This window comes from Paenibacillus sp. FSL P4-0338, from assembly GCF_038002365.1.
Classification (GTDB): domain Bacteria; phylum Bacillota; class Bacilli; order Paenibacillales; family Paenibacillaceae; genus Paenibacillus_AQ.
This window is the reverse complement of sequence record NZ_JBBOCG010000002.1, coordinates 1,439,279-1,495,965: the sequence shown is the minus strand read 5'-3', so window position 1 is coordinate 1,495,965 and position 56,687 is coordinate 1,439,279. Positions and strand designations below refer to the sequence as shown.

Below are 56,687 nucleotides of genomic sequence, written 5' to 3'. Positions count from 1 at the left end.
CCTTGTCCAAGCGGACCGGTTGTCGCATCTACACCGGCAGTGTGGCCAACTTCCGGATGTCCCGGAGTTAAACTGCCCCATTGGCGGAACTGCTTCAATTCTTCCATAGGCAGATCATAGCCGCTTAGGTGCAGCAAACTGTAGAGGAGCATGGAGCCATGTCCGGCAGACAACACGAAACGGTCACGGTTGACCCAAGTCGGGTGGTCCGGGTTATGATTCATCGTCTTGGCGAACAATTGGTACCCCATAGGTGCGGAGCCCATCGGCATACCCGGATGTCCGGAGTTTGCCTTTTCAATGGCATCAATGGCAAGTGTACGGATTGTAGTGATGGCCAGGTTGTCCACCGTTGAGTTTTCTTCTTTATGAATGGCTTGATCTTTTGCTTGTTCAGTCATTACAATAATCCTCCTCGAATCAAGAATGTCATTTTGACTATTATTGTATCACGGAAGTGGAAGCATTTCCAATTGTTTTTGCTGTAGCTTATGTTTAGCGGCTTCTGCCGGGTCTATACACTCCTAAGCCAGATTTACGGCGCTCTTGAAGATGCACGACAGGAATGCAGAGACTTAGCCTTAAGTCTAGTTACTAATTAAGACTAAAGTTTGTTTTACAAAGCGGGTTTATACAGTAAGATGGAAGTACCTCAGCGGAATTTTATCCGAATTATCCATAATTTCCAGAAGGAAGGAAGTCGGAAGATGACTACAAACAGAGATATTTATATTGTGCTGACCGGAACAGGCACGGCCTTCAGCGGAATTATTAAATGGTTCACCAAAGCGGAGCTGAATCATGCCTCGATTGCTTTTGACAGTGAGCTCCGCGAGGTCTACAGCTTCGGCCGGAAAAAAGTGTACAACCCTTTTATCGCCGGACTGATCCATGAGAACTTCATCCATCCGTTCTATAACAGTGCAGACTGTGCCATCTACCAGCTTAGAGTCAGTGAAGAAGAATACAACACGATGTATAACCATGTCCAGGGTATGATGCAGAATCAGGAGCGTTATAAATATCACCTGCTCGGTCTGGTCGGTGTGCTGCTGAACATCCGGATTGACCGTGATAACGCCTATTTCTGTTCCCAGTTCGTCGCCTCTGTATTGGAGGAAACTACTGTTCATCCGGTAGCCAAGCCCTCCTGCTTCGTGACCCCGGAGGATTTCGCTTTATCTCTATGCGCTCACAAAATATTCAGCGGCAAACTCTCCTACTATATGCACCGGAGTCATTCTGCGGCCCTGCTAGGTTCCAGTCTACATAACCCCCAAGCTACTAATCCGCCAGATTTTGCAGTCCCAAGGCTGCTGCTGCATGAAGAACGGACCGAGGGAATCGTCTGAACGATCACCCTCCGCCCGCTTAATGCCTAGTAAAACATAAAATTATGGCAGAAGTATAAGGCACAAGGATTGCAACCCGCGTTATTTTACACGATGGCTCTGATAATATTCTGTCCAATCTCCGAGAATCGTTACCGCCACTGTATCCACCTTGGTCTGATACTCATTGGTTGCGGTGAAGGTAAAAGTAACCGGACCATCCGGCAGCTGTTCGAACGATGGGTCAGCCAGCTCACCTGTCCACATGGTCTTATCGCTCCCGGTCGGGCTCAGCGCAGCCGTGTATCCTTCGGTCATTGTGACTTGCACGGTATCCGGCAGTCCGGTAGCTGATCCCTGCAGCACGAATTTCTCGCCAGCCCAATAGACACTATACCCCCGCGGACTTTCAGGCGAGCCGCTCTGCTTAATATTGTATGCCTGACGGTTGCCATTCCACTCCTCCGTATGACGGACAGCCCCCTTAATGCTAAGCAGGTTAACCATCATGAATTTCTTAGGGGAGACCTTACTCCATTCAAAGCCGTCATAGGCTTCTACTTCCACACCATACCTCATGTTCTCCACGAGTCTGCCAGCCGGCACCTGCCACTGCTTGTTGCTGGAATACTGTTCTCCCGAGCCGATAATCTGACCACTCGTCAGATCAATGATGCGAACCTTGAAGCGTTGCTGCGAATCTCCGTCTTCATCTTGATAATCCCATTTAATAACTGGCGTAAGGGTGCTTACAATGGTTGGGCTGGTGTACACCGTACTCGCCGGGTAAGTGATGTTCACCACAGGGAGCCGGTTTACTACCGTAATATTTTGAATAAGCTCCCGGTACAGCCCCAATGAATCTGTGACAACCTGCCGCAGGGCGAAGGTTCCGTTAGAAGTGAACTGCTTGGTGAAATTGCTTTGTGTGTTAAAGAGCGCCTCTGTTCCACCTGCCGGCTTCAGGAAATACTGATGGCTTATGGCGTCCCCCTTCGGAATATCCGCGTCCGTTGCTGTGCTTTGGATGTTTAGAACATCCGTCCGGTAAATCGGTACCTTCGCCGCATCTTTTCCGGTATCCGTAATGAGGGTGAATCCCGGCTTAGGCGGATTGTCGATAATGAAGGCTTTTTCGTTGGAGATTTCAGACCACTTCCGTTTGGAGAATGTCCGTCCCTGAACGGTATAGAGCAGGAATCGGTCCAGCGTTTGATCCGGCAATTGATACTGGCGTACTGAGCCCGAACTGTCGGCGTTCTCTACCGTTTTGGCTAGCAGCCCGTCCTTCGTAAAGAACTCCAGCCGGTAGCTCTCCTGCGGATCGTTCTCCGGGTCGGAGTAGGTCCACTTGATCAGCGGATCTCCTTCTTTTTCCGCATCGATAATCGTAGGGTTGTTAACCGTCCCTGCAGGATACGTAAGGGTCATGCCAGGAGCCATGTTTTCTTTAACCGTTACCTTAAGTGTAGCTATGTTCGACTTGTCTCCAATCTGGTCTACAGCCCAATGCTCCAGCGTATAGGTTCCTAGTTCATCAAAGGTAAGAAAGATACTCGGAGTCTGGAAAAGTGTGATCTTATGATCGCTTCCCGTTACCCGCCAGTAATACTTCAAGCTGCTCTGATCGGCTATATCTTCATCCACATCAGAGGAAGTGAAGGTATGGGTATCGTATTGATTGACCGCTGCCGGACCGTTGATTGCCGCTGTAGGAACATGGTTTTTGACGCTGAACATCTGGGTGGCATAGGAATACAGATATCCATCCGTTGCGTTCAGTCTCATTTCCCAGCCGTCAGAGATGGCTTTTTGAGCAGAAATCCCATAATCATTGAGTACGTCCTGCACCCTGAATACCTGATTCCGGTTGCTCCCCCGCCAGTAATAAGGATCATTGTTAAGCTTGGTATACCAGCCATACTGCAAATTATCTCCGTCTTCATCCGGATCGGGCGTCAAATTATTCAAGCTGATGACCGTATCCCGGTAAACCTCACTTGGCATCGTAAAGCTGGCCGCAGGCGGATGATTAATGACCTGCACGGTTTGGCTGTACACATTCGACCAGAGCCCGCGGTTATCGTGAACCTGCAGATTAAGCTGGTAAGAGCCCACGCCGAAGGCCGCGATGTTTGGGGGTACCGTTGCACCGCCCGAATGACTCCACACCTTCTGCCAGCCGTCTTTTATAACCGTCCAGGAATACAGATCAAGCGGATCATTATCCGGGTCAAAGGACTTATCAATAATAGTGGTTGCCTTGCGGTATGAGACATGGGTTGGACTCACTGTGAACAAGGCGACCGGCGGTAGGTTGGCTGCACTGCCCACACTCTGCTGCATCCAGTCACTCCAAACCCCGAGGCCGTTAGGACCATCGATGTCCCGGACACGCAGCCGGATCTCATGGGCTTTGCCCGATGGAAGCTGTGCAGGTGGCTGTCCCTCCGTCCACACTTCATCCCCGGCTTTACGCCATTGCCACTGCCAGGTCACCAGCCCCTTGGTAGGACTGGACATATGGTCCAGATCATAAGAGCTGTCTGTGAGATGCAGCGTGCCGCCTATCAGCTTCGCTGAGAATAAGGCAACCGGCTTCCGGTGGATCATGAACGTCATGCTGGATAAGTTGTCGCGGCTCCACATACGGTAATTGTCAAACCGGTCATCACCCTTCGGATTATCCTTCGCTTGAAAGGTAGCCGTGTAAGCGCCGCTGAAGGGAAATGACGGATACTTGCTTTCCCGCCACAATCCGCTGTCCCAGATCATCCCCATGGAGTTGTCAAAAATAGCAGGGTCCTGATCATACCGGTACCGCTCTGCAAATTTGCCGTCATTCTCATAATCGGTATAGGAGGTACTGATATCAATCGGACTATTAATAAGGAAGAAGGCTTTGTTCCTCAGCCGGTTGGTCACACTAAAGGAAGTTGAGGCTTCCGCCTTCAGGTTGAACGGATCGACGACCTTCACATTGACGTTGTACCACCCCGGCGGGATTCCCTCATTTAAGACATCGATGGGAATGGTGAAATTTTTCGCAGATCCTGTATTTGCTATGGTGATCTTCTTGTAGAACACGTTCGGGATCTCGGCTATGACATCGACGGTATCGTTATCCGGGTCTTGTATGTATCCTTCCAGGTTGTACGTGCTTAACCCGGTATCGTTGATCACCGTTTGGTTCGGTTGGGAGGTCAGGGTGAGATTCGGTTTTTTATTGATGTTTAAGGGGAATACCCGGTAATCCTTGATGCTATAACCTTTGTAATACTCATTATCCCAGTCGTTGAACGGGTTATGCTTGATAAAGTAAAATTCATGTACTTCCGTTTCAATACCAATAGCTGTTGGCTTCATCCCCCCAGAATTCTCTTTAAAGTACGGGGAAATGCCCGGATAACACTGATAATCATACCCTTGCTCAGATCTACAAGTGGATTCATAAGTTAAATCTGGAAATCTATTTAAGGTATACGACGGAGAAGTATCACCGTTGGCCCCCACTGGTCCTGTGGAATAACCTGAATTTACACTCGACCGAACCCAATCCTGATTATTATAAAAGATATGGAATTTCAACGAAACTTGATTCGCGTAGCCGTGAGGTTTTCCGTTATATGCGGTTGGCTCCAGCGCATTTCGTTGACTTGTCCATCTACCATTTAAATAATTAGGTGAAACATTCACTTCCACATCGCCTGTTACCTGATTCCATCTGACATTCGTAAATTCATAGGCAGGGATATCCAATTGCATAGCGATCCCCCCCCCACCATCACTTTGCGCCTCTAAATGCACGGCAGGAACCTCAACATCATTAAACTCGATCACTTCCCCAGCCGCTGCTGCCCGTTCCGTCATCATTCCCGTCAACGACAATGTGATGATTAGGATTAGGATCTTAATCCGCATAATCAATGATCTCATATTTCGTCACTCCTTCCCCTACCATGACCAGTCCACGACTGGAGCGCGGTTATAAACCTCAATCACTCGTTCCGCCAAGGGCTGTGCTGGCACACTACTGTAAGAGTCTTTTGATCTACGATCGGCTGCCGTTACAAATTCATCGATAGTTGGCTGGTCAAACTCTTCTGTTACAGTAAGCCGTACTTCATATCGTCCTACTTCATATAAAATCAAATTCAGAGTAGTGAAGTTGCCATCATTAAACGGGACCCATGGGTTATTGGAGAAATCTCCATCATTCTCAGCATCATAACGATATTCCCATTTTCGGTGGGCCAAAAAATCATAGTCTGGAGAAAAGGACATATCGGTTAAGGCTGCAACCGCCTGGTTCCCATTCGCTGGATCACGGTAGATCTTTCCCGGGGCAGAAAAATAAACGACCGGCGGCTCATCCGGAATAATGTCAAAGGTCATACTGGTGGAATCCCCAAAGCCCGCAGTGTTAGTTACGGTGAGAGTAGCCTTATACGTCCCAGGCTTCTTAAACAATACATCTTTGGAGTTCATCCCTGAGAGATTTCCCAAGTATTTAATATCTGCGGCAGTACCACCGGAAACAGGGGAAATCGCCCACTGCGTCTTGGTCTCATCAATAGGGTAGTGCTCCGGGCTTAGGCTCTTACTCAATAGTGTTACTTTCCTGTTTTCTTTTTTTGTCCCCCTGACAGCAATTTCCGCATGAGGAACTGGCTGAATGACGTTGATTTTCGCACTGGTTGATCCGGTCAGTCCTCCATTATCAGTTACGGTTAGGCGCACGGAATGCTGGCCGAGGGCGCTTAGTGGATACCAAGTCCAGCCGAAGGGTCCGCTAACCGGCTCCACAGCTCCAGGGGTATTGTACTTATAATCTACAATCGTTCCGTCTGGATCATATGAATCTTTACCATAGATCAAGGTTTCTTCCCCTGCCATGACCTCTTCAGACACATCAAGTACGGCTTTAGGCGGCTTGTTGCTATTGGCTGATGGAGGTGTTGTAGGGACAGGAGAATCTGAGATTTCTACGGTTGCCTTCATCGTTTTGGACAGTGATGAAACTGTGCCATTCCCGGTCACTACCGGTTTTGCGAACCGCACGGTAACGGTAAGGGTATACTCTTGCTTTACATTACTTCCCCTGCTCTTCGGGATGACAAAATTATCGAAGGTCTGTGTGCTATTCAGAACCTTACCGTAATCCTTCTTTGTCTTCACATCACTAGAGCCAGTCTCCTTCGCATAAAATATCCATTCCTCGATGTTAGATGAATTATTGTAAGCCAAAAGGTCTCCCTTGACTCTCAAGGATACCTCAGTGTCCTTCCCCTCAAACTTGGTTGGATTGGGGGAAGGCTTCATTACGCTCACGCTGCCGTCAAGTGTAGGTTCGGTAATGGGCGTGTAGCTGAAGGATACGCTGCCGCTGTAGCTGTAGGTTGGAACTTTGGCGTCGGCTCTATAGGAGTAGTAAACATTGACTTCGTACTTTCTTCCTTGAGCATGTCCCAAAAGAGGATGACTTGCATCTGCATCTTGATTTGTATATGACTGTTCTACTGTTTCCCCTAGTGAATTCACATAATATGGGATTGCATAATTTACTATTACTCTGCCATTTTTAAATTTTGGTCCACCCTCTTTAATATAAGTGGAGGAATTTTTTCCATAAAAAACTGGTGTAATAGTGTTTGATATAATATATTTCGCATCAATACTATTAGTTTTCGCTCCGTCGTACCATTTGATATACTGCATGTCCTGGGCAGGACCAGCCGAAACAACAACTCTTGGTGGCCGTGCCGATGGTGTGCCGTTGTCTTCTCCAGGCAAATCTTTAGTTTTCATACCATTTGTATTTTCATCGTACTCATTTATTTGCCAGCGCCGCCCGTCAGAGTATCGCCAGATAGAGTTACTTGGATTAGCTAAAAAGTACGCTTCATATGATGCCTGATAACCATTAAGGTTAGAGAGCGTCTTTGTATTTGCCACCCCATTAAGTTTAAGACTGATTTTCCCATTTTCAAGCTTTATACTTCCGTTCAAATTATTACTTCCTGTGTATTTCAAAGTACTTGTATTAATTGAAGCAGCAGTCACACCGCTAGGCAGATCCAACGTATAAGATTTAGCAGCGTTATCGTCACCAATTAGTCCTGTGTTTGCCGGGATTGCTATTGCTGCACTTTTCACTTCCGCTGCGCTCACAGTCTTAGGTTTAGAGAACGTAGTAGTAATCAAAACTAAAATCATCATATAGATTATTACTTTTTTTATTAGTCTCATTCAGAAGCCACATACTTTTCAACAAAATTTTTGCCATACAACATACGAATAGCAAAATAATCAAATTCACCAGCATAAACATATGCAAGATATGAAGTGATTTTCTCACCAGGTTTCAGGTTATAAGTCCATAGCGCTTCTTTACTATTCGTTTTAGATGCGTATTTTCGTGGCCATATCGTATCAGTGATTTGACCATCTTTGAACGTTAAGGGAATAAGTCTCTGGATATCGCTGCCGCCACCATGCATAGTTTTGTTTGTATTATTGGCTAAAGTAATTTTTGTCCAAATTAAATATTTAGGACTATCAATACTGCCTGTAGAATTCTGAAACCCATACATCTTCTGAAGCTTCTTCACCTCCGGAGACTTAAAATCATATATCATAATCTTATGAAGTGCATAACTCAATCCTTCCGATTCAAGTGTGACTGGCAGATCCATTGCCTTCTTCAGTCCGAATTTAGCCAAGTTATCTGTCATCACTGGAGCCGCCGTAGCCTTCACCCCCGCAGCACTAACATCCCCCGCTAGAACAGCAGCCGGACCTGCCAACAAGGCCACTGCCAGAAAAGCTTTTACTGCTGTTTTCCCCGCTATTGTCTTGCTGATCTTCAACTTCGTCATAATTACCTCTCCCTAGTTTTCATATTTTTGCACCTTCACCAGCCGGATGCATTTATCGATTTATCCTATATTCCTGAACTGCCGGTACCGTGATAGCCTCTTGAACCTTGCTTCTGGAGACCAGCACCGGGTGCTGCGTTTGAATAACAGCGATGACCGAAGGACCTTGTATGTATTTGGTGATACCGTAAGTAGTGTCCTCATAGAGCAGCGGAAAAGTAGTGCCCGTTGATTCATCCACGATGTCGAACTTGACGATCTTCACTTGAGCCTGAAGCCGGCTCCCCGCTAAGGGGGATAAGCCGTCATCCAGTCCCAGATTACTCTGCAGGGTGTGGCGGAAGGTGGCATAGGCCTCAGCGGGGTCAATGACCAGACGGCCGTGGGCCCTCGCTGCTTCGTTCAACTCCTGTGATGCGTCATGGACAGCCATATTATTGGCATCCTTAAGCATGCTGCGCACCTGGTCCCATTCCTGATTCTGAATCTGAAAAAACCAGGAATAAATAAAGATCAACAGGACAAAGGCCAGCTTAATAATATAATCCATAGGTTAGCTTCATCCCTTAATTAATCGAGATATTCACTCATGATCGAGCCATGCCCATAGTACTGTGTCGGCTGGGATATGCCGGAGAAATTGTAGGGGAACAGGTTCACCCGCGGCGCAGTCACATATACATCAATCCGCTGTTTGCGCTCAAGGATCACTTCTGTTCCGCTGGTTATTTTAATCGAGCCTTCTGGAAATCCTACAGCCTTCAGGTTCGAAATGACCTCAGCCTTCATGGAGGCAGTGACCATCCCTTCTGTCGCCGCCTTTTGCGTAATATACGAGGTATTGGCTTTGACCTGCAGATCGAGCAGATAATCGATGTACGTAAAAATCGGCTGCAGGATAATAAACAGCACCAGCCACATGAACAAGGCCCGGAGGACGGTTGCCTTCAAGCGCAGCGCCTCCTTTTAATACTTCTCGACAGCTTTGACATGGGTGATAATATCATCCTGGCTGCCGCCGATAATGCTTGTAGCCCCAGCGATAAAAATCCCGGCAATTACAAAGCCAATAGCCAGAAACAGCGCGATGGAAATCGAGTCCTTCTTCATCTCTGTTAAACCCAAGGACCAGGAATTGTGCACGTTACTGCCGCCTCCACAGAATCTGCGGGCTGAATCATACTAACGGCCGGGATATCAGGCTTGCTTTTAGCCGCTTTATCCACTACGTCCCGTACTACCGGAATCAATACAGCAATTACGATAGCCACACACAGGAACCCGATTGCGATAAACATACCCGTAGAAATAGCGTCTTTTTTCATTGTAAATATCTCCCTTTTGATTTTATATTTTAAATGGCTTCTTGAATATAACAAATTTTTCATTTGGTTCTTTTTTTGCTGTGAGCCTGCCCGAACTGGTCATTGGAACATCCCTACGCCGTTAAAATTCCCTTTGATCAGCATAATGTACTGCATCGCCAGCGACACAATCATCAGAAAGGTAGCGATTGATGGAACAACATTGATGATCGTGGAAATATCCCCGATAAAGGACCACTTCTTCAGATATTGGTCACTTGAGATTTTGGTGATAATTTTGCCTTGCTCCTGTAGATACTTCGCTGCTTCATGGTCATCATCCATCCCTTCTGTCGCAAGCAGAATCGAGCGGATATCGTTGATAAACATGTGGTTCTCGGGGAATTTGCTGCAAAACCATTCAATGGCCCGCTCCGTCCCCTCATCCACCGCCCGCTCCGAAAGCTCATACAGATCCTGGCGGATGTAACTGAAATGGTTGGCCGTCCCGGCGCAGAAGGCTCCAAATTCCACATACCCCCGCTTGCGCAGCCGATTGTTCTCATAAAGGCGGATGAAGGAGATCAGCTCCCCGTCTTTTTGAATCAGTGTCTTCTGATGCAGCCAGCTTAGTACCCAGCCAAATGGCAGCACCCGCTGCGGACTGGTAATTACGAGAATCAGCAGCGCAATCAGAGGATCGTATATGGACATTCGCTCTGAGCGTACGAAATCTCCCGTTGCCTGAACCAGCAGATAGAGGAAGGCCGCCGAATATCGGAATAATGTGATTTTGGCTGCGGATATAGAGAGTCCGCTCTGGTCCAGCAATTGCTGCAACCGCTCATTGTGCACACGTTCACCGAAGGCCTTCCACTGCTGGCCCAGACGGAGCACATACCGTTCCTGACGGCTGCTGCTGCTGACAAAGACCAGTAAGGCAAGATACACAACACCTGTTACAGCTATCAAAAGTAGTAATCTATCCATCATTCATCACCTTAATGGTAGTCCAGTCTGGGTCTGGCGAGGATGGTACTGATCATGAACGAGATGAATAGGCCCGTAAGGATCACCATCATAAATGTAAGTCCAATCGTTGTCTCGAACTGCAATTTGAAATACACATCCGGCTTCAGCATGTACATGAACGTTCCCACCGAAGATACCAGCACAATCAGATTACCGTACAGTCCCAGGCTGATCGCATCCCTGCTGCTGGCCTTTACCGTCAGAATGGTCTCCCGTTGCAGCTCCATTGAGCGGTTAAGCGTCATGAGTGAGCTTTTGAGATAACGGGTGCCCTCCTTCTCGCAATAGAGCAGGTCCGATACGAATTCAACGGCAAACGTCGTGCCAATCGCTCCGGCAAAACGCCCGGCTTCCTCATTCAGCTCCCGTTCATTACTATAGCCAGCGAATGCTGTCCCCAGCAGCCTCAAAGGCGTCTTTAGCACATTCTCCACCGGCAGCAAGTCACTGGTCTTGGACAAAATGGAATCCGCAGACAAATGCGTGAATTTGGTGGCGATTTTGATCACATCAAGCAGATCGTAGCTTCCCCGCACCTTGCGCTGGGCATAGGTATATCTCATCCGCAGATAAGGAATACAAGCCGAGAGAATCGCCAGGAACAAGGGAAGCCGCCAGGTATTCTGCACAGGTGCGCCGTCATTTAACACCATGCCTTCCAGAAAAGGATTGCTGAAGCTCATCTGCCCCGGCAGCTCTCTAAGGGTCAGCAGACTCGACAGGAATACCCCGAGGAACAGCATCCCCGAACGGGTGACGAAGCGCAGCACACTGATGCCCGGCTCATATCGCTTATGGGCAAAATACAGCAGATCATCCAGATGGCGGTACAGCCACATTTTCCTCTTCGTGCTACTGACCTTCTTGCCGAACAAGCTCATTCGCAGATTCATCCGCAGATCCAGCTTTTGCCCCCACTGCCATAGATGCCGCTCGATCAGCGGCTTGACCAGCAGCCAGAGCCCACCTGCAACGAGCAGGTGAAGCACAAACTGGATGATATAGAACAGCAGCTCCACAGGCACTCCCTCCTCTCATTCGTTCAGAACGATTTTGGACTTCAGACTTTCCTTCAGCGGGTCAATCATCGGTTTCTGTGCAGCGAGATGTCCAAGCTCCTGCAGCAGCATCCGGGCCGCTCTGGCATTCTTCTTCTTCATCTTCACAATCAGCGCTTGGGTTAGCTTGTCATTATAGGTCCAGCCTGCCTGCTCTGGTTCCCAGCGCATCAGATCGTTGGCGAAGACTGAATTACTGGCCTCTTCATAAAAGACCTCAGAGATCCGCGTGAGCCGCTTCTTACCATCCGGAACACTCTCCAGAATAAACACCAGCTCACAGGATTTCAGCGCTGAGATTAAATGCCCCTTCAGACTGCCACCAATCCGTGTAGATACAGCGAACGCCCCCTGATAGGGAATATCCTCCGAATCTACGGTGTGAAAGGTGCCCGTAATGCCGTCATAGCCCTTCTCGCCGCTCCACAGATAGAATTCCCACTCGTTATAACGCATCTCCGTCATGTAGAGAATGTTCGGGTCATGCCTCAGCGACTCCACTCCGACCTCCATCAATTCTTCATTAGACGCCTGAATGGGAATGATCCGGTGGCCTTTGATCTGATAAGGTAAAATCGACTCCGGATGCTTCTCGATCATCACGACGCCCATGCAGGAAGAGGAGCCGAGCAGCTGCTCGCCGACAATCGTGTTGGCAAAAGTGGTTTTACCCGAGCCTACGGCCCCCGCGATAATTGTGTTGCGAAACGTCCCGGTAAGCGCACGAATCAGATCAATCGCTTCCGCAGGAATGCATTCCGTGCCGGCCTGATCATCCAGATCCAGAAATTCCACGACCTGCCGCCGCAGTGAGATGGTAGTGAAGCCCTCCCAGACCCTTGGCGAGACCCAGATAGCTAGACGGATGAACCGGCCGGGCCAGAGGGGATCATCCATTTTGAATTCAACGGAAGGATTATCCTTGTTCAGCTTCTTGCCCGGATCGCTTTTGAGAAGAGAGCGCTTAAGCTGCTCCACCCGGTCGAGCGAAGGCATCTCATAGGGATACGCCACAAACCTTCCCTGATGGTTATAAAAAATTTGCCGCCCGATCATCTGCAGTCCGGTAGATTCGCTGTAGGCCCGGTCTGTGAACCAGCGGTAGGCGGGGCCGAAGCCCTTCCATTCATGAAACAGCGCTTCAGCGGCTGTGCGGTAAGCCTCCGGCACTTTTCCGGTAAACGGGGTCCGGCGCAGATATTTCTCAATCTCGTTCATGAAAAAGCTGACCGCCTGCGGATCACCAACCAGCGCCTTCGCATTCAGTTCGAAATACCCGTCATCCTCACGCTCCAGCCCGGCGTTCATTTCACTTTTCATGGTGTGCAGGAAGCTGTAGAAGTCTTCTTTGCCAGGTTTGCTGGTTCGCAGTACACTCTGCTTCAGTGAAAATAGCCGTCTGCTCTGCGTTCCGTCCGCGAGTCCAGACACCGCCCGTAAACTCTCATCCCGCTGCTCCTGCCGCCTGCCCTGTTCAGGGTCCAGCGGAGCCCATCCGGACAACACCCGCTTCTGTAGCAACGGCAAGCTTTCATCCTTGTTGTTCATCATTGGAATATCCCCTTCTTACGGGTTTCCTGGGCGAGGCCCAGTGATACAAGCAATGCGTGGACCTTATCGTCCACTTGCTGAAGCTCTTTTTTGCCCATCGGCAGGCTCTCTGGAAAAGATGGATAATACGGTAGCTCCAGCAGAAGCTCGCTGCCAAAACGCAGAGCCAGGCTCTTCGGTGACGTTAACTCCTCGACATTGCTGCGGTTGATAATCCACTGGAAGTCCTGCGGATGCAGGTCCATATGTCCGGCCAGCTCCATTAGAGGCTGCAGCCTGTGTTCATGCCGCGGGTGTGTAACGATCATGCGCAGCACCGACTTCTGCATCCCCACATACCACGCGGCGCTCTCGGGGATCGACCCGAAATCCGCAATTACCACATCAGCGCTTTCACTTGCTCTAGCCAGCAGGTATTCGATCTCCTCCTCCTGATAATCCTGGGCGCTTAGATAATCGAAGTTTCCGGGCAGATAGGCATAGCCCTCCTGCTTCACCAGCGTGCTGAAATCCTCATCATGCAGCATTTTACCGGTAATCCGCGGCCGCAGCCTGTCCAGACTAACCGCCGTCTTCCGGTCATAGCCCGGATCGTACAGGTCGAGACCCAGCATAATCACCCGCAGCCCTGAAGCGGCAATCCTCCTGGCGAACAGTTTGGCAATACTCGTGCAGCCAATACCTGGCCCCGAGCCGAAGAAGCCTACCACATTACCGCTCTCCTTATGCTCATCTTCGAGCATATAGCGCAGCTTATCGATGATTGCCGCTGAGGTTGAGCGCGGGGGCATGAAAAATATGCCCAGACTCTCACACTGCATATGTATAGCCTGGTAACCCCGCACCCCTTTTTGCAGATAGATGTACAAAATCGAAGAGTCCGGATACCTCCCTCTCAGCTCTCTTAATTCCACTGCCGGCACCTGCTCGCTAGTTACCATTAATAGATGCCCTCCGGCATGCTCAGGCTCTGGCAGCACACTTTGTGCTATAACGGTGAAGCCTGCCAGCTTAATCTCGTTGATGGTCAGCTGATCTATACCCAGACTGAATATTCTCAAGCTCATTCCTCCTCCCTTCTGTCCACTTTTCTACTCCACCCGAACAATCCATAGCTTCTTGCCCTGTTCGAGATAAGCTCCCAGTAGCTCACCATCGCTCTTCTTCAGCTTCAGCTCCGGGGCCGCCACCTTCCCGGTGGAAGTAAAGCGGTTATTGTTGTTGCCGTTCTCCGAGTCGAGTACATCGTTGTTATCTTCCGTACGGACATAGTTTACAGTCACTCCGCTTAAAAATACTTTGCGCGCAGGGATTTCTGGCGGAATCTCTGCTTCCAGCAGGGAAGAAGAGTCTGCGGCCTTTCCCCCTCCGGGAGTAGTTACAGGTGCAGCAGCAGCCGGACTGTATCCCCTGCTTTCTTTTGCGGGTGAGTCTCCTTCGACCAGATAGATATCTACCTTATCCCTGCTGCGGAGAGAACCGTTGATGGCATAGATGGCGTCTTTGGGAATCGGAAAAATCCCCTCGTCCTGCTGTGGCTCCAGCTCGCTTACATCCACCAGCGACTCGGTCAGAATGCTGCCATCCGTCAGATTGACATTCGTAATCTTCTGCTCCACCTGCTCCAGACTACGGACGACCCCTGCCGGGATGTCTTTGGTCTGTACGGAATCCAGGTAGAGATTCTCTTCTGTCAGCTCATGATTCTTCGGCAGGAAGCCCCCGCCATCCACCTTGATTTTGACAACGGTCTGTGACAGTACATAAGGCTTGAAGTACAGATCATAGCCGAGCAGTCCGCCGAAGCCGATGAGCAGGATGAGTCCAGCGAAGAAATAATTGCGTTTTAATAGACGTCCGCGCTTTGTTGACAAGCCCTTTACCCCCTTTGAATGTGATTTCTGCACATAGCAAAATACATCTTGGCGCTTATGTCCAAAATGCCGGCAAAATGCTTTTTTACCTTAGTGGTTGAGAAGTGTATTAGATTATCCTTGTGAGGTAGTGAAGCCTGAGGCTGCGGGAAGCTCCCGCTGAAGATGAATGCCGGTAAAAGCCAGGCCAGAACGATGTTCTATATCCCCTGCGTTACGCAGGGTTGCTGACTTTTACCGGAGTGGTTGTCACGTTGACTGCAAGACTCTGCTGATTAATTAAATACTACTGTTTTGTTGTGATGCACGAGAATTCTATCCTCAATATGCCATTTGACAGCACGGGCCAGAACCACCCGCTCAATGGTACGTCCAATGCGCTTCAGCTCATTCACATCATCGCTGTGGCTAACCCGCTGCACGTCCTGCTCGATAATTGGCCCGCCGTCCAGCTCCTCGGTCACGTAATGGGCAGTTGCCCCGATGATCTTGACTCCGCGCTGATAGGCCTGGGCGTATGGCTTACCGCCGACGAAGGCGGGCAGGAACGAATGATGGATGTTGATGATCCGGTGCCGGTAATGCTCGATGAATGAAGGGGAGATAATCTGCATGTACCGGGCCAGTATGATCACATCGATATCCTCACCGATAACCTCCAGTTGACGCGCTTCAGCTTCAGCCTTCGTCTCTGCGGTAACCGGAATATGATGGAACGGAATGCCGAAGGATTCGACATAAGCCTGCATATCGGTGTGGTTGCTGACCACAAGCGCGATATCTGCATCCAGGTCGCCCGCCTGCCACTGCCAGAGCAGCTCCACCAGACAATGGTCCTCCTTGGAGACAAAGATCGCCAGCCGCTTCTTATGGCTCACCTTGAAGATCTGCCAGTTCATCTTGAAGCGCTCGGCAACACCGCCGAAGATAGTACGTACCTCTTCCAGCCGCTCATCCAGCTTAGGCAGGTCAAACTCTACCCGCATGAAGAACATTCCACCGTCCGGGTCCATCGTATATTGGTCCGACTGCACGATGTTCGCCCCGTGTTGATACAAGAAATGCGATACCGCCGCTACAATCCCCGGTCCGTCAGGACAAGATATGAGCATACGTGCCCGGTCGGGATAAGGTCTGCCTGCTAAATTCTCTCTCTTCACATGTAATTCCATAGTTCTCCGTTCATCCTCTCATCTGCTTGCGTTATCTATGCGGGTCTATGCCTTCACGAGCAGCTGTTTGCCTGCAAGCCAGGCGATCAGCCGGTGATTAACGGCTTCCTCACTAAGCTGAGGGAACAATCCGGCAGCTATGACTTGATCATAGAGACGTTCCAGCGGTTCACGGGGGTCTGCTTTTTTGGCCTTGGCGTCATTCTTCAGCAGTTCCCACACATCCAGCACATAACGGCGGGAATCCAGCTCCTGCTTGGCAAAAAAGGCATGCAGCTCTTCCAGCTCCTGCAGGAATTCCGCACCGAAGCGCTCAGCGACATTACCGCGCAGCAGGGCGATTTCTACTTCATACATGGGACGGAGCTTCTTGGCATCCTTGCCGATCCAGGGTGTCTCCAGAATAAACGGCAGACCTGCGAGTGCTTCATGCCGGACTACATTGTTAATCGTCTCGAACCCCAGGTAGCCGGAGCCAATCGGTGTATGACGGTCTTTGCCCGCTCCGCGCGGGTTCTTGCTGTCATTAAGATGGATCACGCCGAGGCGCTCCAGGCCGATCGTATCATCGAATTTCTTCAGCACCCCATCCAGATCGTTCACGATATCGTATCCTGCATCATGAATATGACAGGTATCAAGACAGATCGATAGCCGCTGATTAAATTCGACCTTATCTATAATAGAGGCGAGCTCCTCGAAGGTGCGGCCGATCTCTGTGCCTTTACCAGCCATCGTCTCCAGTGCGATATGCACATCGGTCTCATTCGTACCGCCCAGCACCTCATTCAGGCCGTCTGCAATGCGCTGGATGCCATAATCAGCATCCTTATCAGTAAATGCACCCGGATGCAGGACAATATGCTTGACCTCAAGCGCATGGGTCCGGCGGATCTCCTCCTGCAGGAAATCTACTGCTAACTGGTAGGTATTCTCCTTGTAGGAACCCAGATTAATAATGTAAGGAGCGTGAACCACGATCTCTCCGACACCATTCTCCCGCATCTTCTGCTTGCCTTCCTCGGGGAACATCGCCTCAATCGGCTTCCGGCGCGTATTTTGCGGCGCTCCCGTATATATCATAAACGAGGTAGATCCGTACTCATTTGCTTCATTGGCCGCGCTCAGGAGACCCTTGTCCGCGCAGGACACATGTGAACCTATTTTCAGCATGCCTATTTCCCTCTTTCCTTCACGAATTAACCCTTATTCTACCGTGATCGGAAGAATAAATCTAGGCAAGCCCCGGAAGCCCGCTTCCGCTTCGCAAACTTAAGGAAATGCGCTATACTCAAGAGGAGCAAAAGGAAAGTGACAATCATCATTGTCAAAGGCGGTGTATTCATGCATTTCCATTTACCCTCAAGCTTATCATCCACGTCTCCAAGCAACTGGTTTATGAACTCCATCGCATTTTGGACTTTTTTACTGCTGGGCAGCATGTGCATCGGCGGCTATTTTATGTTCCGCAAATTTCTGAAGGTGCTGCCCAAGGCTGACGGCAAATCCAAGCTGGACTGGCAGAACTACTGGGTGGAACGCAGCCGTCCGCTGTGGAGCGACGAGATGAAGTCTTTTCTGGACCAGCTTGTACAGCCGGTGCCCAGCCCGTTCCGCGACATTGCCAAGCACTCTATCGCTGCTGAGATCGGCAAGCTGGCTGTAGAGAGCCATGCAACGGAGGTTACCCGTGAGCACTGTATCCAAGGGTACATTATTGCCACGCCCCGGCGTGACAACAAGTTCCTGATCACCTTCCTGGAGAAGAACGGCATCGACTACGCGCCTTACAAGCATCTGGTCAAATAAAGCATATTAAGGAGCTAGCCCTATGAAATATATCATTTGCGGAGGCAGCGGATTCATCGGCAGCGAGCTTACCGAATATTGGCTGCACAGCGGACATCAGATCATCAGTGTCGGCCGCAAGAACCCCGGGAACAAGCTGGAACATCCGGGACTTAGCTATCTCACCTGGGACAGCCTGGCATCCAATCCTGAAGCTGCAGAAGGCGCAGATGCAATGATTAATCTTGCAGGAGCTTCGCTAAGTCAGCGCTGGACCCCTAAGGGGAAACAGGCGATTATGGAATCACGGCTTGAAACCGTTGTCGCTGCAGGAAAGCTGCTGAATTCACTCCAGCATAAGCCAAGCGTGATCATCCAGTCCTCAGCAATCGCCATTTATGGTACATCCGTGCAGGATACCTATACCGAAGCTTCCGGGACCCGGGTTGTCGATTTTCCTTCCGAGGTGGTCAAGACCTGGGAGGAGGCTGCAGATGAAGCCTATGCCGGTATCCGGCTGATCAAGCTGCGCACTGGGGTAGTGCTTGGCAATGAGAGCGGTGCTTTCCCCAAAATGAAGCTGCCTTATTCGCTTGGCTTCGGCGGCAAAATCGGCACCGGTAAGCAGTGGATGTCCTGGATTCACCTTACAGACATTGTGCGCCTGATCGAATTCTGCATTCTTCAGCCTGAGATCGAGGGTCCCGTTAATGCCACAGCCCCACAGCCGGTCACTAATGAACAGTTCGGACGGATGATCGGCAAAGTCTACCATCGCCCGCATTGGTTCCCCCTTCCGGCGTTTCTGCTAAAAACCGCTGTAGGCGAGCTGTCAGAGATTCTGCTGGAAGGCCAGCGTGTGCTTCCTTCCAAAGCAATAAACCACGGCTTCACCTTCAACTATCCCACGTTACAGCCTGCACTGGAGCAACTGAAAAACCAGTAGGCTACTGCAAACGCACCATTCCATCTGCCCCATCTATCTCTGCTACGCTGTGCGAAAGGTGTAGGTACCCTTAACAATGGTGAACACGCTGCCTTCGGTCAGCGGATATTCTTTGTAGGGAACCATAGCTTCGCCTCCAAGCAGCGTTCCATTCCTGGAATCCAGATCCTTCAGAATGTAACTTCCTGAGGCTCTGGAGATTTCAGCATGGACCCGTGAAGCCCTTTCCGATTTCTCAATGTACTGAGCCACTTCAGAGGAGCGTCCAATAATGAAGCTGGGCCGGTTCAGCTCAATTCTCTCGGGAGCTCCCCCGTCATCCGGGTCACTTCTTTCCAGATAAGGCACTGTCCTTCCGGCCTGGGGAAGCCTGCTCTCTGTAGACTGAACGGGTTCCCGGGTCAGCAGCGCTGTAGCCATCGCCGCTTCCTTCTTCTGCGGACTACTGGCGGTCATTCCCGCCGGAGCCCGTTGTCTGCCAGCCGGTGCGGCTGTGAATCCGCTCTGCCCCGCATTTGCTTCCTGGTTCTGAGGAGTGTAGACCGGTACCGGAGAACGGTGCTGATCTACCGGATTCCTGCTGAAATCCCACTCCAGATCGCTTCTCAGCTTACGGTTCCGGGCTGTACTGTTATCATCCTCCGGCCTCTCCTCCAGAGCATCCCTCTCTTCCTCTGCTTCGCCCCAAGCCAGCCTTCCACTCCACACCAGCCAGCATGCAGCTGCAAGTATCAGAGTCACCGCAGCACAAACTGCCAGCCACAGTGCCCGGGGGGCATTCAGATAGAGAAACTTCCATAGTAAAGCATCACCCAATAATGCCCCCAGCAATATATAAGTCCTGTAAGAACTTTGCTTGTCCTCAGCCCGAACAGGTCTCATTGTTGTACCGTTTGCTGTCTGAGCCCCTGATAATCCATCCTGCCGCTTCAGCTGAGGCGTACTGCTCACCCAAGGCGTAGGATTAAGCATCGAACCGGAAGGCTGCGACTCCTTATCTCCATGTACATGGGAGAACGCTGCGGCCGCGGACCTCTCCCTTCCCGGTTCCTCCAGCCTGCGATCCGGAGGCTGCGCCCAGTCTATCCTCGTTCCTGACACGGCACCAGAAGTGCCTGTGCCAGCCATAGAACTTAGACGTGCAGGCTCCGTTTCTTCAACATGGCCCTTATGGGGTGTACCCTCCGTCAGCATTTCTGCGAGCAGCTCCTTCAGCCCAGCCGGACTAAAGACTTCTTCCCCGCAATATTGCAGCAGCCGCTGAAGCCCGTTACCCGATAACTCCCGGATGGCTCCCATGAAGACCATAATCAGCGATTTCAAGGCTTCTCCCGGCTTCGGTGCGGGATCTGTGAGTTCCAGCGGAATATAGGTCAGGAAGACCTTGCCGCTGCTGAGCGGACCTTCGATAAAGATAAAATCCTCATGGAGCGCATACTGCTCCGTACGCAGCATATACAGCTGCCCCTCCTCCATCCCGGCAGCGATCTGCAGCATCAGCCCGAAGAATTCCGTCATGCTCAGCTTCCCGCTTTTAAGCAGAGCTCCAAGCATTTTACGTCTTGCCACCGTGTATTCCAGTGTGACCTGCAGATCTATTTCTCTAAGCAGCAGCCGTAAATGATGTGGTATCCCGCTGGTCATCAGCATCCGGGCCTGCACCATATTCAGCTCTCCTGCGCTCAGCCCCCCGGATCTGCCCAGCAGCATCGTTATTCCATCCTGCTGGATGAAGTCACGTTCTAGTCCAAACAAGTCTCTTCACCTCCTAAGCTGTAATCGATAAGCTCCAAGTCAGAAATAAATATAAGCACAGATAAAGCCCGGGAATACGGCCAGCATAAAAGGAAACCGGAGCAGTTCTCCCTCCCCGTCTTTGACCAGACTCATATTGCGAAGCAGCAGGAACCCGGCTGTTCTGCTAATCACGCTGCGCAGCCTGCGTCCTGTCTCCCTCCTGTAGAGAATGATGATCCAGCCTACGCCTGCCCCCAAGAGCACCGAATAGACCATGACCTGAAGCGAGAAAAGCACTCCTGTCCAAGCACCGATAGCCGCAAAGAGCTTCACATCACCAGCCCCCACCGCCCCGATAAAATACATAATCAGCAGGAGTAGGAAGCCTGCTCCGCTGCCGCAAAGTGAAAACAGCAATCCCTGCCAGCCATTGATAATCAACTGCAGGAGCAGTCCGCCAATCAGCGCAGGCAGTGTAATCCAGTTAGGAATTCTCATCCAGCGTATATCTGTGAATAATGCTGCTGTCAGGAACGGCAGGCAGCCCCATAACGCCCATTCCGTCATCCGTGCTCCTCTTTTCTCTATTCTTTTATTTTTTGACTACTGTAAAAGTCGCCTGAAGCGTAGCTCCATCAGCCAGACTAACCACGAAGGGCCAGGTACCCGGCGTAGTATTCACGCCAATCTTCCATTCCCATTCGATGTACCCGTGCTCATCCGCCTGCTTCCAGCCCAGATACTTGGCAGTACTCTGGCCGCTCTTGTAAAAGATCGATAGATTGGCTGATGCCCCGGGAGGTACCTTCACCTTGATGATGCCCTGGTGATTCGCTACTCCCGGATTCGGCTTCTCCAGGATCATAATGGTCCCGGTCTCCTCAGCAGGCTCAGCCGGATTTCCTTCCCCGGAAGAATCGGTGTTTCCGACCCATAAGCGTTCAACTGCGCTGGCCTCCAGCACGATTTTTTCATTCAAGAACGGAATTCTCAGTGGCAGCTCATAGCTGACTACCATACCGAAATACGGATGCGTCCCTTTTCTCAGATCGGGTACAGTGACATTGGATACATGAATCTTGCTATATTCAAGCAGGTCTGAGGACAGATACGGCCGCAGCATCGGCTTAAGCACCTGATCCAGCACGGCCTCGGATGCTCCCGCCTGCACCTTCTGCAGAGGCCCTTCTCCCTCCCGGACCACAGCCTTGACCCAGGATTCCATCGGCTGCGGAAGCTTCTCCACGTAGTCCTCACTCCACTCCGTTACCGACAGCCGTGGAATGCTCCAGATGCTGGAGGAGTCCGCATCATCTGAGTGCTCTCCCTCACCTGCTTCTTCGGTTTCATCTCCCCCGCCACCATCTTCCCCCTCCTGCTGCTGCATTGCCAGCGCTGCGGGATACATATGGGTTGAGATTATTTTGACAGTATCAGAAGCCGTACTCTGCAGCGCTGTCGAATACAAGGTCATTTGGATAATGAAGATGAGGAACAGGACAAATAACAGGAACACAGGCAGAATCAGTGCCGCCTCCACAACCATGCTGCCTTCATCCTTAGGGTTCAGCGATTTCCTCAGCCACCGCTTCATTCTACCGTCCCCCTTTAGTAAGAAAAGTCAGCCCCTGCTTGTCTGAAATACACTTTGCCCCGCACATCTCCTGGCAGTCCGGCACTGTAATTCACCAGCTTCACTACACCCGGCAGAAACCAAAGCTGCATGCCCATCGTGATTCGGGCAGAGGCATATGTATATTTCTCTACCGGATTGATACCGGTATTCAGGCGGATCAGCGCAAGCATCCGGGACAACTGTTCTTCCCCTCCCCCATGCAGCAGGAGGAACAGCCGAAGATAATCACGATAGCTGAGCTGTGCGGTCATGTATTTGGATAAGGGAATCTCCCCCTTGGTACAGAGCTGTATCATATCCTGGATAGCCTGCTCAATACCGTACAGCAGTGCGGCGGCCAGGACGACAAGCGGATTCCCCATACCGGCTTTCTCAATCAGGCCTTCCATCGTCCGCACAGCCAGCCGCAGAGCAAAGATCTCGCCATAAGCGGCGGCCACATTGCCTGCAGGATTATAGAATCCGTACAAAATATATTCCAGCTCTTGCGCCTGCGGCTTCAGTTGCTCTCCCAGCTGCTCACCGAACCCTTCAGCAGACCCGGAAGCCAGCGAGGTTAGCGCAGACAGATCGAAATGCCGGAAATACATCGCAGAGTACTCCGTCTGGTACAGCCGGTCTCTGGCTCCTGCCAGCACACTGCCCATAGCAGCATATATCCCATCCATATCTTTCATGGACGACTTGCCCGCAGCGTATTGATCACCAGTATTCACAGCAGCCCCCGGCTCCTGCTCCAGACCTTCGTTAAAGGCCACATTCTGCTGGTAGTATTGACGCAGACTACCGTACTGCTCCATCGCTTCATGTGCGCTGCTTCCCAGCGCGCGGATCTGATCCAACAGTTTCATGGCATCGCCAAGCTTCTTCTTCGCCTGCCCTTCTATCTGCTTACGCTGGCTATCAGCAGTGCGGCGGCTCTCAATCTGTTCCGCTTCCTGCGTTATGACAGTACCGTGTTGCCCGTAACTGCTTATATAGCCGCGAACTGCCCGGGAAGCATTAAGAACACCTGCACTCATAAGAGAATAGTCGGCATACAACCCGGATGCTGTACTTAATGTAGCCGGCAAGCCGGAGACTGGCGGCTCCAAGGGAAGCGCAGAACCTCGCTGTATACCGATGTTATTGCCCATCCCGCTAAGCTCAGCCGGAGGAAGGATAAGTCCCTCCACCTGTGCTCTCAGCTTCTTCAGGGGCTCTGAGCTGAGCTCTCCGGCCGTGTCCGGAATGTCCCAGTTGCGGGCAGGATCATCCCCCGCAGCACTGGTATCCGCATCTGCCTGATCAATTACACTCTTCATCTGAAGGTTCAGCGCATTCACCTGCTCAAGTGCAGCCTCTGCTTCATCCAGCAGACGGCTGTTTTTCTCCTGGAAGTCAGCTAGCACTGCCGGTATCTTGCCTGTTATTTCACCAATCTGATACTGATACTGCGATAGCACTGCCGTGTACTTTGGCCATGTCTTGGGGGGACGGTAATAATCGTCATAATATTTATTGACATAATCCCCGTACATCGCCGGGATATCGGAGATTGCGGCCAAGGATGCAAGCGAACGCGCCGGAATACTGTCACCCGGAGGATTCATCAGAAGCTCCTGCAGGTTCTGTGCACTGTCAGCAGCTTCCTTGCGCTTCTTCAGCATAAGATCCAGCGCTTCCTCACGCTGATCATATAAGGGCTGCAAGTCACCCAGTATCTCTGTTGTCCGTGAAGCCTCCGTCATCGCCGCCGATAACGGCTTAAGCTTGCCTGCCAGCTCCAGGGCAAAATCAACCGGCGCTTTGTATTTCATCTCTTCTATAATCTGCCGCCGGAAGACCTCATAGGTGCCCAGCGGGCGGCTCCAGTCCAGCGAAGAGGAATCCACCATCACGGGCAGCAGGTTAAAAGCATCCCCCCGTCCGCTCTCGTACAGATTATCATTGAGCACCTTTGATAGCAGCTGATTACCGTCCCCGCCGCCGAAGGCGAACAAGCCGTAGTTCTCGCGCAGCTCAATGTCATATGCCGACATTACTGAGCGTATAGCGGCTCTCGCCAGACGTTCCTCCTGCACATTCACCGCCGCAATCCGTGCGTAATCGATCAGCACAGCATTAAAAAGAAATACAAACGCCAGCACCAAAATAAGAAAGACCGATACCGAACCCTCCGCTGAACGAAGACATCTGAATATATATCCGGCTGATCCTTTTCCCGCAGAACTGTTCATAGGATTACCTCCATATTCCAAGCTGCGGCTCCGGCGAAGCGGCTTGCTTAAGAACCTCCCGTGACTGAAAATACGCATTGGAACTTCCCCTTAACCTTTTTCTTGAACAACCCGGCCCAAGCTGCTACATCACCAGCCATCCTTAACGCAGCTTATCAAGCATGAGGGCTGCATGCTTTTTCTCCATGCCGCTGCCCTCCTTGCCGGCGGAGGAATGCTGTTTGAACTTCGACCCGTAGTAACGCATAAGATCTACTGTTCTTATGAATTCAACAGGCTCCGTAACGTAGGACCGGGCATACACCTCAGGCGCGGCTCTATCGGCCAGCAGATTGTCCAGAACAGGCAGATGTAGCGCCTTCTTCAGTTCCGTACTGATTCTGCGGCCAGTCAATCCGTAGACGTAGCTCATTTCTCCCTGTAATCCGGCAGGCACCATCTGTGATGACCGGCGCAGCTTCACTACCGGCAGGGGCCCTCCTTCTTCAGCATTACCAGGCAGCGTAATGGCCGTACTGCCATTCTCTGCTCCTGAACCGAATAGCGAAGCCAACAGTCCATCCTCACCGATTCTCCAGTACAGCGGATCAACATTTCCGGTCTGGAATTCTCCGCTTACCGCCCGGTTACTATTCTCCCAGTTATAAGCAGCCCGCTCCGCAGTAGCTGAGGCAATCTGCAGCAGCATCGACTTCTGATAGCTGTACAGGGAGAAGAACAGCAGCACCATCGTAATCCCCATAAGCATCGGCAGCAGAAGTGAAGCCTCGATAGTGAAGCTCCCGTCATCCTCACGCAGCGGAATCACTCAAAGACTTCCTGACTCTTATCTCCGGCCGTGCCGATCAAATCCTTAACCACCTTCACAATCTCCTCACGGAATACCAGAACGACCGCAATCAGTACAGCGATGATCAGAATCATCTCCAGCGTCCCCAGCCCCTCCTCATCTTTCCAAAAGCTTTTTGCTCCTTCTGCCATCTGTGTTAACATACGCCTCTACCTCCTACATTTTTAACATCATAATCGCCGGTGTTCCCACCAGCACAATCACAATCAAGAAGATAACCACCATAGGAAAAACCAGCTTCGACGATGCCTGTTCGCCGCGTGTGCGGCTGATCGCCTTCCGCTTCTCCCAGAGCATTCGTGACAGATCCCGCAGTGACAGAACAAAGTCGGCCCCGCCTCTGCGGTAATTAAGCAGCACTGTAGTTGTGAAGATGGAGACCTCCTGCACGGCACAGCGCTTGCTGAAGTTCTCGAACGCCTGCTGGAAGGAGTAACCGCCGTCCCATTCAGCCGTCATCTTCATTAATTCAGCGTAGAGCGGATGGGTGCTGTCCCCTTGACGGCTGTTCACACAGCGGACAATCGCCCGCTGAACTGTCTCACCCGCGCCTACCAGCAGAACAATACTGTTCAGCAGCTCAGGAAGCTCCAGCATAATATTCTGCTCCCGTACACGTACCTTTTTGTGCAGATCGCTAACCATCGCCACCGGGAGTGCAACTGCCAAGAGCCCCCCGAGGATTATTCCCGCCTGCTCTCCCGTAAGCATTGTCAGTGCACTTCCGCCTGCGGCAAGCAGCCAGCTGTAGCTAAGCATCTCCCCCATGAACAGCAAGGTCCGTTCTGCACTGTAGCGCATACCATAGATCCGCTGTAGCGAACGTTGTATTCTGAACATCACGGAAGGGAGATAACTGGAAATTCTGCCCCTCTCTACAAGTAACAATAGAGGCTCTCCCAGCCGCCGCAGCCGCAGGCCTTCCATGGGCAGCTCCCGCAGAGCAGCATAACGGCTGCCGCATCTCATCCTCAGAATGAGCCAGCCTGCTGCGAGCAGAAGCAGAATCGCACCGCAGATCAATGACATCCCTTCACTCACCCTCCTTTACAGAGGAATATCCATGATCTTATTAGTCCAGAGGTAACAGAGGAACAGTGCAATCAGCGCCAGTGTAGACACCGCTATTCCTGCACCAGTATACATTGGCTGCATATAGTCTCCGGCGCTCAGACTCATGAACATCACCATCATCAGCGGAGAGACCAGCAGCGCCTTCGCCTCAAATTTCTTCTGGGCTATACTGACTGCTATATCCTGCTGGATATCCAGCTTCTCACCGATGATCGAGGATGTGCGGCGTACGATCTCAACCAGATCACCGCCCGTACGCTTGCAGACCATGAACACATCTGCGAAGCGCTCCACATCCTCCATTCCTGCTCTTTTGCTGAATTCATACAGCGCATCTTCAATTGGCTCCCCGTTCTCCATCCGGGCACAGATGATATTCAGCTCGGAGATCATGTCACTTGCGCCCTCCGGGTCAAGCATCCTCAGATCCTGCACGGCCTCGCGGAAGGCATTCTCCACCGAACGTCCGGCCGAGAGCGACGAAGAGAGCGAGAACAGCATTTGCTTGAATTGCAGATTCAGCGCAGCCCGGCGGCGCTGCAGCAGATATTTGCGCAGCAGCCGCGGCCCATATGCGCTTCCGGGGACAAGCAGTGCCGCCAGGATCAGCCGGTGATAGAACAGGTAACCAATACCGAACAACACGGCTCCGGCACCCAGAATAACCAGCATTCTTTGCAGGGAGGTAAGCTCGTATACAGTATAATCCGGCAGCAGCACCTGCTCGCCCCCTGGAGATGTACTAAGCGGCAGTATGGGCGGTGTCCTCTTCATGAACCCCTTGCTTCGCCTTACAGGGGGATGCCGGTCTATCTTCTTCATGACATTCAAGGTACACTCGCCTCCTTCGCAAAGCTTCTACTCTCATACTGCTTGAGCGGATAATCATGGATTCCGGCCATCCGCAGCTTGTCTGCATGCAGAAGCGGGGTGCCGCTGACCTCAAGCTTCCCTTGCACCCTGCCATCCTGTTCGCCCGATTCCCGAAACTCATACAGAGGATTCAGGATGACTTCACCGCTGCGGATTCCAGCAACCTCACTGATCTCCATCACCCGGCGTGAACAGTCACGCAGCCGCGACAGATGCACGAATATATCGATCGCTGAGCTGATCTGCTGACGGACGACGGTTACCGGCAGATCAGCAGCGCTGAGCACCATAGTCTCCAGGCGGCTGAGCATGTCCAGTGCACTATTCGAATGCCCCGTTGACAACGACCCATCTAAGGCAATATGGTACTGACACTATTTCCTGATCGCTGCCATTTTATATTAGATGGACTGCTATATAGGTTCTTGTGATACTGAAAAGTTATCAACATATTGTGGACAAATAAAAAGTGAAACCTTGCGAGCATATCTGCCAGCAAAGTTTCGCTTTTTCGTAGTAAATATTCCCTTAATCTGATAGACTACTTCCAGAATAACTCTGGGGGGGATTTTATGAAGAAAAGAATTGCTTTATCAATGATTATGTCGGTTTTACTGATTTTGCTCCCTGTTATCGCCAATGCACATCCCGGAAGAACGGACTCAGACGGGGGACATTATTGCAGAACCAATTGTGCTAAATGGGGACTTAAAAACGGGGAGTACCATTATCACAATGGTGGTGGATCTAAGTCAGCACCGGCTGCCACTAAAAAACCAACCGTAAAGGCTACAACAAAACCAACTGCCAAGCCAACAAGCAAACCGGCTGCCACACCGGCACCGGCAGCAATCGTAATGCCCAAGAAACAAGCAGCCGGCACACTCCAGGTCTATTTCCTTGACGTTGGTCAAGGTGACTCTACTTTGATCCGGACGCCAAGTAACCAATACGTCCTTATTGATGGAGGCAACAACAGCCAGGGCGCCGATGTAGTCAAATATTTGAAAACTCTCGGTGTCACAACGTTAGACGCTATGGTCGCCACTCATCCCGATGCCGATCATATTGGCGGGCTGGATGATGTACTTAAGGCGCTGGATGTAAAATCCGTCTATGCCCCTAAGGTTTCGCATACAACACAGACCTATAAAGATTTCTTGACGGCTGTCAAAAATGAAGGACGGACGATCAAGGCAGTCGGCAAAGGGGTTAAAATCCCGCTCCAGGGCGTAGATGCTTCATTCCTCGCCCCGGTGAACACCTATGGTGACAACCTGAATGATTGGAGTGCTGTCCTAAAGGTCACGTTTAAAAGCAACTCCTTCCTCTTTACCGGGGATGCTGAAAAGGCCTCAGAGAGCGACATGCTTGCGGATGGAACGAGCTTGCAGGCCGATGTATTAAAGGTCGGACATCATGGCTCCAACAGCTCCACCAGCAAAGCCTTTATCGATGCCGTCAAACCTTCCTATGCCGTGATCAGCGTAGGCAAAAACAATTACGGCCATCCGGATTCCGGAATTCTATCCCGGCTTAAGAATGCAAATGCCTCTGTTTTGCGTACCGATCAAAAGGGTACAATTACCGCAATAAGTGACGGTAATAAAATCACCTTCACGACAACCAAGGGGGCTGGGAAGTGAGAAAAGGAATCATAGATCGGTTTGAAGGTGAATATGCTGTCATAGAATTCGATAGAGAAACAGAGGATATGCTACGGTCAGAATTGCCTGCGGAGATTAAGCCTGGAGATACACTGATTTTTGACGGGGATACAATCACTGTTGATGCAAAGGATACAGCTTCCCGTAAAAGAGAAATTGATGACTTAATGGATGAACTATTTGAAGAATAACATTATTGCCTGCCCCGGTGAAGGTCTCCGGGGCATTTTTTGTGAGGTCACCGAAAGCGCATAGTCGGTGTAAATCCAATCACAGTCTTATTCCATAGATACTCTATATAATACAAGTTTTCTCTATTTGATAATTTAAAAATTCATAAATGCAGTTTGTTGAATGCTGTCGAATAATGAGCAATAGTAATTTTTTTGTAATTTTATATCTTATATTGTAATATATATGATACAAAGGTTCTATTTATTTTAAATACAATTAATGACATAATCCTCCTTGAAACTACTAAACTTCTAGGAGGAATTATCTTGAAAAAGTCTATTTTTGCCAAAATGTCGATTATTATGCTCGGTTTTTTACTTTTCCTTTCACCTTTAGCAACGACTAGTTCCTATGCTGATGATCATGATCATAGTGGTGGTGGTAGCAGTTGGATGACTGGATTTACTTTAGCTGAACTTGCTAATTCAGCTTATGGAAATGATGGTTATACAGCAGGAACACTAGAAGAAAATTTAGTTTTGGAAGCTGCACGTATATTTTGCGGATCAGGATTTAGCCTATCGTATCAAACAAATGGCACCTACTATTTAAGTCAAAACAGACTAAAACGTGTTAGAGTATCAACTAAAGCCTCAGGGATTTATCAAGCGAATTTTGAAAAGTTCTCTCGTCCGGGATATAGTAATGCTGATAGAGATTCAAATTACCACGTTAACATTACGATGAGATCTTCAGGTGGATCGGGATGGTAAAACTGAAAGGAGTTTATTATGGCAGTGACACCAGAATTAAAGGATGTTCATCTTTTTGCTGAAGGAGAAGTGTCAGGAGATTTCTGCTTATCCTTAGTTTTGGACATTGGACCAACAGACGTAGCTGGTTCTGATCAATTCTATGCAACCGTTGGAACTGCACAAGGAATTGCAGACTTTCTTAAAACAAGACCATTTATAGTTTGCCGGGGATTTTTGGTGGTTCCTGAATTCAACTTAAAAATCATTAATAAATATATTCAGGACAACATTTCTAAATGTGCTAAGGAAGACTGGGAACAAACTGCATTGTCAATTAATAGATTTTTCCCTTGGGAATTTGATGGAATGAAAAATTACCAACAGTTTTCAGGGAGTTCGCAAAATTAAAAATCAAAATAACCCGTCAGGCATAAGCCCGGCGGGTTATTTTATGTATGCTCTAAATTCAAATCGATTTCTTCTAAACCACTTCCCGGCGATCTTAACCATGCCCGGATGATACCCTTCTACTATCCCACCATAATCATGGATTTTCCCTTCTGGATAATCATTGTATTGGTGCCAGACGGATACTGGCGTTTGTGACATGGCCGCAATCATGAAGTCTGTATCGCTCTCCAGGACTTTATATGTAGTACTAATGCAACCTCACTTCCTCTTCTTCCGATATTTCTTGATTAATAGGACCAAAACAAATATTAGCAACAACAGAACAAATACGGCGACCCACAGAATCACTGGATTCCCTACGGTAAAGTAAGTATCTCTATACTGATAAGTTTCATTATTCATGAGTATAGAATAAATCATACGAAATGTTATGTATATGTGGGTAAGGAAAATTTTCCTTATGTGATCAGGCGAAGGTATAATAATCAGAAAAGCTCCGGGGTGTAATAATGGATAAAAAGCTTAAACAAAGCATTAAGACTGCGGCAGTAAAACAGGAAATGATTGTAGTATGGCTCCTGGACGGGGAAAAGATAAAAGGCATTGCAGAGGTATCTGCTGATCCTGACCGAGTAAAGATCAATACGATCGAGGGGCCAGTTTGGGTTCCATACATTGATGTGGAGAGTATTTCACGAGTAATTAGGCTGCGAGTTGAGGGAAAAACTACAGAATAAAAAGCCTGCTAACCAGATAAGGTTGACGGGCTTTGGCAGTGTAATATCTAATTTTAAACTTCCCCTGGACAAAACGAGAGTCGACTAACTGATGGAATGGTGAGTTCTGGATGCCTCCCTCTGCTATTTCCCCATGTTCTAAAAAATGCCCTATAGAGGTCTGGATATTCTTGTACCAGACATATACTTTAGATTGCGCCAGGGTTGCAGCGCCCTAGTTACTCTTTGAAATTGATATGTATTAAAAAATCATAAGTGTTCAAAAATATCTAAGGCATTACTTCTAAACCTGATTATTTTGGGTTGGACTTCTTCAATTAACTTATGGACTTCATCTGGATGAAGCTGTTTAAACCCTTTTTCATAGCTTACAGTGGCAATTTGAATAGGGCCACCAACAGTATTGTTGAATGAAGATGTTTTTAACAATAATATTACCGCAAGTTCCTTTAACTGCTCGACTGTCATTTGAGGATATTGTAAATAATCACATAAAACCTGAGAGAGTTGCCATTGAGCGGCCAAAACAGAGTCATTCTCATTAGGAACAAATGAAGGACTATCGTAAGAGTATATCTTAAATTGATTGGATTCATAGCTGTCAAAACCAGCTAATATGAATCCAACTGGTGACATAACCATATTAGGAATCTGTTCTGGAGTTAACGTGTTTAAAAAATCAGAATACTCTATTTCTGCAGCAATACGAGTCTCATTGACAATTTGAGAAAAATGAGCGAGTTGTTTTTGGCTCACACTATCTCTTAGTCTTCTTATAGTGTTGCCTCCAGGAATTGCCAAGCCATAAGTCATTATTCCAATATCTCTATTTAATTGGAGAAATTTAATTGAATCATCTTTGCTTTTTGCTCCACTAACTCTACTGTCACTAGCCAAAACTAAGCCATTACTCCCCCTTAAAGCAATTGCTAATGTCATGCTGTTCCCTCCAAGAAAATACAGGAATTGTTATTTCTCATTTTATCATGAAATAATTGTCCTTTTGAAATTACTTCATCGCACTCTTTGTCTTCAAACGTTCTTCCTCCTGAATAATTCAATACGCCAAATTCAGCAGCATAGATTAAATTCCTATTCATGATTGTAGCTTTTGATAACCATACTCCTAAAAATTTCAATGCATTCCCTTCACTTGAAGGGCTTTTATAGAGAAGGTCTTTATAAAAATCATACACTGTGTCTTTTTCAAGTGTCACAGTTTGGTCGAAGTTGGTTACTGGTAATCCAGAAATAAAACCAAGTACTTGGGCCTGATTAGCTATAAAACCACAGCCTAATGCACCAACATCAGAATTTTCAACAGCATTGACCTGCTCATTAAACCTATTCATTATAGTAAACAAATTATCCGAATCATTTGATTCTTCCATCACATTTTTAAGTATCTCATTTCCCATTTTAATATCCTTATATAGTAGTATCATTAACTTACGACCTTCAAAATTGAAAATACTTTTTAAACCCATCTCTTTAAATTGTGGGTTAGACAATGTAGATGCAACAAAGCCAGTGCTCGTTCGAATTACCCCGCCCAATTGGCTCATTGCACTCTACCTTCTAAATTGCTTTCAGGATTATCATAAAATTTTGTTAGCTCTTTCGAAACGACATTATTTTCATTAATCGGCTTATTATTGCTACTAAATTTTCTAATACTTTCATCAGAAACATAACTCATTAACTTTTCACCATCTTTCGCAGATTTGGAGTGATCCATTTTTTGCCTCCTAAATAATTATTATTCGATACAGAATTAATAAAACCTTCAACACTCAAATAGTTAATAACTATATAATTCTAAATTATTTATAAATTATTCAAACAAAGGTGTTTAAATGTCTGTTTCATTTGGAAAGATTTTGGACGGTATAAACATTAACATTCATCAGCCGAAATTAGGGACTTAACTCCGTTATATAAAGGGTACTTATTGGACATAAATTACAACCTAAAAAAATAAAAAAAGCCCACCAGACGAAGCCAGTGGGCAGATGAATCTATTCCTTATCTGTATATCCTTTGCCTGCTTCCGGGTTACTCACGATCCCCAGGACCACCAGCACGCCCAGAACCGCATTGACGGCCGCTGTAACCTCTTCATACTTCTCCGGGGCCAACTGTAGCCCGAAGATCGCCCCAATCGTCTGCACACCCAGAAGCACGGCCGCCGTCAAGGATACCCACATCCCATAGTTACGCCATTTGTTTTTCATGATCATTTAGCCCCCTTCTGAATCCCGGCCAGCCCTAGGCGGTGCAGAATCGTAATTATCCGCGCCTCTGTGTATGTGGCCTTGTCTGGTGTATCAATGACCGGTTTGCCGTTAAGTACTGATGGTGTATTCGCAAAAGCCTTCAGCGCATCCTTGGCCCACGCTGGCGGGTTAGTGTTGGTCAGCTCCAGCAATAAGGCGCTCATCTCCTTGATTTCCCCGGCCTGCTGAAGCGCCTGGTCCTTGAGCACATCTTTGCTCTTGATCAACCCACTCACGGTGGACGCCAGTTCCTTCACCTGTGCTTCCAATTCCTCAATCTTCTTCATATCTTCCGCTGCCTCCCCTTGTAATTTATCGATCTTTGCATATGCTGCATCCATCTGTACGTCCGCTGGCTTCTTCCCCGTCCGCAGATTAGCAAGAGATAGCCCGAAGGTCATTTGCAGATGTGGGTAGTCTTTGAAGCTCGTCCAGTCGCCGCCCGACTCGAATCCCAGCGCTTTCGCTTCTTGAATCACCTCGGCCCAATCAGCTTCACCGTCCTTGTCCCCGTCCCTTGTCATATCCCAGGAAACGCTGGAGCCATTCGGCAGCAGCAGCGCAAAATCTACGGCCAGCCCATAATTGTGATAGCTGTAGCCGCCCCGGGCATTGGTAACGATGCTGCCCGGCTTGGTGCGCCCCTGCGCATATAGGGCGTCCTGCTCTGCGAGGGTTCGCAGTCCCTGGGTAATGAGTATATTGACTCCTCGGGCATAACTGCACTCGATCAGCGCCTCTGCAGCCGCCTTAACGACAGGATTCAAACCAGCCAGGCGGGCGGCGGACTTGGTTTTAACCTGATCCAGTGTCAGCCCCATCACTCCCCCGCCCCCTTACGTGTCTGCTTGACCAGTTGATTGCCGTAGACCGCAACAGCACCACATAAGATGCCTTGCAATACGCTATCCGGGGACAGCCCCAGCATCAGGCAGACCACAATAATAGCAACTGCCGTGACGATATAGATAATCGCCCAATCCGGCACGCGCGGCGTCTGCTTAAGGATATATCCGATCACCCAGCAGACAATTAGCACCAACAATAACTCCGGTTTAATAAAGCTCGATACAGCATTCCATTCCATTACACTTCACTCCTTTGTTTGTTGATCTCACTGATACGTAGATGGGCCTGCTTTGCTGATTCCTCCACTCTTGTCACTCGTTCAGATAGTACATCGGTGCGCTGTCCCTGCACCCGAACATCTGCCCGAATATCATCCACACCACGCTTGATGTACTCAACATCTGTGCGCAATGCAGCACCGCTACCAGCCTCCTGGGCAACATCCTTTTTAAATGCAGAGGTACGGGTTACCCACCCAAGTACAACTCCGCTCACTGCTGCGACTATAGCCGTAATTGTTGTAATCTCCACCTGATTCCCCCCTCATCTCTAATGGTGATAAAAAGCCCCCGGATACAAGTCCAGGGGCAAAATAAAAACGCCTCATTGGGCGCTATTGGTAATCTTCTATTCAGCTTCCAGCAGCGCGGCGACATCCGGCCGGATTACCTCCGGCACCTGCTCCAGCGTTCTGATACCCTTATTAATCAAGTTTGCATATACCTTAGCCATTTTCATCTTCACCTCCCCCTGCGAGTGCGTCCGAGGCTTCCGGCTGCTGCCCGGCAAGCACCAGCTCGTACAGTTCAGCAAGGCCAACTTGAGCGTCAACCGCCTCCTGCTTGGCTACCTGCAATTCAGCCTGCGTCTCATAGAGTCTTTCCAGCGCATCCGCAAGCTGCTGCGCGGTGTCTACCGCTCCGGCTTCCACGGCTTCCATGCGGCCCTCCAATGGGTTCGGCTCGTTGAGGTAGGTAAACACCAGGGTTCCCGTCTCCGGGTCTACCCGGTAGCTGTCGCACTGCGCAAACTCCCGGGAGTACTGGCCGTATTGCAGCTTGATTACTCCCACCGTCTCCGGGACCCGCTGGGCCAGCTCCTTGATGCTGGCGAAGTCCTGGTCTTCAGTTGTCTCAACGTAGCCACGGCCGACATACTCCCCGGTGTTGTGGATTACATTTCCGGTTGCCTTGTCATAGTAGATCTTCATTCCGATTTGCATTTAATCAGCTCCTATTATTTAATACAGCATAATCCCTTGAAGAGTGAATGTGTTTGTTGTAATCCCGCTCTTTATATTTAAATACAAAGGCGTATTAACATTAATACGATTCACTGAAATCGAGCTCTGCCCTATCACTCCGTTGACGCAAAAGTATATTAAGTTAGTAGCGGGATCAATTAAAAATGAACTTATAATATCAGTGTTAGTTCCTGTGACGTTGCTTAGTAAATTAGTGTAATTTCCAGCTGCGTCAAAAATCTGAACAATTGAAGATCCTTCAATGCGCAAGCCGTTTCCTGTTCCGATAAAAGAGAAACCATTTGGGCAAGGATCAATTGATAGGATCGACCCAAAATTACTTGTTGCGGCTGTACTTCCTGAAGTGGATACTGTCCTTCGACTCGGCCCAGTAGCCAGAGTCCCAACTACACCATATATCCCTACGCCAGCACGAATGTTACTAGGTATTAGGTCGGGCTCAGCGGATTGTAATTGAGCCGTAGACACTTTAATCTCACCCGCTCCCGCACCGCCTTTCCGATATCCTTCGCGCGGATATACAGCAAGCGCTCCATCACCCCATTGTCCTACGCCTTGTGCTGGGTCGGCAGCATCGTTGATAACAGGCAGACTACCCTGCATACCTAATACATTTTTATCAGAGCGCAGATTTTGCGCTAACAAATCAGGTACAACAACGGATACCCAGGTTGATCCGTTGTAGTAACCATCAGGAGGTCTTAAATGGATCATAGCCTCTGGCTGTCCACCATCCCATGGTTTCCAGTACGCAGTAGCCAGAGGCGGAATATTGTTATTCTCGGCTGATCTATTGGGCATAGCTCCATTCACAACACCGGATTCCCGACCCACGGTATAGCCGGTCAGCACCTGAGCTGCTTCGGCTGTTCCATACTCACCTCCCTCACCCTGTAGTGTAAAAACCGCGCCGTCATAGATGAGCGTGTACACCCCGCCCTGCACCAAAGGTGGGTTATTGCCGTTCGGCTTTTTGATGGACTTGGCCCCCAGGCCGTTGACGTTGAGCGTGATCGGGCCGGAGGTGGAGGATGGCGCCTTAAAGGATAGTCGCTGCCCAGGTGCAAGCGCCGCAATTGGTGGATTGGCTGTACCGGTGAAGTTAGGCGAGCTGCCCGCGAGGGCGCCCAAGTATGAAACAGTCCCTTGCAGAACAGCATCAGGGATAGTAGTTAAAGAGAGGTCGCCGTTTCCATCAAGGAATGCTAATCCGTTTGCAATGTTGTACATACTGCTGTTTGGTACGCTCACCCATGTAGTCCACGTGCCGTTCACCTGCCGTCTAATCCACTCAGGAGGCGTACCCGCGGCATTTAGGCTTACTGCTTTTTGAAGTACGTAGTTAGGGCTACTCGTATGAGTCTGCACAAAGATATGGAACCACGATCCTGCAAGTGGCGGGTTTACGGGTGCGTTAACCGAGTAGAACCCTGCTGTGAGCACTGTATTCAGGTCGGTACCAACCGCAAGGAGTATCGACGTCCCATCGTCTTTGGTGAGTCTATACTTTTGAATGGTAGCGGGAAGCGCCGAACCATCCGTAACACCCAGCTTCAGATTATCGACCTTGGCCTCGATATAATCATCCGCAAAGTCCTGCCGGTCATTATCCTGCCGCAGCTCCGCGACACTCTGGACCACATCGGAGACTACGCCGCCCAGGCCCGTCCGCCATGTGGCTGCTGTCTCGGTAACATTGGCGGTGAGGGCGTATTTGTCTAGGGCAATATATGTGACGTAGTAGTCTGCGTTAGCTATATAGACTCCTTCTGAGATCAGGGCGTCCATGTTACCATATCCAACACTACTAGCACGAATTGTCCATTTCTCATCAACGTCTGCACCTTTATAGATAGCAAGTATTGTTCGTGCTCTCTGCTTTAATGCTGATGCTGGGAAGCTATTGTTATTGACCCGCCATACCTTATTCGCTGAGTCATATGCTGGATTAGCCTTCTCCCTCTGAATAACTCCCGTATCCACACTGATCTGATTACCGCCAGGGTGGAGGGTTATGCTCCCCTCAGCGTCAGGGACAGGAACCGGAGCTGCTGCCTGCGCCAGCACGTAATCAAGCGTAGCCCATGCCGTCCAGCCCGGGGCTTTATTGGCGGCCACCCATGCCTCGGTGTTCGTTGCCGGGGCACTGCCGTCCAAGATGGATACCCATGAGGTGTACACAGTGCCATTATTGGCGGTGGCTTTCCATCCATTCATCAGTGCCTTAATCGCAGATGTAGATGGGTTAACAGCATCTGACCATCCGGATTCTGAACCTGCTACTGATAGGTAGATATTGGTGTCGGTATACACTAGGAATTGGTCTGCTCCGGTTGGTGCTAGAGCAAAGTATGACAGGGGTACTCCGGTGTACTTAATTGCCCGCTGGTAAACACCACTTATAAGCGCCGGAGGAGTGTTTAGAGGTGCCCGTACCCTCTTGTATCCAGTATATGATGTTGTAAATAGCCATGCGAGGTCGCCAGAAACCGCTAGGTTCTTCTCAAGCGCTTTAACATACAACCACTCTGAACCAGCACTGTACACCCTGTCTCGTACATCCCCGATCTGCCCGAGCGTGACCGGGAGGATTACGCTCTGAGGCTCCGCTGGGGTGAACGTTGTGGCTACAGTACCAATTTCAAGTTGAAGATTGGAGAACCTCACTACTCCCACAGTAGTATTTCGGAAGTATAAGCGTATTCTACTATACGAACCGCTGTTGAATGCTCTGGGTGAATTGGTAGCATAATCAGACAGACTCACAGTGGCAGCTTCGTTATATACTCCTATTTGACCTGTGGAACCCATCACTCCAGAAAATACGTAGTTAGTATTAGGTGCTACGTCATAAGTTACATAGCCATTCCCATTGGCGACAGCAGCAGTATGGTCAAATACATACTCCTCTACTGTGGTTCCGTTGCTTGTCGGTTTTTGGGTCAAAGGAAGGAATAGGTTTTTCCCCTGCTTTGTAATGGCTACGCCCTGAACGTGTTGCTCGCCTGACACATGCGGGAAATAGGAGTCAATAACATCTCCGATTATAGTCGTGCCGATTGCAGCATATTCAGCAGCAGACACCTCGTACAAGCGAATGTCATCAATATAGAATGCGCTGGCCCCCTTATCCCCAGCACCAACCAATAGCCGGAACCCGCTGCCAACCAGGGTGTTACTGGTGGGTATTTTAACAACCCTAAGCTGCCAATTACCTATAACTGTGGTTGACCCGAATATGGAGTATCGTGAGATAAACGTCCCTATATCCCGTAGTGATACTTCTGGTGTTGCCGGGGAGGTTACTGACTCAATGTACATCCACGCCGCAAGGACATAGTACTTTGTCGCATCTAACGGAACTGACATATCCCTGTAAACATAAGCTGATGAGGCTGCGGATGGGGCAAATTTTAGCGATGATACACCGGATTTCCTCTGCGTTGTAGACACGGTTGTTGGCACCCCGACCGTAGTAAACCCCGTAAGGCTCTCCCCATCCCCATAGCTACCCAGCAGGTTAACCAATGTCCGCCCCTGAACCGTCAGGTCCAACTCGCTGCCGTTCTGATCCGCCTGGATTACCGATGTCCCCAGCCCCAGGGTTTGAGTCAGATTCACCCGGCCTAACTGGCTGGCGTCTGCCTTGGCGTTCCATGCGCTGCGCTCTGCGGAGGTGATGTGTGCCGTTGTATTGCCCGCATGGGTTGTGAGATTGGCCTGAACATCGTTTGCCTTAGTACTGGCATCCGTTGCGGCAGCAGATTGTGCTGCGTCAGCCTTGGCCTGCGCTCCGGCCGTTGTCTCCTTGTTGTTCCAGGCGGTGCGCTCTGCGGAGGTGATATGCCGGACATTATCGTTATTGTGTGTCGCCGCTGCCTCCAGGGTTGTGGCTGGAGCCGTCCGCCAAGAGGATTTACCCGTGATGGATCGGATCATATAGGCAAGCCAATTAAGCGCAGTCCCAAGCTTGCCCGTTGCTTCCGCCGGAGCTGCAATCGGCGCAGCCCCCGCGTCCGCAATCGTTCGGTCTCCGATAACGGTATCCGTAGCTGATCCGGCGCCACCGGCCCCCGTTGTTAGTCCGGCCAGCTTCGCCTTCTCTTCCGAGCTGAAATTCTCCGTTGAAAGTTGCTTGCCAGACACCTTATCAACCTTACCTGCGAGCTGCGTTGTCATTGTACCGGCAAAATCGGGATCGTTGTTCAATGCATCCCCGATTTCCTTTAGCGTATCCAATGCTTCAGGCGCAGCCCCGATCACAGTCTTAATACGCTGGTCTGTCTCCGTCTTACTGTAGGTGGTGCTCTTATCAGCCTTCGTCAGCAACTGGGTCTCGGTGTAAGATTTTGCGGAAGCGAGGGAGGCATCCGCTTTTTGCTGGGCTCCTGCAGGTGTTTCTTTGGAATTCCAAGCCGTCCGCTCTGATGCGGTAAGATGCTTCACATTATCAGCAGTATGCGTCTCGACATCTTCGGACAGATCAACCAGCTCGCTATGAGCTCCTTCTATTCCATCCTCAATATGATTCAGACGTGCTGAGGTAATTCTCGTTCCTTCCTGGACCAATTCATACAGCGGCCGTCCCGTCTGCGGGTCCGTCTTTTGCTTTCCAGACGAATCCTTGATTGGTTTGGTCAGATCAGGGATCTCGTCCTTCCAAGTCTGTTTGTTATATGCCACCAGCGTTCGCCTCCAATCTCAATACAAACTCAAAGGCAATTAAAAACCCCTTATCGTTTTTGGTAACGGTAAGGGGTTGGTCTGCCAGTATGTTGCCGTCCAAATCCAGCAAGGCAGCTCCTAAAAGCTGTTTGCCAATGGCCTGTGTCTCTTCTATATAAATATATTTCCTGACAGACAATCCTGAAACGACCGTCTTGTAAATCGGGTAAGCCGTCTGCACTCCACCGATATTTACCCGCGCTTCTCTAATATGGCCATTCAGATCGTTGATCAATTTATCAAGCAATAACTGTTTAATTACATCTGCCAAAAATATCAGCCTCCCATTGGCACTTCAAATCCACAGATGGGGAAATCCACCCCGTGAGAGTATCCAGTACCTTTAATATTGATCGTTTGTGAAGGAACAGAAGAACTGATCACTGCCCGGCGGATGTGAACCGGACGAATGTATTCAAAGTCTGCCTGCAGACCAACCATATTAACCGGCTGGGAAAGCGAAAACTCAAATTGAACCTCTTTGGCTAAAAAATCCTCCGAGATGTTCAGCAGCTTACCGTGCTGATTACCTATGTCACGCAATATAGGTAGCCGGAATGGCCGGTCACCCCATCGCTTCCGTCGTATCGTCTCCCGGCGCTCATCGTCGGTTCCGGCTTGCGTCTTCCGGAAGTACATCCATTCCCAGGCCCACAGCGCCCAGGTAGCACGATTCAAAATAAACTGACTGCTTAAATCATCAATGGTCTTTTCACGAGCGATCATTTCCTTTTCCATCACTGAAAAATGCCTGTCAGCCATGTCTATTTCATACCAATACGGCGGCAGCACTTCCCGGTATCTCAGCGGAATCATGTCAGGACCACCTCAATCCGAAGAACCGAAGTCGGCGGGATGATTACGTCGTCCTCGGCTCCATTAATTGTAAGGCTCTCATAGTCCTCAACCCCGGGAACCAACAGGAGCGCGGCCACATAGTTGTAAACTAGCTTATCCCGGCCGCTTGTATACTCAGCAATACGCTGCCGGATGGTTTGCTCAAGGGCAGCCATGTCGGTGCCGATAACGGTCAGCAGTTTCGTCTCGATCTTGGCCGTAAATACTGGAGCTGGATGCACCTGGAGGTCATGTCCGACGATTCGGCGCTCTTCCCACATCCACGCCTTCACCTTTCCCGCAAATTCTTCGGTAATCGGCTGGCCATTCAGATCCGTCAGGTAAAGATCGATTGAGTTCTCATGCCGTTCCTTTTCCCGGGCCATGGCTCCGCCGACTCCGGCCATCTCCATTGCCCAACTCTCGTAATCCTTCCGCCGCCCGCTACCAAACTCAGACGCAGCCCGTGTGAGCATCCGCAGGCGGAACGTGTCGTCGTTCTCGCCCTCTTTACGGATCAGGCCCGCCGCCCAGCCATGTCCGTCCAGGTACTCGGAGTCCGCCCAAATAGGAAAACCCTGAAGGAAACCATAGGTCCATAGCACCTGCTGCTCCGCAATCTCAATAGCTAGGGGATACCAGAGGTCGTAAAAGTATTCACCTTCATCTGTAGGCGGTGGAGGAAGGTTACGTTCAATTGCGAGTGCGATCGCCCTATTAACCCAACGCCGGTAAATGTCCTCCGGAGTCTCCTCCAGGATAGGCATGCTTGGGAGCGCCGGCAGGTCTGTTAATTTTATAGTCATATACCAATAACCTCCTCCAGTTCGGCATTCCCAGCCACTCCAATCAAATAGATACTCAAAAACATCTCGTGACCAACCCGTTCCATTGACCTCACTTCAGCTCGCAGGATCTCCGCATGAGCCATCAAGGCTTCTTCGATATCACGCTTGATCTCTACGTCCTCCCAACCGGACCATTCGGACCGTTCGACACCGACCTCGGAACCGTAAAGGACATAACGGAAACGCTCTGTATTCAGGATTTTCAAAGCTGTCTGCACCAAGTACTCTGGATACGTGCGGGTCTTTGTAGGATGACCAGCATCATCAAACACGGCGCGCCGATTGCGATAATCGATGACGTACGTCCACTTAGTCGCAGAGACGACGGATTCCGTCAACTCTATGCCATCGAGGTCTGTCAAATCCAGAACAGGAAACAATCCATCATCCGCCACTGCTGCCCACATCCTTCCCAAGTACGTAATAGCGCTGCCCGGTCAATCGGGAGACGATGAGCCGATCACCCGCCTGCAGCGGGCTGGGAAGAACGAGGACACCTGTGAGCGCAGAAGTAGAAGGCTGCTTAACCTCAAATACAGCATCAATGCGACGCTCCTGCAGATACTCTGCAAAGACTAGCTTCTCTGCAGGATAAGGCTCCTGATCGCCATCAACTTGAATGGCAGGGTTTCCCGGCCAGCTCAGCAGTGTGGCCCTCTCGGTATCTCGGGCATCAATGTGACCGGCAGTCTTTTCCCGCAGCAGCTTAAGCGCATCATTCAGCACCGCTATTCCCTCCTCTCCAACTCTAGCTTTACGGTATACATTCCATTTTTAAAACTGCTCTCCGCAGACTCCACAATCCACTTGGATGTATGGTCCGTCTTGATCAGCACCATCCAACCGGCTCTAAGCCCAGAGAGGGAATGATCTTCATGCTTGACTGTGATCTTCTTGCTCTGTTTAGCCGGTGACATAGCCTTCAGGCGCTGAGTTGCGATCGTGGCCGGGTCCTCATCTTCCTCAACCTCAATGATTTCCTCCATACGGCCCATTGCCTGGACTGCGCCTGCCGCAGTCTTTGTTACAGAGGAAGCCAGCTTATCATCCTTGTACTTTTGAGCAGTAACCACCGTATAGGTTTCCTCAATGCTGTAGCCCGCCGTGCTGGATTCCATCTGTTCGGGAATAAACACCGGTACCCGGCTATTTGTGCCTTCGCGGACCACCTGCAAGTAGAATCCCGAATCCGTCCGGACGACATCGATGTGATACCGGTAGCCGCTGCGCTCATATGCTTTTTGCAACACATCCAGGATGAGTTCTGAGTGTGAAATCGTTCCATACCGTTCGTCCAGTTTAAAACCAAAAGCGGGACAGCGGAAATCAATGCCAGTAGTCTTGATGTAGCGCTGTAGCTCCGCGCCAGCTTCCCCTTTAAGATAAGGACGGACACCTTTGTTTTTGGACAAATACCAGCCGATCTCCCGGGCATCGATTTCCCACTCCCGAGAAAATTCATTTTGCTCATATTTGATAATCGGTCCGTAGAAGAACTGGTTTTTGTGATGAAGCACTCCAACCCCTGATAACTGCTGTGAAAAACACATCAACAGACCGGCTATCTTAACGTCTGCAGCATCCCGCACCCGCACGGTCATACTACGAGCAATTTCATCCCTCGCTGAAGACCAGGCCAGCTCGACAATTGCATCCGTCAGTAAAATACGGTTGCCTTCCTTCCCATATACAACTGCAAAATTGTCCATCTACACTCCTCACTTTTGAGTAGAGGTTTTATCCAAAATCCTTTCCTTTTGAGACAAGTAATCGAAATTACCTTTCGCATTGTCGGCAGCCGCCTTTGCTTCAGCCTTCTTCTGCTTATCACTCTTCTTGTTTTGGTTCTTTTTGTCCGTCTGTCCGGTAGTATTCGGGCGGCTCTTGGATGATTTGGTGATTATCACACCTGGTTTCAATAACTGCTGGGTATTAGAGTAAGAAACAATTTTGACCGGATCGAACTCCACGAAGGTGAAGGCGATATGCAAGTTTGCCTGGCCATCCTTATAGGTGGCCTCCATCGATTCAAACCACATGGTCTGCGAGAACAGTGACTCGAAGTTGATCACAACTGGCTTAGCCTTCCATTCCTCCATCAGCTTCCATGCCTGTTCTGGAGATTTGTAGGTGATGGTTTCCTTCCCCTTCTCCCACAGATCATTCCAGCGCCTCGGGAAGATGACAGAAAACGAGACCCGCTTCAGCTTCGAAGTGAGTCTCTTACTGGTCTTCTCCTCCCCGGTAATCACCGTGAATGAATCTATTTCATTGCTGCTGGTAATCTGGATCTCCGCCGGAGTGATCGGGAAAGTGAATCGGTTCTTGTCTCGAATCATGGTTAGCACGCTTATCCCCCGCTTTCCAGAGCCTTATACAGCTCCTCGCCAAATATCTTCCGGAACAGTGCCCGGCCCTGTGAGCTGGTCAGCATCTTCGCAAATTCAGCAAAATTCGTTATTCCCTTGGCCAGTTCGCCAAAGTCGATATTGATATTCTCAATTACAATGTCGCGGGTCGATGCGGGCGCCTGCGCCAGTGTCTTCGCCACCGGAATACTGCTGGACCTCATGCCCACCGCTCCACCATCGGCATAGGGCCGCACACCAAGCAGACTGCCGGCTTGCTCCCATAATGCTCTCCCCCGCTGACTACGCTGCCGAGATAACGGTATGATCATCTCAGGACCAGCTTCACCCACCAGCCCCATATGAGGAGAACTAATTAGGCCGCCATCAGCATATTTCTTCTTACGCTTCTTCCGACGGCGAAAAAATCCCGATATGCCGTCGAAAATCTTCGTGGCCAACTTTTCACCGCCGATCGTACCCACTAGGCCACCGATCGCCCCGCCGACAGCGGTACCGACTCCTGGCATAAGGAAGGTTCCGAGTAAAGCGCCAGTCGCCGCACCACCTGCCATACCGCCTCCAATACCGCCAACTACTTTGGCTAGTTGTCGTCCTTTCTTCCCTTTGCCCGCGAAAAGGACGTCCCAGGCGTCCATAGCATAACCAACCGGTCGGACTATTTTCCCGAGAAGTTTTGAACCTTTAGCAAATCTCCGCATCTTGGAAGCCTGTCTACGTAAGCGGTGACCCGTTGCGCGGATCTTATAGGCATCCGTGAGACTGGCCGCTTTGCTCAGAGACCTGGTATAACGCTTGGCGCCATATTTCTTCACCATATCGAGCGATCCATGGATGCCCTCAGCATAACCGGCACCGTAACCAATATTGTCGTTATTATCATCAATGAAGGTTTTGGCTTGAAGCGCATGAGCCTGCAAAGGCTGCGCGCCAACAATACCACCGTTTGCATAAGCACGGACGCCCAGCATTGCCCCGGCCTTCTCCCAAAGTTCCACCCCACGCTGCCGGCGCTCTGCAGACAGCGGAATGATCGCTTCTGGACCGGCTTCTCCGACCAACCCAAGATGAGGCCGATTAATGACACCACCATTGGCGTATTTGGCACCGCCACCTGATGATGCAGGAGCGCCAAAAGATACCTTGGCTCCCGTACCGGTCAGAGTGGACAAGATACCCATTGCACCCATTGCTGTAGATTTCAGCTCTGGAAACTTGCTCTGCATCCCCTGGGAGATGCCTGTGATGATACCGCTGCCCCAGCTCTGGCTCTGACTTGTGACGGTTTGAATCGATTGGAGCTGCTGCTTGGTTTCATCTGCAGCAGTCTTCACAGATGTTCCAATTCCAAGCAGACCCATTCCAGCAGCGCTGGCTCCCGCGACAATACTGTCGGTGCTTGTTTTGGTAGTGCTGCCCAGAAGTTGTGCCTGTATTGATGTGCCTTTAGCTGCAGATCCCACGGCAGCAATGTTATTCTGCGCTGATGCAGACTCCGTGCTCTTCCAAACGCCCGAGAGCTCCGATTTCACCTTGTCCACGCCCTGCAGGACACCGCTTTTCTCAATCACTCCTTTGAAAGCAGGCACTAGCCCATTCTTAGCAACATCTGTGCTAAAACGGCTGAAGGATGCCTTCAGCTTCTCCTCTTGCTGCGGTGTCATGTTACCAAAGGTCACTTTCGCTTCAGGAGGGGGGATAACCTCCAGCTTCTTATTTTCCTTTTGATTATTGATGCCGAGCCAACCACCTATTGAAGCTGCCGCATCCTTAATACCACCAGCAGCCGAAACCACTCCGTCTACAACAGACTTGGTAATTCCACTTGAATCTGCCCAAGAACCGAGCTTCTCGCCTACAAGGCTCCCAGCTGCAGCTCCAGCAATAGTACCAAGTGGCCCTGCAAGTGTACCAACAGCACCACCGATAAGCCCGCCAAGCGAACTTCCTGTCAGTGACCCACCCGTTGAGGAAATGCCGTCTTTCCAGCCCTTATCTTGTGAAGCCTGATATAGGTCATACCCAGACATGCCAATACCAGCGACAGTACCTACAATCCCCAATGCTTTAACAGCCTTGGTTCCACCTTTGGCCAATCCTTTTAACAATCCACGATTTGCTGGTATATCCGAGACATCAGATATAATTTCTGGAATAGCAGATGTTCCCCGGAGTCGAGCCGTATTTCTGTAAGTGACCCGCCCGCGTCTTGGAGCTACATCTGGAATTGAATCCACATCTGGTATATTGGTCGTCCGGGCTCCCCGGCGCGCTCTGATTGAGCCACCAGTTCCGCTGCCTCTTGTAGTTCGAGTACTTGAACCACCAGCAGCCCTGGTGCGCCCACGCCGGGTCAACCTGCCACCCTGGCGACTACCCTGCCCGCCAAGAGATCCACCCAAACCGCCTGAATCATTAAGATAAACCACACTGGCATTTACAGTCATAGAAGATAATGAACTCAGGCCGCCCCCCAGACTTCCACTCGATCCACCAGTGGTACCACGTCTGAGAGTGAATCTACGGCGGGAAGGAGTGCCAACCTCTTCGATTGGAGATGTTGCTCGTCCTCTTTTCTGACCAATCCACTCTTTTGCTGTTCTGACACTTGTATAGCCTTTCTGAACTAGTTTGCCTCCTTTAACTGCGACAAGACCACCGGCAATAACTCCTAAAGAACTATTTATTACATTGAAATGATCACTATAGAAGCTGGTGAGCTTACTAACAAAACCAACTATTTTTGTGCCTAAATCCTGTATCTGATCTTTATTTTCCGTGATTAGGGTATTGAATTCTTGTAGCGCAGGCAGGACTGCAGTCGAAAGATTAGCCCCCAGGTCCTGCATCTGCTGATCAATCTGCGCGCGGGTCTGAATAATATCCTGCATGGGATTAGCAGCCTGTTGAGCTTGCACCATTCTCTCTGTTGTCCCAGCAATCCCCGATGGCACGGGTTGAAACGGCACTTGGAAGGTCTTAAGAACAGCAAGCCCATTGTCCTCTGCGGCAGCCGAGCCGAGCGAAACCAGCGAAGCTTTCAGCTGACTCTGCGTTTGACTGGCCAAGTCTGCAACCAGTGACATTAGAGCACCTTTCGCTCGCTGTTCATCTTCAGAGTTAATATCTCCTGTGAATGCTGCCGCTTGCTTCGCTGCATCGTTCTTCCCAGCGCCACGCAAGGTGAAATACTTCTCCATATCCCCAGCATCGAGGGCCTTTACGCCGAATGTTTCTTTGATGAAATCGGCGGGCTTGTCAAAGTTGAAGGCCCCTTCCTTCACACTCTGGGTTAAGAAATTGGCCATCTGCCCGGAATTCGCACCGGTATTTTTGAAATAACCGCTGTACTCCCAGAAGGTATCGAAGAGATCTTGCTGCTTGTCTCCTACCTCCTTATAGGCATACATCATACTATCAGCCACTGAAGTGTAGGTCTCATGAAATGTATCAGCCGACTGTGACAATGCACGGTTAATTTCCTCTGCTCCGGCATCTGGTCGGACATACTGCATATTTGATGAAGCCCTTAGAAATTCGCTGACTTGCGACTTATCCCGGACCAGCGGAGCCAAATCTGCCAATTGTCGGGCTCCCTCAGTCTGAGAAGGGATAATGCCTTGAGCATTCAAGTCCTTCACAGTCTGAAGACCTTGATCTCGCACCCCTGCAGGCAACAGCGCCGCACTGCGAGAAGCTTCAGAATAGTAATCCATGACATTCCCGAATAAAGCATCCTTAATCCCGCCGCCAATAAGGATTGCCCCAGCCGTTGCTGCCAAGGTTGTTAACTTACCTGAAATTCCATCAATCACGGGGCTTACTCCATCTTGGGCGCGGAGATGAACCCGGGAGTCTTCCATTCTGCGGATCTCATCATCTGCACGGGATGCCGAACGGCGTAAATCGTCGGCTCCTGAGCGAGCGCGTCGAAAGATGTCATCAACGTTCGCACGTCCCAGCCGGCGCGCCTCGTCCGATGCGTTACCAATTCGTCCGCCTAAATCATCCGCTGCACTCCTGGAACGACGAAGGTCAGATACCAGGTTATCCCCCATCTGACCTGCAGCCCGGCGGAAGTCGAATAAATCATCAGTTGCCCCGCGGAGTGCATTTCGCATATTCCGGACAGCACCAGAAATAAGGTCCTTCGCTTCAAACGGGACCGTCACTTTTGTTGTCGCTGCTATGGTTGTTCACCACCTTGCATTTATAGATATAGGTCTTTTAAGCATTCGAAATATAAATCTACGAAGCAGGATATTTAAACAAATTCACGAATAACTGGGATGAGCATATTGTGAAGTTCGTTAAGGGATTTCATCAGAGATAACGCAAAACTTATTAATAAATTTAATACTGAAGGGAAGCATTATGAAAAAAGTAATGATAATATTATTTTTCTTGGTTCTTATTGGTTGTTCTCATAATGAAAGAAGTAAAGTTTCTACAAACAACTCAATAAATACAAACAAAAATGAAACAAAAGGGATAGAGACAACCGTTAAAATAAAGGCAGAATCAAGCGAAGCCCCTGGAACTAGCGATGAATCAGAAATTAATAATCAGATTAGCTCTGACGCAAATCCCAGCAACTCTAATATCACCTCAGAAAACCAGTCTATTTCGAGTGAAGACGAAGCAATAAAATTAGTGAGTTCCAAGTTAAATCAAGAGCAATTAAGGATTTCGTCTATAAATATAGTTGGAACTGATGATGAAGGGAATTACATAGTTAAACAATCTAGTAAAGCTACAACTGAAGTCATGGAGTGGTACCATGTGAATCTAGTTACTCAAGAGATTAGTTGCGAGATACTTGGAGACACCTGTCTTGATGACTACACTCCCCTGGTTGCAGATGATATAAACGAACTTTCCCTAGAACAGCAACAGGCTTTGGAACTTGCTAAATCATTTGCAGCCGATAATTTAGTTCAACACGGCTACGTCGATAAACTTACATATGTTGAGTTTTCTCAAATGGAAAATGAAAATTTTGTTTTTCAGATTTATAATCCAGGATCTGGGGGGACAGATACAATTGATTGGTTAACTGTGGATCTAGACCAAGGTTCTGTTGTTTCAAAATTTAACTTAGGCAAATAAAGATCTATATCATTTTCTTAGAACTCTCTTGGCTTCTTCTTCGGCGACCATGCCGGCCGCAAGACAGAAATAATACTGCCGCTGTTTATCTACCTCATACGGAAGGATCTCAGCTGGCAGCCGCTTCTGGTTTATCCAAAAGGATGCTATCCAGCTTGCTTCTCCGTCTTGCTTGATGAGTTTTTTGCTTCTTTCAACAACGCATCCTTTGTCTCCTGGAACTTGGTCACTGCTTTGCTCAACTCAGCATAATCAGCAGGGTTGTCCAGGATGCGCGGCGGCAGCTCATACTTATTGATGCAGTTGAAAGCCAGCAGCAAATCCTTGTTGTTCCAATCGAATTCGTGCTCCGTCGCCTTGACGATCATCACATCGATTTCGTTGAAGGATTCTTTCGGATCGCCGTTCTCTTCATAAGCCAGCTCATAGGCACGGCGTACCTCGATGGTAGTCAGGCGGCGTACTGACCATTCCTCTCCGTCTGCTGGTACAGTAATGGTATCATCGTTCCGACCTGTTTTGCCCTTGGAAAGATATTTTTCTAATTTATCACTCATGCAAAAAACCTCCAGTATTTTTGTATTAGAATGCAAAAAAGTCGCTGGCGCTTCCCTGCCAACGACTCCTTTACTATTTTCGTTTAAAGCTCTTGGCCCATTGGAAAGTCATTTCTTGAAAACTCACCTGTTTACGCCAAGTCTTGTGGGTGGTTTCCCACTCATTAACTGCCTGTTTGTACGGTGTGTAGAACCGCCAATCACTGATATCCCAAGAAGAAAAAATCTTTCTATAGGATTTTCCAAATGAAATGTCATGAGGATATCTTCGTACTGCCTTGCTTGCCTGCCGTTTGATCCAACGACTTGCCTGATCTTTACATACGGGCGTCTTCTTAATGCTTCTACTCAAATCAGCTCTAACCTCCTTCAGGGAAGCTAGAGTCCGTCCAGTAATTTCATTGATTCACCCCTTATTTTTCCATGATCAAATGATAAACCGATTAAATCACTGAAGCAACCATCTTTATGCCATATAAGCTGGGAACTGCTCTATGAAATCAAAGTCATTAGCAGTACCAGACAATGTAATGTCGATACCGTTGTTCTCATCAATCTTGGCAACGAGCAGATCCATTTCATCATGGATATGCACACCGCTGATCATCACCCGCTCCACATTCCCGCTTTGCATATCTTCGAGGGAACCGGTGATCCGGTCCAAGAACATAGTCTTGCCCGCCTTGAAGTCGGCCAGAAGGCGATAACGAAGGGCCGACTCCAGCTTCGACATAACCAGTTTGACCGTAATTTCATACCCCACAATCTGCTTTGTCTTGGACATCTTCCGCGCGCGGATAATATCCAGTGTTTCCGGCTTCAGGATCACTTCTACTTCTTTAATGGTCTGAATCGAATCCCCGTTATCATCCTGCACAGATAAATTACGGCCAATCAGCTCGCGTTCCATGGATTACGCCACCTCCCAATCAATATTAAAGATTTCAATCGCATCCAAGGGCTTCGCCGACAGGGAAAAGTATGCGTAATCAGCGTCGCTCACCTTTGTAGGGTGCTCAGTAAAAGTGAATTCATCACCGATGGCCTTCTGTAGCGCCCGCACCTTCAAATAACTGACAACCGCAGCAATGAACAACCCTCGGCCATCCTTGTCATTGTCCAGCTTGGCCTTATTGGCTTTACCGGCAGCATAGATGTCGTTCAAGATCTGGTCGATTGTCATCGATACGCGGATCTTCCCGAAGTCCTCCCGCTCCCCAGCTCCCAGCGTGGTCAGGGTGTTCACAGCAGACTCGATAATATAGTCGTAGCCGTCTCGAGTGGCCATCAGGGTTCCTTCGGACAAACCCTTCAATACCTCCGAATGGCTCCAGTCCACCTTAGCCTGTGTCATTGGCACCTTAACACCTGTAAAGGACCGATTCGCCGGCGTGCCCGCGACCAAACCAGCCACCCACGCAGCCCACCGAAGAGAGTCATAGGTCTTACCGTTGGTATGTTCACCAGCCAAAGAACAATTAATAATAAAGCGGGCATTTGCAGCACGGCTGCGGGTATTGTGGATCTCGATGTCGTCGTCTGCAGAAGCGGCACCAGCAATAACTAGTTGCGCCAGCTTGCGCGCCTTGGTCCGGCGATCCAGCAGCCACTGCTTGGCCGCTGCCTGCACCGCCGCCTCAGAGGATGCCAGATAGACCACATCAAACACCAAGCCGTCGATCCGGTTGAAAATGCCGCTCCAGTTCGCCGCCGTGATAGCTGCAGTACCCGTAACCCCGCCAGCAAGCTTCGTATAGGCGACATCTGCCCAGGCTGTTGAACCGGTGGTTTTAAACCGGACCATATTGGATTTCTTCAGTTGCTCAACGGCTTCGGACTTGTCGGCTACAAGAAATGTCTCGGTGTCAAAGATGCCTTTGGTGTCCCGGATGACAATTTCCTTCTTACTGGAATCTACCAGGGCAGCACGAATCATATACTCAAAGTCGTTCCCACGCGTACCCGGATACCGGGCTTCAATAGTGTAACTGCCATCCACCGCTGCAGCAGCGACCTTCTCGCTACCGTTAGTCACCCGGTAACCGATTACTGTCGCGCCACTCTCAGCCGCTAGCTCCAGCTCATCTACCTGCAGTCCGCTTTCCTTGAACCGCTCCGGCTGATCCGCCATATCCACGGCTTTATTCGGCAGGCCCCACTCCGCTTGGTACGGCACCAGCACGCGGCCAGATACCGACAGGACGCGCGACTTCGCAATCGCCTGCAGCTCAACATATGCGCCGGGTCTACTCCGTTGTATCGACATTCACTGTTTCCTCCTTTGTTGTCAGGCTCAAATAGGCCTCCACTTTACGAGTGACTTCTTGCTGGGAGAGCAGGGCATCATCCGAGCAATCAAAAAGAGCGCCGGCAATCTCAAAGCGCTCCCGCTTCAAGACCACTGCGCTCTCAATCCATTCTTGCTTGCTCCGCTTGTTCAAATCCTCAGACGATGTGGAGACCGACTTTGGCAGCTGCTGCCGCGGCCCCCGGCCGGTATTGTTATTGCTCACGATTCATGCTCCTTTCCATCATACTCAGTATAAAAGGTGTTAATTTTTTCGGCGGCCGGCTTGGGAATATTCAACAAGTACGAATATCTGAAGGTAACCTCCATCCGGTCATTCAGCAGCCGCGTGCGCGGAGCCTCAATCACCAGCATAATCCCAAAGCGCTGCGAGACCACGCAGAACCGCTGCTGACGAAGGTACAGGAAGAAGGGAAATAAGTCCAAGGGGACCGGCTCTCCTGCGTCCTCATCCCCGCTACGATCGATGTCATAGTGAAAGACCAGGCCCACATCCTCTATGATCCGGACTGCCCGCGGGGTGTGAGTTTTATCAGAGACAAGGTCCGTCTCGATGAACACACTAGGTCGATCAAACTGGCCCGCCAGCCAGAGGGAACGGTCCCGAAGAATCGGCAGCTCCGGATATATCCGCTGCACGAGTTCTGCCCAAGCTTTCAACCCAACATCCATCATGACAGCATCCTCCCCAGCTCCTTCTCCAGTCGCTTCATGATCAGCGCGTTCATCCCGCCCTCCAACTCCTTCACTGCAATGTCAAAGTAATGCCGACCGATGAATGAACGTGGCTTGGCCATAAATCCACCCTTCGCTCCTGGGTCATAAACGAATGTGCCGTTCGTTGCCCAATACCCCGGAACGAAATGGGCTTTGTGGATGGTGTAGCCGTCATTCAGCAGCCGAGGATACCCGCGCTTGCCGGGGTCACTGCTGCTTGTACCCAGATTAGACCCGACCTCCAGCGTGATACTGTTCCGGTCTACGTCCCACTCCCATACATTGCCGTCTTCACCGCGGGTAAAGGAGTTCCACATGGTCCCGGTGTCGATAAGGTCCTGCTTGTCGATTTCATCGATAATAAGGTTCAGCAGCGTTTCGCCAACGGCTTCCGCGATATTCCGGAGGATTTGATTCACACCTTCGTCACTCAGCCGTTTGAACTTCTTGGCCAAGCCGTCAAAATCATGCATGTTCACTACCTTTCACCTCGCAAGTCACCAGCAGTTCACGCCAGTAACGGCGTGGGTTAGAGTCAATTACAAGATACCTGCGCCCGAACAGTAACACTTCGTCACTGATCCGGACATCCGCTGTCTTTGGGACCCCGATTGTCTTTTTGACAATGTACAGGACAGGTGTGGTTTCTGCCTTGGCATCTGTCTGAGTTTTCACCACGAAACACTTCAGATCCTTGACCTTCCCCGCCTTCCGATCACTGAACAGGTTGTCCGCATCCTGCTGGCGGCCGACCCGGTACACCGCCAGCGGAGTATTCATGCGGTGATTCATAGCAAATAAGCCGTGATGTTTCCATCATCCGGCCCCGACTGCTGTTTTTTGACCCAGAGAAAAAGAATGGAGTCCACATCGGCATTACCGGTGGTCTTCCCCTCCACGGCCTGCCGGGTATATGTCCAGGCGCCGTCACTCTCCGCCGAGTAGCCTCGGGCGACGGAAGCAAGGTATTCCTCACTGTCCTGCAGGGCCAGAGACTCGGCCAGCTTCACCCAAGCGAGCATGAGCTGCTTGTCAACCAAGAGAGGAAAGGGTACAGGCAGATACAGTTCAATCCGGGTCTGAGCATCATCGATGTACTGCCCGAGCTGAGCTTCTGTCGCTTCCTGCACTGCGCTGACGCGGCTGCGTTCCTTAAGGAGTGTCGTTGTTAGCATCCGGCGCACCGCCGCCTTCCAGCGCTTTCAGGGCAGCGATCAGCTCCGGCTTCTTCAGGTCACCAAAACCATCGATTCCAGCCTTCTTCGCCTTGTCTTTCAACTGCGGTACCGTCAGATCTTCCAGCGGGATAATCTTCTCCGCTTTCACCTCAAAATCAGGGTGCTCATGCAGTTTTTCCAGCACATCTGAATCTTCGACCAGTACCGGCTTAGCCGGCTCGAACCGGATACTATACAGCCGCAGAGAGGCGTTGTTTCCCCGATAGGTCACGTATGGCATTAGAATTCCACCCCTTCCACATAGGCAAGAGCTTGCGGCTCTTCAAAGATGGCATCGAAGTCAGAGTGGATCGCGTAGAAGCGCTTATCCGTCCAGATTGCTTCCTTGCCTTCGGTCGTCTTACGAATCTGCATATCGTAGGTGTGGACCATGGCGAAGTTCGGCTGATACGTAAAGAGGATTGCACCTTCCGGCATACTCCAAACCTCTTCGATATCATAAGCATTGATTTTCTTCGTGCCCCCCATGATCTGCAGCTGAATGGATGCACTCGTGTCTTTCTCAGCCAGCATCTGAAGACGTTCGCTGAAGGTGTTGGGATGCATGAAATACTTGAACACGCCGCCGGCTCTGTACCGGGTCGGGATCGCCCTCTCCACTTCAAACAAAACTCCACTTTTCTCTTTCGCAGAAAGTGTGCTCCAATCCAGATAGTGTCCCGTTGTTCTGGCCAGCTTCAGCCAGCCATCATTGATCGTCAGAAACTCATAATCCGGGTCTGTATTAGGTGTATTAGTATCCCCGTTAAAGCCAATGTCCTGCATATTTTCGCCGTAGTTATTAGCCATAGCTCGCATGATAATATCTTCAGCGTTTTGACCACGGACTCGCTGCGTTTGGCGGATAAACTCTTCAGTGATATCGAAAGGTAGTACCACCGGCTCCACCGAATAAGGAATCTGCGGAAAGGTAAGTCCTGGTGTATTAGTCGCCATGATGTTCTCTTTTTTACTGCGCATGTTCCGACCCCGCACACCGACCTTGTCGATAGTGCCTTTAGAGCTCTTCCGGTTCTCATGACGAATGCCTTTCAGGAAGCTATTCGCCTCATACGCCATATCGGTGAAGGCTTCGACTTCCTCATAGTTCAAAGCATTCTGGTCCATCGTAGTTACAATGGTGGATTTCTGAATGCTAGATCTGGTGATAATACCGTTTGTTTTCATAGTGAGCATTCCTCCTTCGATTACAGGAAGCGTCCGAAACTAACGGCGCTTTCTGATTTGCTGATTTCTTCTTCATCACCCTGCGCAGAAGCACCGCGGCTATTCTTTACCAGTTGCACATCAGCTGCCAGCGTCTGCATCTGCTCACTCAGCGGTGCCAGGGCTTTTGCAATTGCATCGGTAATAGCCGTCTCTTCTGCGGTCGCAGCCGGAGCTGTGCAGCCGGCAGGTTGATCACCTTCGACGCCTTCCTCTTTCTTCAGCTCCGTAATCTCTGCCGTCAGGCTTTCTACCTGCTTGGCGATCGGAGCCAGTGCGGCCGTTACAGCCTTCGCAATATCTGTAGCCTTCAAATCAACATCCTCCTCGGACTCCTCTTCTATGGGAGCCGTTATATTTTTAAGTTCGGTCAATGCGGCGATCGCATCGTCCACGTGTTTCAAGTTGCCTGCGGAAATCTTCTTGCCTGCCTTCGCGATTTGCTCCGGAGGCGTGCCAATGGCTTTTACAATATCCTCCTTGGTCAGCACATCCTCAGCAATATCAACAAAGTCCTGTAGCGCCTCCCGGATGGTCTCCGGATCGGTTTCCAGACCACTTTGCCAAGTGTCCCAATTAAAAAGAACCGAGTTGAGAGCGTCTTGCGCAGCCCAAAATTCTCGGTTCTTCCGGTTCTTATGATATTTGTCAGCGACAGCACCTTTCTCAATCAGGCCTAGCGCTTTGGCTATTCGGCTCAAGAATCCCTTTGATACCTCCTCTTCCTCCTCAATCTCTTCCCGCTTCCCTACACCCCACATACTGAAGCCGGTAATCTCGCCCTTCTTGATAGCCTCCCAGGCATCATCGTCCGTCACTTTCACAGCCGCCACCCAGGAGCCCTTCGTGATCTGCTGTTCACCGAGCGTCATGTCACAGGGAGCGATGTAGGACTCGATGACAAATCCCTTGTCGGCTTCGAGATCGTGCTGCTTGTCGATGTTGTAGGTGTGTTGCTTCTCCATAAAGAGATGAGCTGCCTTCTCAATCTCGACTTCATCCATTTGATCGTCATGAGCATCGGCTACATCCGGCTGATACACTACCCCTTTGACAATGTGCTTGTCATCGTCAATTTTGGCAATCTGGACCTGTTTCTGGATGGCGTTCTTCCCGGAGTCCTTGATAATAGCAAACGGAACGCCGTTGGCTCCCTTGTCTACCAAGGAGATGTGCGTAATCTTGGCGTCTTTCAGTTTAAAGGTCATATTCTGTTCTCACCTCCCTTCAAGAAAAAAAGCCACATCATAGTGGCTTTTTCTGGTAACTTTATTTTAGTTGTAATTGAACTCCAAATTTACCTGTTAATAAATCTTC

63 protein-coding genes and 1 pseudogene (2 of these 64 running past the window's edge) are annotated in these 56,687 nt (G+C 49.9%); 9 read left to right on the top strand and 55 right to left on the bottom strand.

All coding sequences use genetic code 11. From position 1 onward, the window contains the following. Nucleotides 1–401: the start of a transketolase gene (gene tkt / locus MKZ07_RS30560; RefSeq protein ID WP_036696921.1), read on the bottom strand. It extends 1,648 nt beyond the left edge of the window; the window shows 401 of its 2,049 coding nt (coding positions 1–401); the start codon lies at nt 399–401; its stop codon lies beyond the left edge, outside the window. A gap of 306 nt (nt 402–707) precedes the next feature. Here tkt and MKZ07_RS30555 point away from each other — a divergent pair, with 306 nt between their 5' ends. Continuing rightward, nucleotides 708–1,352 (top strand): hypothetical protein, encoded by a 645-nt coding sequence (locus tag MKZ07_RS30555; protein WP_179090481.1) that lies wholly within the window; start codon nt 708–710, stop codon nt 1,350–1,352. Between the two features lie 81 nt (nt 1,353–1,433). Here MKZ07_RS30555 and MKZ07_RS30550 read toward each other — a convergent pair whose 3' ends face one another. From MKZ07_RS30550 to MKZ07_RS30485, 14 genes are all read right to left on the bottom strand, one after another. Further along, a complete protein-coding gene (locus tag MKZ07_RS30550; RefSeq protein ID WP_341029304.1) occupies nt 1,434–4,697 on the bottom strand; it encodes a hypothetical protein in 3,264 nt (1,087 codons plus the stop codon). Nucleotides 4,698–5,285: 588 nt separating this feature from the next. Then, entirely contained in the window at nt 5,286–7,580 is a 2,295-nt protein-coding gene (locus MKZ07_RS30545) for a hypothetical protein (RefSeq protein ID WP_036696925.1), read from the bottom strand. Beyond that, nucleotides 7,577–8,209: a hypothetical protein gene (locus MKZ07_RS30540; RefSeq protein WP_341029303.1), complete on the bottom strand. Its 633-nt coding sequence runs from the start codon at nt 8,207–8,209 to the stop codon at nt 7,577–7,579. The genes MKZ07_RS30545 and MKZ07_RS30540 overlap by 4 nt, the downstream gene beginning before the upstream one ends. 52 nt (nt 8,210–8,261) lie before the next feature. After that, on the bottom strand, nt 8,262–8,759 hold the full coding sequence (locus MKZ07_RS30535) for a hypothetical protein (protein WP_341029302.1): 498 nt from the start codon (nt 8,757–8,759) through the stop codon (nt 8,262–8,264). A 20-nt stretch (nt 8,760–8,779) separates the two neighbouring features. Further along, nucleotides 8,780–9,160: a hypothetical protein gene (locus tag MKZ07_RS30530; protein ID WP_036696931.1), complete on the bottom strand. Its 381-nt coding sequence runs from the start codon at nt 9,158–9,160 to the stop codon at nt 8,780–8,782. Between the two features lie 15 nt (nt 9,161–9,175). Beyond that, complete coding sequence (locus MKZ07_RS30525) at nt 9,176–9,319, bottom strand: hypothetical protein (RefSeq protein WP_162174480.1); 144 nt, start codon at nt 9,317–9,319, stop codon at nt 9,176–9,178. Nucleotides 9,320–9,324: 5 nt separating this feature from the next. Further along, a complete protein-coding gene (locus MKZ07_RS30520; RefSeq protein WP_036696933.1) occupies nt 9,325–9,534 on the bottom strand; it encodes a hypothetical protein in 210 nt (69 codons plus the stop codon). A 99-nt stretch (nt 9,535–9,633) separates the two neighbouring features. Then, nucleotides 9,634–10,503 (bottom strand): hypothetical protein, encoded by an 870-nt coding sequence (locus tag MKZ07_RS30515; RefSeq protein ID WP_156949665.1) that lies wholly within the window; start codon nt 10,501–10,503, stop codon nt 9,634–9,636. 11 nt (nt 10,504–10,514) lie between these two features. Continuing rightward, entirely contained in the window at nt 10,515–11,564 is a 1,050-nt protein-coding gene (locus tag MKZ07_RS30510) for a hypothetical protein (RefSeq protein WP_341029299.1), read from the bottom strand. A gap of 15 nt (nt 11,565–11,579) precedes the next feature. Continuing rightward, the gene (locus MKZ07_RS30505; RefSeq protein ID WP_036696937.1) at nt 11,580–13,154 is read right to left on the bottom strand and encodes an ATPase, T2SS/T4P/T4SS family; all 1,575 of its coding nucleotides are present in this window, start codon (nt 13,152–13,154) and stop codon (nt 11,580–11,582) included. Next, entirely contained in the window at nt 13,151–14,215 is a 1,065-nt protein-coding gene (locus tag MKZ07_RS30500) for a hypothetical protein (RefSeq protein WP_036696938.1), read from the bottom strand. The genes MKZ07_RS30505 and MKZ07_RS30500 overlap by 4 nt, the downstream gene beginning before the upstream one ends. Nucleotides 14,216–14,245: 30 nt before the next feature. Next, entirely contained in the window at nt 14,246–15,028 is a 783-nt protein-coding gene (locus MKZ07_RS30495) for an SAF domain-containing protein (RefSeq protein ID WP_036696939.1), read from the bottom strand. 275 nt (nt 15,029–15,303) lie between these two features. Continuing rightward, nucleotides 15,304–16,200, bottom strand: a complete 897-nt coding sequence (gene purU / locus MKZ07_RS30490; RefSeq protein ID WP_341029293.1) for a formyltetrahydrofolate deformylase — start codon at nt 16,198–16,200, stop codon at nt 15,304–15,306. A 45-nt stretch (nt 16,201–16,245) separates the two neighbouring features. Further along, entirely contained in the window at nt 16,246–17,373 is a 1,128-nt protein-coding gene (locus MKZ07_RS30485; protein ID WP_341029290.1) for a deoxyribonuclease IV, read from the bottom strand. Between the two features lie 171 nt (nt 17,374–17,544). Between MKZ07_RS30485 and MKZ07_RS30480 the strand changes: the two genes are divergently transcribed. Then, on the top strand, nt 17,545–18,009 hold the full coding sequence (locus tag MKZ07_RS30480; protein ID WP_341029809.1) for a DUF2621 family protein: 465 nt from the start codon (nt 17,545–17,547) through the stop codon (nt 18,007–18,009). Nucleotides 18,010–18,031: 22 nt separating this feature from the next. Then, the gene (locus MKZ07_RS30475; protein WP_341029288.1) at nt 18,032–18,934 is read left to right on the top strand and encodes a TIGR01777 family oxidoreductase; all 903 of its coding nucleotides are present in this window, start codon (nt 18,032–18,034) and stop codon (nt 18,932–18,934) included. Between the two features lie 42 nt (nt 18,935–18,976). On the opposite strand, the gene MKZ07_RS30470 is transcribed toward MKZ07_RS30475, so the two are convergent. The 9 genes and pseudogenes from MKZ07_RS30470 to MKZ07_RS30430 form a co-directional block, all read right to left on the bottom strand. Next, entirely contained in the window at nt 18,977–20,689 is a 1,713-nt protein-coding gene (locus tag MKZ07_RS30470) for an FHA domain-containing protein (RefSeq protein ID WP_341029285.1), read from the bottom strand. Between the two features lie 39 nt (nt 20,690–20,728). Further along, the gene (locus MKZ07_RS30465; RefSeq protein ID WP_341029283.1) at nt 20,729–21,238 is read right to left on the bottom strand and encodes an A24 family peptidase; all 510 of its coding nucleotides are present in this window, start codon (nt 21,236–21,238) and stop codon (nt 20,729–20,731) included. Between the two features lie 25 nt (nt 21,239–21,263). Further along, on the bottom strand, nt 21,264–22,265 hold the full coding sequence (locus MKZ07_RS30460) for a TadE/TadG family type IV pilus assembly protein (protein WP_341029281.1): 1,002 nt from the start codon (nt 22,263–22,265) through the stop codon (nt 21,264–21,266). Nucleotides 22,266–22,279: 14 nt separating this feature from the next. Further along, nucleotides 22,280–24,526, bottom strand: coding sequence for a hypothetical protein (locus tag MKZ07_RS30455; RefSeq protein ID WP_341029280.1), 2,247 nt, complete (start codon nt 24,524–24,526; stop codon nt 22,280–22,282). 142 nt (nt 24,527–24,668) lie between these two features. Next, on the bottom strand, nt 24,669–25,334 hold the full coding sequence (locus MKZ07_RS30450; RefSeq protein WP_341029279.1) for a TadE/TadG family type IV pilus assembly protein: 666 nt from the start codon (nt 25,332–25,334) through the stop codon (nt 24,669–24,671). Further along, on the bottom strand, nt 25,331–25,519 hold the full coding sequence (locus MKZ07_RS30445; protein ID WP_036696953.1) for a Flp1 family type IVb pilin: 189 nt from the start codon (nt 25,517–25,519) through the stop codon (nt 25,331–25,333). Before MKZ07_RS30445 ends, MKZ07_RS30450 begins: the two co-directional genes overlap by 4 nt. Nucleotides 25,520–25,532: 13 nt before the next feature. Continuing rightward, a complete protein-coding gene (locus tag MKZ07_RS30440; RefSeq protein ID WP_341029277.1) occupies nt 25,533–26,405 on the bottom strand; it encodes a type II secretion system F family protein in 873 nt (290 codons plus the stop codon). Between the two features lie 18 nt (nt 26,406–26,423). Next, on the bottom strand, nt 26,424–27,224 hold the full coding sequence (locus MKZ07_RS30435; RefSeq protein ID WP_051493774.1) for a type II secretion system F family protein: 801 nt from the start codon (nt 27,222–27,224) through the stop codon (nt 26,424–26,426). Between the two features lie 53 nt (nt 27,225–27,277). Continuing rightward, a pseudogene (locus MKZ07_RS30430) lies at nt 27,278–27,676 on the bottom strand (CpaF family protein); the annotation flags it as partial. A gap of 219 nt (nt 27,677–27,895) precedes the next feature. Here MKZ07_RS30430 and MKZ07_RS30425 point away from each other — a divergent pair. From MKZ07_RS30425 to MKZ07_RS30405, 5 genes are all read left to right on the top strand, one after another. Continuing rightward, nucleotides 27,896–28,969: an MBL fold metallo-hydrolase gene (locus MKZ07_RS30425; protein WP_341029275.1), complete on the top strand. Its 1,074-nt coding sequence runs from the start codon at nt 27,896–27,898 to the stop codon at nt 28,967–28,969. Continuing rightward, complete coding sequence (locus tag MKZ07_RS30420) at nt 28,966–29,181, top strand: DUF3006 domain-containing protein (protein ID WP_036696961.1); 216 nt, start codon at nt 28,966–28,968, stop codon at nt 29,179–29,181. Before MKZ07_RS30425 ends, MKZ07_RS30420 begins: the two co-directional genes overlap by 4 nt. A gap of 309 nt (nt 29,182–29,490) precedes the next feature. Beyond that, entirely contained in the window at nt 29,491–29,937 is a 447-nt protein-coding gene (locus MKZ07_RS30415; RefSeq protein ID WP_156949666.1) for a hypothetical protein, read from the top strand. A gap of 18 nt (nt 29,938–29,955) precedes the next feature. After that, entirely contained in the window at nt 29,956–30,327 is a 372-nt protein-coding gene (locus tag MKZ07_RS30410) for an Imm8 family immunity protein (RefSeq protein WP_036696962.1), read from the top strand. Between the two features lie 512 nt (nt 30,328–30,839). Continuing rightward, a complete protein-coding gene (locus MKZ07_RS30405) occupies nt 30,840–31,067 on the top strand; it encodes a hypothetical protein (RefSeq protein WP_341029272.1) in 228 nt (75 codons plus the stop codon). Nucleotides 31,068–31,316: 249 nt separating this feature from the next. Here MKZ07_RS30405 and MKZ07_RS30400 read toward each other — a convergent pair whose 3' ends face one another. From MKZ07_RS30400 to MKZ07_RS30315, 18 genes are all read right to left on the bottom strand, one after another. After that, nucleotides 31,317–32,006, bottom strand: a complete 690-nt coding sequence (locus MKZ07_RS30400; protein WP_341029271.1) for a hypothetical protein — start codon at nt 32,004–32,006, stop codon at nt 31,317–31,319. Then, nucleotides 32,003–32,632, bottom strand: a complete 630-nt coding sequence (locus MKZ07_RS30395) for a hypothetical protein (RefSeq protein ID WP_341029270.1) — start codon at nt 32,630–32,632, stop codon at nt 32,003–32,005. The genes MKZ07_RS30400 and MKZ07_RS30395 overlap by 4 nt, the downstream gene beginning before the upstream one ends. Continuing rightward, nucleotides 32,629–32,805, bottom strand: coding sequence for a hypothetical protein (locus MKZ07_RS30390; RefSeq protein ID WP_341029269.1), 177 nt, complete (start codon nt 32,803–32,805; stop codon nt 32,629–32,631). Before MKZ07_RS30390 ends, MKZ07_RS30395 begins: the two co-directional genes overlap by 4 nt. 280 nt (nt 32,806–33,085) lie before the next feature. Continuing rightward, on the bottom strand, nt 33,086–33,301 hold the full coding sequence (locus tag MKZ07_RS30385) for a phage holin (protein WP_341029268.1): 216 nt from the start codon (nt 33,299–33,301) through the stop codon (nt 33,086–33,088). Nucleotides 33,302–33,303: 2 nt separating this feature from the next. After that, complete coding sequence (locus MKZ07_RS30380; protein WP_341029806.1) at nt 33,304–34,164, bottom strand: M15 family metallopeptidase; 861 nt, start codon at nt 34,162–34,164, stop codon at nt 33,304–33,306. Continuing rightward, nucleotides 34,164–34,430, bottom strand: coding sequence for a phage holin family protein (locus MKZ07_RS30375; protein WP_341029266.1), 267 nt, complete (start codon nt 34,428–34,430; stop codon nt 34,164–34,166). The genes MKZ07_RS30380 and MKZ07_RS30375 overlap by 1 nt, the downstream gene beginning before the upstream one ends. Then, nucleotides 34,430–34,723, bottom strand: coding sequence for a hypothetical protein (locus tag MKZ07_RS30370; protein WP_341029265.1), 294 nt, complete (start codon nt 34,721–34,723; stop codon nt 34,430–34,432). The genes MKZ07_RS30375 and MKZ07_RS30370 overlap by 1 nt, the downstream gene beginning before the upstream one ends. Before the next feature lie 96 nt (nt 34,724–34,819). Then, nucleotides 34,820–34,930 carry a CD1375 family protein gene (locus MKZ07_RS30365; RefSeq protein WP_341029263.1) on the bottom strand — a complete coding sequence of 37 codons (111 nt, stop codon included), beginning with the start codon at nt 34,928–34,930 and terminating at the stop codon, nt 34,820–34,822. Next, nucleotides 34,917–35,414, bottom strand: coding sequence for a hypothetical protein (locus MKZ07_RS30360; RefSeq protein WP_341029261.1), 498 nt, complete (start codon nt 35,412–35,414; stop codon nt 34,917–34,919). Before MKZ07_RS30360 ends, MKZ07_RS30365 begins: the two co-directional genes overlap by 14 nt. Before the next feature lie 18 nt (nt 35,415–35,432). Beyond that, complete coding sequence (locus MKZ07_RS30355; RefSeq protein ID WP_341029259.1) at nt 35,433–40,139, bottom strand: pyocin knob domain-containing protein; 4,707 nt, start codon at nt 40,137–40,139, stop codon at nt 35,433–35,435. Next, the gene (locus MKZ07_RS30350; RefSeq protein ID WP_341029257.1) at nt 40,129–40,452 is read right to left on the bottom strand and encodes a hypothetical protein; all 324 of its coding nucleotides are present in this window, start codon (nt 40,450–40,452) and stop codon (nt 40,129–40,131) included. Before MKZ07_RS30350 ends, MKZ07_RS30355 begins: the two co-directional genes overlap by 11 nt. Nucleotides 40,453–40,457: 5 nt before the next feature. After that, on the bottom strand, nt 40,458–40,997 hold the full coding sequence (locus MKZ07_RS30345; protein WP_341029255.1) for a hypothetical protein: 540 nt from the start codon (nt 40,995–40,997) through the stop codon (nt 40,458–40,460). Beyond that, entirely contained in the window at nt 40,994–41,824 is an 831-nt protein-coding gene (locus MKZ07_RS30340) for a baseplate J/gp47 family protein (protein WP_341029254.1), read from the bottom strand. The genes MKZ07_RS30345 and MKZ07_RS30340 overlap by 4 nt, the downstream gene beginning before the upstream one ends. Continuing rightward, nucleotides 41,821–42,261 (bottom strand): DUF2634 domain-containing protein, encoded by a 441-nt coding sequence (locus MKZ07_RS30335; protein ID WP_341029252.1) that lies wholly within the window; start codon nt 42,259–42,261, stop codon nt 41,821–41,823. The genes MKZ07_RS30340 and MKZ07_RS30335 overlap by 4 nt, the downstream gene beginning before the upstream one ends. Next, the gene (locus tag MKZ07_RS30330) at nt 42,251–42,592 is read right to left on the bottom strand and encodes a hypothetical protein (RefSeq protein ID WP_341029249.1); all 342 of its coding nucleotides are present in this window, start codon (nt 42,590–42,592) and stop codon (nt 42,251–42,253) included. The genes MKZ07_RS30335 and MKZ07_RS30330 overlap by 11 nt, the downstream gene beginning before the upstream one ends. 2 nt (nt 42,593–42,594) lie before the next feature. Beyond that, nucleotides 42,595–43,575: an XkdQ/YqbQ family protein gene (locus MKZ07_RS30325; RefSeq protein WP_341029247.1), complete on the bottom strand. Its 981-nt coding sequence runs from the start codon at nt 43,573–43,575 to the stop codon at nt 42,595–42,597. A gap of 9 nt (nt 43,576–43,584) precedes the next feature. Then, nucleotides 43,585–44,205, bottom strand: a complete 621-nt coding sequence (locus tag MKZ07_RS30320) for a hypothetical protein (protein ID WP_341029805.1) — start codon at nt 44,203–44,205, stop codon at nt 43,585–43,587. 11 nt (nt 44,206–44,216) lie between these two features. Then, nucleotides 44,217–48,356, bottom strand: a complete 4,140-nt coding sequence (locus MKZ07_RS30315; protein WP_341029246.1) for a hypothetical protein — start codon at nt 48,354–48,356, stop codon at nt 44,217–44,219. 253 nt (nt 48,357–48,609) lie between these two features. On the opposite strand from MKZ07_RS30315, the gene MKZ07_RS30310 reads away from it, so the two are divergent. Beyond that, on the top strand, nt 48,610–49,344 hold the full coding sequence (locus tag MKZ07_RS30310) for a hypothetical protein (protein ID WP_036696993.1): 735 nt from the start codon (nt 48,610–48,612) through the stop codon (nt 49,342–49,344). A 146-nt stretch (nt 49,345–49,490) separates the two neighbouring features. On the opposite strand, the gene MKZ07_RS30305 is transcribed toward MKZ07_RS30310, so the two are convergent. From MKZ07_RS30305 to MKZ07_RS30245, 13 genes are all read right to left on the bottom strand, one after another. Next, nucleotides 49,491–49,901: a hypothetical protein gene (locus tag MKZ07_RS30305; protein WP_036696997.1), complete on the bottom strand. Its 411-nt coding sequence runs from the start codon at nt 49,899–49,901 to the stop codon at nt 49,491–49,493. Nucleotides 49,902–49,974: 73 nt separating this feature from the next. Next, nucleotides 49,975–50,253 carry a hypothetical protein gene (locus MKZ07_RS30300; protein ID WP_036697001.1) on the bottom strand — a complete coding sequence of 93 codons (279 nt, stop codon included), beginning with the start codon at nt 50,251–50,253 and terminating at the stop codon, nt 49,975–49,977. Nucleotides 50,254–50,367: 114 nt separating this feature from the next. After that, nucleotides 50,368–50,811, bottom strand: coding sequence for a phage tail tube protein (locus MKZ07_RS30295; RefSeq protein ID WP_036697004.1), 444 nt, complete (start codon nt 50,809–50,811; stop codon nt 50,368–50,370). 3 nt (nt 50,812–50,814) lie between these two features. Next, entirely contained in the window at nt 50,815–52,167 is a 1,353-nt protein-coding gene (locus tag MKZ07_RS30290) for a phage tail sheath subtilisin-like domain-containing protein (RefSeq protein WP_341029238.1), read from the bottom strand. Beyond that, nucleotides 52,148–52,414, bottom strand: coding sequence for a hypothetical protein (locus MKZ07_RS30285; protein ID WP_341029236.1), 267 nt, complete (start codon nt 52,412–52,414; stop codon nt 52,148–52,150). The genes MKZ07_RS30290 and MKZ07_RS30285 overlap by 20 nt, the downstream gene beginning before the upstream one ends. Next, nucleotides 52,411–52,884: a hypothetical protein gene (locus MKZ07_RS30280; protein WP_341029233.1), complete on the bottom strand. Its 474-nt coding sequence runs from the start codon at nt 52,882–52,884 to the stop codon at nt 52,411–52,413. The genes MKZ07_RS30285 and MKZ07_RS30280 overlap by 4 nt, the downstream gene beginning before the upstream one ends. Then, on the bottom strand, nt 52,881–53,399 hold the full coding sequence (locus tag MKZ07_RS30275) for an HK97 gp10 family phage protein (RefSeq protein WP_235218483.1): 519 nt from the start codon (nt 53,397–53,399) through the stop codon (nt 52,881–52,883). The genes MKZ07_RS30280 and MKZ07_RS30275 overlap by 4 nt, the downstream gene beginning before the upstream one ends. Continuing rightward, on the bottom strand, nt 53,392–53,718 hold the full coding sequence (locus tag MKZ07_RS30270; RefSeq protein ID WP_341029231.1) for a hypothetical protein: 327 nt from the start codon (nt 53,716–53,718) through the stop codon (nt 53,392–53,394). Before MKZ07_RS30270 ends, MKZ07_RS30275 begins: the two co-directional genes overlap by 8 nt. Next, complete coding sequence (locus MKZ07_RS30265; RefSeq protein ID WP_341029229.1) at nt 53,715–54,101, bottom strand: hypothetical protein; 387 nt, start codon at nt 54,099–54,101, stop codon at nt 53,715–53,717. The genes MKZ07_RS30270 and MKZ07_RS30265 overlap by 4 nt, the downstream gene beginning before the upstream one ends. After that, nucleotides 54,079–54,384, bottom strand: coding sequence for a Rho termination factor N-terminal domain-containing protein (locus tag MKZ07_RS30260; protein ID WP_341029226.1), 306 nt, complete (start codon nt 54,382–54,384; stop codon nt 54,079–54,081). Before MKZ07_RS30260 ends, MKZ07_RS30265 begins: the two co-directional genes overlap by 23 nt. After that, nucleotides 54,384–55,331: a major capsid protein gene (locus tag MKZ07_RS30255; protein ID WP_341029225.1), complete on the bottom strand. Its 948-nt coding sequence runs from the start codon at nt 55,329–55,331 to the stop codon at nt 54,384–54,386. The genes MKZ07_RS30260 and MKZ07_RS30255 overlap by 1 nt, the downstream gene beginning before the upstream one ends. A gap of 20 nt (nt 55,332–55,351) precedes the next feature. Continuing rightward, nucleotides 55,352–56,578 (bottom strand): XkdF-like putative serine protease domain-containing protein, encoded by a 1,227-nt coding sequence (locus MKZ07_RS30250; RefSeq protein ID WP_341029222.1) that lies wholly within the window; start codon nt 56,576–56,578, stop codon nt 55,352–55,354. Between the two features lie 61 nt (nt 56,579–56,639). Beyond that, nucleotides 56,640–56,687 carry the end of a hypothetical protein gene (locus MKZ07_RS30245; protein ID WP_341029219.1) on the bottom strand. The gene runs 690 nt beyond the window's last position, so the window shows 48 of its 738 coding nt (coding positions 691–738); its start codon lies beyond the right edge, outside the window; the stop codon is at nt 56,640–56,642.

What these genes read in the sequence shown, in the direction of transcription:
- MKZ07_RS30475 (WP_341029288.1), top strand. Translation starts at nt 18,032, where the DNA reads ATGAAATATATCATTTGCGGAGGCAGCGGATTCATCGGCAGCGAGCTT.
- MKZ07_RS30505 (WP_036696937.1), bottom strand. Translation starts at nt 13,154, where the DNA reads ATGATGAACAACAAGGATGAAAGCTTGCCGTTGCTACAGAAGCGGGTG.
- MKZ07_RS30445 (WP_036696953.1), bottom strand. Translation starts at nt 25,519, where the DNA reads ATGTTAACACAGATGGCAGAAGGAGCAAAAAGCTTTTGGAAAGATGAG.
- MKZ07_RS30375 (WP_341029266.1), bottom strand. Translation starts at nt 34,430, where the DNA reads ATGGAATGGAATGCTGTATCGAGCTTTATTAAACCGGAGTTATTGTTG.
- MKZ07_RS30315 (WP_341029246.1), bottom strand. Translation starts at nt 48,356, where the DNA reads ATGCGAAATGCACTCCGCGGGGCAACTGATGATTTATTCGACTTCCGC.
- MKZ07_RS30380 (WP_341029806.1), bottom strand. Translation starts at nt 34,164, where the DNA reads ATGGGGCTGACACTGGATCAGGTTAAAACCAAGTCCGCCGCCCGCCTG.
- MKZ07_RS30465 (WP_341029283.1), bottom strand. Translation starts at nt 21,238, where the DNA reads ATGACGGAATGGGCGTTATGGGGCTGCCTGCCGTTCCTGACAGCAGCA.
- MKZ07_RS30515 (WP_156949665.1), bottom strand. Translation starts at nt 10,503, where the DNA reads ATGGATAGATTACTACTTTTGATAGCTGTAACAGGTGTTGTGTATCTT.
- MKZ07_RS30550 (WP_341029304.1), bottom strand. Translation starts at nt 4,697, where the DNA reads ATGAAGCCAACAGCTATTGGTATTGAAACGGAAGTACATGAATTTTAC.
- MKZ07_RS30255 (WP_341029225.1), bottom strand. Translation starts at nt 55,331, where the DNA reads ATGAAAACAAACGGTATTATCACCAGATCTAGCATTCAGAAATCCACC.
- MKZ07_RS30395 (WP_341029270.1), bottom strand. Translation starts at nt 32,632, where the DNA reads ATGAGCCAATTGGGCGGGGTAATTCGAACGAGCACTGGCTTTGTTGCA.
- MKZ07_RS30270 (WP_341029231.1), bottom strand. Translation starts at nt 53,718, where the DNA reads ATGAATCACCGCATGAATACTCCGCTGGCGGTGTACCGGGTCGGCCGC.
- MKZ07_RS30325 (WP_341029247.1), bottom strand. Translation starts at nt 43,575, where the DNA reads ATGGACAATTTTGCAGTTGTATATGGGAAGGAAGGCAACCGTATTTTA.
- MKZ07_RS30435 (WP_051493774.1), bottom strand. Translation starts at nt 27,224, where the DNA reads ATGAAGAGGACACCGCCCATACTGCCGCTTAGTACATCTCCAGGGGGC.
- MKZ07_RS30525 (WP_162174480.1), bottom strand. Translation starts at nt 9,319, where the DNA reads ATGAAGAAGGACTCGATTTCCATCGCGCTGTTTCTGGCTATTGGCTTT.
- MKZ07_RS30555 (WP_179090481.1), top strand. Translation starts at nt 708, where the DNA reads ATGACTACAAACAGAGATATTTATATTGTGCTGACCGGAACAGGCACG.
- MKZ07_RS30385 (WP_341029268.1), bottom strand. Translation starts at nt 33,301, where the DNA reads ATGAAAAACAAATGGCGTAACTATGGGATGTGGGTATCCTTGACGGCG.
- MKZ07_RS30340 (WP_341029254.1), bottom strand. Translation starts at nt 41,824, where the DNA reads ATGACTATAAAATTAACAGACCTGCCGGCGCTCCCAAGCATGCCTATC.
- MKZ07_RS30400 (WP_341029271.1), bottom strand. Translation starts at nt 32,006, where the DNA reads ATGACATTAGCAATTGCTTTAAGGGGGAGTAATGGCTTAGTTTTGGCT.
- MKZ07_RS30265 (WP_341029229.1), bottom strand. Translation starts at nt 54,101, where the DNA reads ATGCTAACAACGACACTCCTTAAGGAACGCAGCCGCGTCAGCGCAGTG.
- MKZ07_RS30455 (WP_341029280.1), bottom strand. Translation starts at nt 24,526, where the DNA reads ATGAACAGTTCTGCGGGAAAAGGATCAGCCGGATATATATTCAGATGT.
- MKZ07_RS30520 (WP_036696933.1), bottom strand. Translation starts at nt 9,534, where the DNA reads ATGAAAAAAGACGCTATTTCTACGGGTATGTTTATCGCAATCGGGTTC.
- MKZ07_RS30480 (WP_341029809.1), top strand. Translation starts at nt 17,545, where the DNA reads ATGCATTTCCATTTACCCTCAAGCTTATCATCCACGTCTCCAAGCAAC.
- MKZ07_RS30275 (WP_235218483.1), bottom strand. Translation starts at nt 53,399, where the DNA reads ATGCATGATTTTGACGGCTTGGCCAAGAAGTTCAAACGGCTGAGTGAC.
- MKZ07_RS30535 (WP_341029302.1), bottom strand. Translation starts at nt 8,759, where the DNA reads ATGGATTATATTATTAAGCTGGCCTTTGTCCTGTTGATCTTTATTTAT.
- MKZ07_RS30290 (WP_341029238.1), bottom strand. Translation starts at nt 52,167, where the DNA reads ATGTCGATACAACGGAGTAGACCCGGCGCATATGTTGAGCTGCAGGCG.
- MKZ07_RS30425 (WP_341029275.1), top strand. Translation starts at nt 27,896, where the DNA reads ATGAAGAAAAGAATTGCTTTATCAATGATTATGTCGGTTTTACTGATT.
- MKZ07_RS30260 (WP_341029226.1), bottom strand. Translation starts at nt 54,384, where the DNA reads ATGCCATACGTGACCTATCGGGGAAACAACGCCTCTCTGCGGCTGTAT.
- MKZ07_RS30410 (WP_036696962.1), top strand. Translation starts at nt 29,956, where the DNA reads ATGGCAGTGACACCAGAATTAAAGGATGTTCATCTTTTTGCTGAAGGA.
- MKZ07_RS30390 (WP_341029269.1), bottom strand. Translation starts at nt 32,805, where the DNA reads ATGGATCACTCCAAATCTGCGAAAGATGGTGAAAAGTTAATGAGTTAT.
- MKZ07_RS30345 (WP_341029255.1), bottom strand. Translation starts at nt 40,997, where the DNA reads ATGATTCCGCTGAGATACCGGGAAGTGCTGCCGCCGTATTGGTATGAA.
- MKZ07_RS30310 (WP_036696993.1), top strand. Translation starts at nt 48,610, where the DNA reads ATGAAAAAAGTAATGATAATATTATTTTTCTTGGTTCTTATTGGTTGT.
- MKZ07_RS30540 (WP_341029303.1), bottom strand. Translation starts at nt 8,209, where the DNA reads ATGACGAAGTTGAAGATCAGCAAGACAATAGCGGGGAAAACAGCAGTA.
- MKZ07_RS30320 (WP_341029805.1), bottom strand. Translation starts at nt 44,205, where the DNA reads ATGATTCGAGACAAGAACCGATTCACTTTCCCGATCACTCCGGCGGAG.
- MKZ07_RS30405 (WP_341029272.1), top strand. Translation starts at nt 30,840, where the DNA reads ATGGATAAAAAGCTTAAACAAAGCATTAAGACTGCGGCAGTAAAACAG.
- MKZ07_RS30250 (WP_341029222.1), bottom strand. Translation starts at nt 56,578, where the DNA reads ATGACCTTTAAACTGAAAGACGCCAAGATTACGCACATCTCCTTGGTA.
- MKZ07_RS30295 (WP_036697004.1), bottom strand. Translation starts at nt 50,811, where the DNA reads ATGGAACGCGAGCTGATTGGCCGTAATTTATCTGTGCAGGATGATAAC.
- MKZ07_RS30545 (WP_036696925.1), bottom strand. Translation starts at nt 7,580, where the DNA reads ATGAGACTAATAAAAAAAGTAATAATCTATATGATGATTTTAGTTTTG.
- MKZ07_RS30485 (WP_341029290.1), bottom strand. Translation starts at nt 17,373, where the DNA reads ATGCTGAAAATAGGTTCACATGTGTCCTGCGCGGACAAGGGTCTCCTG.
- MKZ07_RS30360 (WP_341029261.1), bottom strand. Translation starts at nt 35,414, where the DNA reads ATGCAAATCGGAATGAAGATCTACTATGACAAGGCAACCGGAAATGTA.
- MKZ07_RS30280 (WP_341029233.1), bottom strand. Translation starts at nt 52,884, where the DNA reads ATGATGGATGTTGGGTTGAAAGCTTGGGCAGAACTCGTGCAGCGGATA.
- MKZ07_RS30460 (WP_341029281.1), bottom strand. Translation starts at nt 22,265, where the DNA reads ATGAAGCGGTGGCTGAGGAAATCGCTGAACCCTAAGGATGAAGGCAGC.
- MKZ07_RS30365 (WP_341029263.1), bottom strand. Translation starts at nt 34,930, where the DNA reads ATGAAAATGGCTAAGGTATATGCAAACTTGATTAATAAGGGTATCAGA.
- MKZ07_RS30305 (WP_036696997.1), bottom strand. Translation starts at nt 49,901, where the DNA reads ATGAGTGATAAATTAGAAAAATATCTTTCCAAGGGCAAAACAGGTCGG.
- MKZ07_RS30440 (WP_341029277.1), bottom strand. Translation starts at nt 26,405, where the DNA reads ATGTCATTGATCTGCGGTGCGATTCTGCTTCTGCTCGCAGCAGGCTGG.
- purU (WP_341029293.1), bottom strand. Translation starts at nt 16,200, where the DNA reads ATGGAATTACATGTGAAGAGAGAGAATTTAGCAGGCAGACCTTATCCC.